Annotated in this window: 52 protein-coding genes (1 of these 52 running past the window's edge); 31 read left to right on the top strand and 21 right to left on the bottom strand. The window is 67.8% G+C overall.

From position 1 onward, the window contains the following. The 10 genes from zwf to IT306_28430 form a co-directional block, all read right to left on the bottom strand. Nucleotides 1–1533: the 5' portion of a glucose-6-phosphate dehydrogenase gene (gene zwf, locus IT306_28475; GenBank protein ID MCC7372383.1), read on the bottom strand. 15 nt of this gene lie to the left of the window's left edge; only the first 1533 of its 1548 coding nucleotides appear in the window; the start codon lies at nucleotides 1531–1533; the stop codon falls past the left edge of the window. A gap of 554 nt (nucleotides 1534–2087) precedes the next feature. Then, nucleotides 2088–2870: a glucose 1-dehydrogenase gene (locus IT306_28470; GenBank protein ID MCC7372382.1), complete on the bottom strand. Its 783-nt coding sequence runs from the start codon at nucleotides 2868–2870 to the stop codon at nucleotides 2088–2090. Then, entirely contained in the window at nucleotides 2867–4060 is a 1194-nt protein-coding gene (locus IT306_28465; GenBank protein ID MCC7372381.1) for a thiolase family protein, read from the bottom strand. Before IT306_28465 ends, IT306_28470 begins: the two co-directional genes overlap by 4 nt. Nucleotides 4061–4087: 27 nt before the next feature. Beyond that, nucleotides 4088–5032 (bottom strand): LLM class flavin-dependent oxidoreductase, encoded by a 945-nt coding sequence (locus IT306_28460; GenBank protein ID MCC7372380.1) that lies wholly within the window; start codon nucleotides 5030–5032, stop codon nucleotides 4088–4090. Between the two features lie 54 nt (nucleotides 5033–5086). Next, nucleotides 5087–6016, bottom strand: coding sequence for a VOC family protein (locus IT306_28455; GenBank protein MCC7372379.1), 930 nt, complete (start codon nucleotides 6014–6016; stop codon nucleotides 5087–5089). A gap of 30 nt (nucleotides 6017–6046) precedes the next feature. Next, the gene (locus IT306_28450) at nucleotides 6047–7279 is read right to left on the bottom strand and encodes an ABC transporter substrate-binding protein (GenBank protein MCC7372378.1); all 1233 of its coding nucleotides are present in this window, start codon (nucleotides 7277–7279) and stop codon (nucleotides 6047–6049) included. After that, complete coding sequence (locus tag IT306_28445) at nucleotides 7276–7968, bottom strand: ABC transporter permease (protein MCC7372377.1); 693 nt, start codon at nucleotides 7966–7968, stop codon at nucleotides 7276–7278. The genes IT306_28450 and IT306_28445 overlap by 4 nt, the downstream gene beginning before the upstream one ends. A gap of 118 nt (nucleotides 7969–8086) precedes the next feature. Beyond that, nucleotides 8087–8848 carry an ABC transporter ATP-binding protein gene (locus IT306_28440; protein MCC7372376.1) on the bottom strand — a complete coding sequence of 254 codons (762 nt, stop codon included), beginning with the start codon at nucleotides 8846–8848 and terminating at the stop codon, nucleotides 8087–8089. Further along, nucleotides 8845–10173 (bottom strand): AMP-binding protein, encoded by a 1329-nt coding sequence (locus tag IT306_28435; GenBank protein MCC7372375.1) that lies wholly within the window; start codon nucleotides 10171–10173, stop codon nucleotides 8845–8847. The genes IT306_28440 and IT306_28435 overlap by 4 nt, the downstream gene beginning before the upstream one ends. Continuing rightward, entirely contained in the window at nucleotides 10160–11320 is a 1161-nt protein-coding gene (locus IT306_28430) for an acyl-CoA dehydrogenase family protein (protein ID MCC7372374.1), read from the bottom strand. Before IT306_28430 ends, IT306_28435 begins: the two co-directional genes overlap by 14 nt. 745 nt (nucleotides 11321–12065) lie before the next feature. Here IT306_28430 and IT306_28425 point away from each other — a divergent pair. Next, nucleotides 12066–12674, top strand: a complete 609-nt coding sequence (locus IT306_28425; GenBank protein MCC7372373.1) for a TetR family transcriptional regulator — start codon at nucleotides 12066–12068, stop codon at nucleotides 12672–12674. Between the two features lie 161 nt (nucleotides 12675–12835). On the opposite strand, the gene IT306_28420 is transcribed toward IT306_28425, so the two are convergent. After that, a complete protein-coding gene (locus tag IT306_28420) occupies nucleotides 12836–13243 on the bottom strand; it encodes a hypothetical protein (GenBank protein ID MCC7372372.1) in 408 nt (135 codons plus the stop codon). Between the two features lie 481 nt (nucleotides 13244–13724). On the opposite strand from IT306_28420, the gene IT306_28415 reads away from it, so the two are divergent. After that, the gene (locus IT306_28415) at nucleotides 13725–15488 is read left to right on the top strand and encodes a LysM peptidoglycan-binding domain-containing protein (GenBank protein MCC7372371.1); all 1764 of its coding nucleotides are present in this window, start codon (nucleotides 13725–13727) and stop codon (nucleotides 15486–15488) included. Nucleotides 15489–15589: 101 nt separating this feature from the next. On the opposite strand, the gene IT306_28410 is transcribed toward IT306_28415, so the two are convergent. Then, the gene (locus tag IT306_28410) at nucleotides 15590–16000 is read right to left on the bottom strand and encodes a hypothetical protein (protein MCC7372370.1); all 411 of its coding nucleotides are present in this window, start codon (nucleotides 15998–16000) and stop codon (nucleotides 15590–15592) included. Nucleotides 16001–16319: 319 nt separating this feature from the next. Between IT306_28410 and IT306_28405 the strand changes: the two genes are divergently transcribed. Continuing rightward, nucleotides 16320–17165: a TatD family hydrolase gene (locus IT306_28405; protein ID MCC7372369.1), complete on the top strand. Its 846-nt coding sequence runs from the start codon at nucleotides 16320–16322 to the stop codon at nucleotides 17163–17165. Nucleotides 17166–17220: 55 nt separating this feature from the next. Further along, on the top strand, nucleotides 17221–18051 hold the full coding sequence (locus IT306_28400; GenBank protein ID MCC7372368.1) for a glycosyltransferase family 2 protein: 831 nt from the start codon (nucleotides 17221–17223) through the stop codon (nucleotides 18049–18051). 55 nt (nucleotides 18052–18106) lie between these two features. Here IT306_28400 and IT306_28395 read toward each other — a convergent pair whose 3' ends face one another. Then, on the bottom strand, nucleotides 18107–18667 hold the full coding sequence (locus IT306_28395; protein ID MCC7372367.1) for a histidine phosphatase family protein: 561 nt from the start codon (nucleotides 18665–18667) through the stop codon (nucleotides 18107–18109). A gap of 202 nt (nucleotides 18668–18869) precedes the next feature. Here IT306_28395 and IT306_28390 point away from each other — a divergent pair, with 202 nt between their 5' ends. The 3 genes from IT306_28390 (at nucleotide 18870) to IT306_28380 (ending at nucleotide 21531) form a co-directional block, all read left to right on the top strand. After that, complete coding sequence (locus tag IT306_28390; protein MCC7372366.1) at nucleotides 18870–19217, top strand: hypothetical protein; 348 nt, start codon at nucleotides 18870–18872, stop codon at nucleotides 19215–19217. 248 nt (nucleotides 19218–19465) lie between these two features. Next, nucleotides 19466–20788, top strand: a complete 1323-nt coding sequence (locus IT306_28385) for a ScyD/ScyE family protein (GenBank protein ID MCC7372365.1) — start codon at nucleotides 19466–19468, stop codon at nucleotides 20786–20788. 143 nt (nucleotides 20789–20931) lie between these two features. Then, nucleotides 20932–21531: a phosphotransferase gene (locus tag IT306_28380; protein ID MCC7372364.1), complete on the top strand. Its 600-nt coding sequence runs from the start codon at nucleotides 20932–20934 to the stop codon at nucleotides 21529–21531. Between the two features lie 543 nt (nucleotides 21532–22074). Here IT306_28380 and IT306_28375 read toward each other — a convergent pair. Then, a complete protein-coding gene (locus IT306_28375; protein ID MCC7372363.1) occupies nucleotides 22075–22848 on the bottom strand; it encodes a hypothetical protein in 774 nt (257 codons plus the stop codon). Between the two features lie 125 nt (nucleotides 22849–22973). Between IT306_28375 and IT306_28370 the strand changes: the two genes are divergently transcribed. The 18 genes from IT306_28370 to IT306_28285 all read left to right on the top strand — a co-directional run bounded on the left by IT306_28370 (nucleotide 22974) and on the right by IT306_28285 (nucleotide 43098). Then, nucleotides 22974–25079 carry a hypothetical protein gene (locus IT306_28370; protein MCC7372362.1) on the top strand — a complete coding sequence of 702 codons (2106 nt, stop codon included), beginning with the start codon at nucleotides 22974–22976 and terminating at the stop codon, nucleotides 25077–25079. Nucleotides 25080–25256: 177 nt separating this feature from the next. Next, nucleotides 25257–27101, top strand: coding sequence for a protein kinase (locus tag IT306_28365; protein MCC7372361.1), 1845 nt, complete (start codon nucleotides 25257–25259; stop codon nucleotides 27099–27101). Nucleotides 27102–27107: 6 nt separating this feature from the next. After that, nucleotides 27108–28142, top strand: coding sequence for an aminoglycoside phosphotransferase family protein (locus tag IT306_28360; protein MCC7372360.1), 1035 nt, complete (start codon nucleotides 27108–27110; stop codon nucleotides 28140–28142). Nucleotides 28143–28255: 113 nt separating this feature from the next. After that, nucleotides 28256–29548 (top strand): DNA cytosine methyltransferase, encoded by a 1293-nt coding sequence (locus IT306_28355; GenBank protein MCC7372359.1) that lies wholly within the window; start codon nucleotides 28256–28258, stop codon nucleotides 29546–29548. A 43-nt stretch (nucleotides 29549–29591) separates the two neighbouring features. Further along, nucleotides 29592–30146: a very short patch repair endonuclease gene (locus IT306_28350; protein ID MCC7372358.1), complete on the top strand. Its 555-nt coding sequence runs from the start codon at nucleotides 29592–29594 to the stop codon at nucleotides 30144–30146. Nucleotides 30147–30472: 326 nt separating this feature from the next. Next, a complete protein-coding gene (locus IT306_28345) occupies nucleotides 30473–30919 on the top strand; it encodes a F0F1 ATP synthase subunit epsilon (protein MCC7372357.1) in 447 nt (148 codons plus the stop codon). A gap of 100 nt (nucleotides 30920–31019) precedes the next feature. Then, nucleotides 31020–32024, top strand: a complete 1005-nt coding sequence (locus IT306_28340) for a rod shape-determining protein (GenBank protein MCC7372356.1) — start codon at nucleotides 31020–31022, stop codon at nucleotides 32022–32024. Nucleotides 32025–32370: 346 nt separating this feature from the next. Next, complete coding sequence (gene ndhC / locus IT306_28335) at nucleotides 32371–32727, top strand: NADH-quinone oxidoreductase subunit A (GenBank protein MCC7372355.1); 357 nt, start codon at nucleotides 32371–32373, stop codon at nucleotides 32725–32727. 176 nt (nucleotides 32728–32903) lie between these two features. Next, nucleotides 32904–33353, top strand: coding sequence for an NADH-quinone oxidoreductase subunit B (locus IT306_28330; protein MCC7372354.1), 450 nt, complete (start codon nucleotides 32904–32906; stop codon nucleotides 33351–33353). Next, a complete protein-coding gene (locus IT306_28325; protein MCC7372353.1) occupies nucleotides 33350–34003 on the top strand; it encodes an NADH-quinone oxidoreductase subunit C in 654 nt (217 codons plus the stop codon). Before IT306_28330 ends, IT306_28325 begins: the two co-directional genes overlap by 4 nt. A 16-nt stretch (nucleotides 34004–34019) precedes the next feature. After that, complete coding sequence (locus tag IT306_28320) at nucleotides 34020–35129, top strand: NADH-quinone oxidoreductase subunit D (GenBank protein MCC7372352.1); 1110 nt, start codon at nucleotides 34020–34022, stop codon at nucleotides 35127–35129. Between the two features lie 65 nt (nucleotides 35130–35194). Continuing rightward, complete coding sequence (nuoH, locus tag IT306_28315) at nucleotides 35195–36232, top strand: NADH-quinone oxidoreductase subunit NuoH (protein MCC7372351.1); 1038 nt, start codon at nucleotides 35195–35197, stop codon at nucleotides 36230–36232. A gap of 3 nt (nucleotides 36233–36235) precedes the next feature. Beyond that, entirely contained in the window at nucleotides 36236–37036 is an 801-nt protein-coding gene (locus IT306_28310; protein MCC7372350.1) for an NADH-quinone oxidoreductase subunit I, read from the top strand. 6 nt (nucleotides 37037–37042) lie between these two features. After that, the gene (locus tag IT306_28305) at nucleotides 37043–37546 is read left to right on the top strand and encodes an NADH-quinone oxidoreductase subunit J (protein MCC7372349.1); all 504 of its coding nucleotides are present in this window, start codon (nucleotides 37043–37045) and stop codon (nucleotides 37544–37546) included. Between the two features lie 19 nt (nucleotides 37547–37565). Next, the gene (gene nuoK, locus IT306_28300; protein MCC7372348.1) at nucleotides 37566–37883 is read left to right on the top strand and encodes an NADH-quinone oxidoreductase subunit NuoK; all 318 of its coding nucleotides are present in this window, start codon (nucleotides 37566–37568) and stop codon (nucleotides 37881–37883) included. Nucleotides 37884–37888: 5 nt separating this feature from the next. Beyond that, nucleotides 37889–40054 carry an NADH-quinone oxidoreductase subunit L gene (locus tag IT306_28295; protein ID MCC7372347.1) on the top strand — a complete coding sequence of 722 codons (2166 nt, stop codon included), beginning with the start codon at nucleotides 37889–37891 and terminating at the stop codon, nucleotides 40052–40054. A 13-nt stretch (nucleotides 40055–40067) separates the two neighbouring features. Further along, nucleotides 40068–41537: a NuoM family protein gene (locus tag IT306_28290; protein ID MCC7372346.1), complete on the top strand. Its 1470-nt coding sequence runs from the start codon at nucleotides 40068–40070 to the stop codon at nucleotides 41535–41537. A gap of 67 nt (nucleotides 41538–41604) precedes the next feature. Then, entirely contained in the window at nucleotides 41605–43098 is a 1494-nt protein-coding gene (locus tag IT306_28285) for an NADH-quinone oxidoreductase subunit N (GenBank protein MCC7372345.1), read from the top strand. Between the two features lie 172 nt (nucleotides 43099–43270). Here IT306_28285 and IT306_28280 read toward each other — a convergent pair whose 3' ends face one another. After that, nucleotides 43271–44167: an NAD(P)H-binding protein gene (locus IT306_28280; protein MCC7372344.1), complete on the bottom strand. Its 897-nt coding sequence runs from the start codon at nucleotides 44165–44167 to the stop codon at nucleotides 43271–43273. A 110-nt stretch (nucleotides 44168–44277) separates the two neighbouring features. Beyond that, nucleotides 44278–45060: a glycosyltransferase family 2 protein gene (locus IT306_28275; protein MCC7372343.1), complete on the bottom strand. Its 783-nt coding sequence runs from the start codon at nucleotides 45058–45060 to the stop codon at nucleotides 44278–44280. A 121-nt stretch (nucleotides 45061–45181) separates the two neighbouring features. On the opposite strand from IT306_28275, the gene IT306_28270 reads away from it, so the two are divergent. Then, nucleotides 45182–46669 carry an NAD(P)/FAD-dependent oxidoreductase gene (locus IT306_28270; GenBank protein MCC7372342.1) on the top strand — a complete coding sequence of 496 codons (1488 nt, stop codon included), beginning with the start codon at nucleotides 45182–45184 and terminating at the stop codon, nucleotides 46667–46669. 20 nt (nucleotides 46670–46689) lie between these two features. Here the strand turns inward: IT306_28270 and IT306_28265 are convergent, their stop codons facing one another. After that, entirely contained in the window at nucleotides 46690–48144 is a 1455-nt protein-coding gene (locus IT306_28265; GenBank protein ID MCC7372341.1) for a sulfatase-like hydrolase/transferase, read from the bottom strand. Between the two features lie 126 nt (nucleotides 48145–48270). Here IT306_28265 and eboC point away from each other — a divergent pair, with 126 nt between their 5' ends. Together eboC and IT306_28255 are read left to right on the top strand one after the other, a co-directional pair. Next, nucleotides 48271–49188, top strand: coding sequence for a UbiA-like protein EboC (gene eboC, locus IT306_28260; protein MCC7372340.1), 918 nt, complete (start codon nucleotides 48271–48273; stop codon nucleotides 49186–49188). 102 nt (nucleotides 49189–49290) lie between these two features. Then, the gene (locus tag IT306_28255; protein MCC7372339.1) at nucleotides 49291–50634 is read left to right on the top strand and encodes an alkaline phosphatase family protein; all 1344 of its coding nucleotides are present in this window, start codon (nucleotides 49291–49293) and stop codon (nucleotides 50632–50634) included. A gap of 563 nt (nucleotides 50635–51197) precedes the next feature. Here IT306_28255 and IT306_28250 read toward each other — a convergent pair. Next, a complete protein-coding gene (locus IT306_28250) occupies nucleotides 51198–52379 on the bottom strand; it encodes a mandelate racemase/muconate lactonizing enzyme family protein (GenBank protein MCC7372338.1) in 1182 nt (393 codons plus the stop codon). Nucleotides 52380–52546: 167 nt separating this feature from the next. Here IT306_28250 and IT306_28245 point away from each other — a divergent pair, with 167 nt between their 5' ends. Continuing rightward, nucleotides 52547–53059: an HIT domain-containing protein gene (locus IT306_28245; GenBank protein MCC7372337.1), complete on the top strand. Its 513-nt coding sequence runs from the start codon at nucleotides 52547–52549 to the stop codon at nucleotides 53057–53059. Between the two features lie 484 nt (nucleotides 53060–53543). Here IT306_28245 and IT306_28240 read toward each other — a convergent pair whose 3' ends face one another. Together IT306_28240 and IT306_28235 are read right to left on the bottom strand one after the other, a co-directional pair. Further along, nucleotides 53544–53810, bottom strand: coding sequence for a hypothetical protein (locus IT306_28240; GenBank protein MCC7372336.1), 267 nt, complete (start codon nucleotides 53808–53810; stop codon nucleotides 53544–53546). Between the two features lie 2 nt (nucleotides 53811–53812). Further along, a complete protein-coding gene (locus IT306_28235; GenBank protein MCC7372335.1) occupies nucleotides 53813–54592 on the bottom strand; it encodes a hypothetical protein in 780 nt (259 codons plus the stop codon). A 141-nt stretch (nucleotides 54593–54733) separates the two neighbouring features. On the opposite strand from IT306_28235, the gene IT306_28230 reads away from it, so the two are divergent. Both IT306_28230 and IT306_28225 read left to right on the top strand, forming a co-directional pair. Further along, nucleotides 54734–55771 carry a 2-dehydropantoate 2-reductase gene (locus tag IT306_28230; protein ID MCC7372334.1) on the top strand — a complete coding sequence of 346 codons (1038 nt, stop codon included), beginning with the start codon at nucleotides 54734–54736 and terminating at the stop codon, nucleotides 55769–55771. A gap of 51 nt (nucleotides 55772–55822) precedes the next feature. Next, nucleotides 55823–56806, top strand: a complete 984-nt coding sequence (locus IT306_28225) for a phosphoglycerate dehydrogenase (GenBank protein ID MCC7372333.1) — start codon at nucleotides 55823–55825, stop codon at nucleotides 56804–56806. A gap of 165 nt (nucleotides 56807–56971) precedes the next feature. Here IT306_28225 and IT306_28220 read toward each other — a convergent pair whose 3' ends face one another. Then, complete coding sequence (locus IT306_28220; protein MCC7372332.1) at nucleotides 56972–57238, bottom strand: hypothetical protein; 267 nt, start codon at nucleotides 57236–57238, stop codon at nucleotides 56972–56974. Between the last annotated feature and the right edge of the window lie 433 nt (nucleotides 57239–57671).

The following is a 57671-nucleotide window of genomic DNA, read 5'->3' as shown; positions in this document are numbered from 1 at the left end:
GGCGCGGCCCTCGCGGGCCAGCAGGTCGCGGGCGGCGCGCGGACCCCAGGTGCCGGCCTCGTAGTTCGAGAACTCCGGTGGCGGCAGGTGCTGCCAGCCCTCGAGAATCGACGTGACGATGGTCCAGGCCGCCTCTGTCTCGTCGCGGCGGGTGAAGAGCGTCGAGTCGCCCTGCATCGCGTCGAGGATCAGCCGCTCGTAGGCGTCCGCCGTCTGCCGCCCGAACGAGGTGCCGAAGCGGAAGTCCATCAGCACCGAGCGGATGTGCATGCCCGGCCCCGGCACCTTCGAGCCGAAGCGCAGCGCGATCCCCTCGTCTGGCTGGATGCGGAGCGTCAGCACGTTGGGGCGCTGGCGGCCGGCGTCGCCCATGCCAAACAGCAGCTGCGGCGTCGGCTTGAAGCGGATCGAGATCTCGGAGGAGCGCTTCGGCAGGCGCTTGCCGTGGCGCAGGTAGAACGGCACGCCGGCCCAGCGCCAGTTGTCGATCAGCAGCTTGATCGCCACGAACGTCTCGGTGTACGAGTCCGGCGAGACGCGGTCCTCCTCGCGGTAGCCCGGCACGGCGATGCCGTCGATGGCCCCGGGGCCGTACTGGCCGCGCACCGTGCGCCGCGCCACCTCGGCGGTATTCAGGGGGTGGATCGCCCGGAGCACCTTGACCTTCTCGTCGCGGACGGCGTCAGGGTCGAGGGCAACGGGCGGCTCCATCGCCACCAGCGAGAGCACCTGGAGGATGTGGTTCGCCACCATGTCCCTGAGCGCGCCGGACTCTTCGTAGTAGGGGCCGCGCCCTTCGACGCCCAGCGACTCCGCCACCGTGATCTGGACGTGGTCGATGTGCTGGCGATTCCAGATCGACTCCCAGATGCTGTTGGCGAAGCGGAACGCCATGATGTTCTGGACGGTCTCTTTCCCGAGGTAGTGGTCGATGCGGTAGACCTGCTCCTCCTGGAAGACCGTCGCCAGCTCTTCGTTGAGCTGCCGGGCAGTGGCCAGATCCGTCCCGAACGGCTTCTCGACGACGATGCGGGTCCAGCCGCCGTGTGCGCCGTTCTGCCCCGTCGGCGAGACGAGGCCGGCCTCGCCGAGGCGCTGGATGATGGTGGAGTAGGCGTTCGGCGCGGTGGCGAGGTAGTAGAGCCGGTTGCCCCGGGTGCCGCGCGTGGCGTCCAGCTCGTCGCAGATGCGCTTCAGCTCGTGGTAGCCCTCGGGATCCTCGAACGAGGCCTGCACGTAGCGGATCGCGTCCGCGAAGCGCTGTGCCACCGATGGGCGGAATGTGTCGCCGGTGCTCTCCTTCGCGGCGTCGAGGGTGCGATCTCGGAAGCCATCGTTGCCCCAGGGACGCCGTGCGAACCCGACGAGCGCCGAGCCGGCCGGCAGTCGGCGGTCAGCGGCCAGGTGGTACAGCGCAGGGATCAGCTTGCGATGGGTCAGGTCACCGGTCGCGCCGAAGATGACGACGACACAGGGCTCTGCGGAGAGCTCAGTTCGGAGACCCTCGCGGAGGGGGTTCGTCGCCGCAAGCATCGTGACCACCGGAAGGCCTCCAGAGTAGACGGGTGTCTGGGCAGACTAGCAGGAGTGCGGGGACCGCGACCACTCAGTATGGGTGATGGACCGTGGCGTAGGTCGTAGGTCGTGGACCGTGGGTCGTGGGTCGTGGGTCGTAGGTTGTAGACCGTGGGCCGTGGGCCGTGGGTCGTAGACCGTGGGCCGTGGGCCGTGGGCCGTGGGAGCGTATCGGCTGACGCGCGCTTTCAGCTCGTAGCAAACCTGCAGCCTCCATGTCATCCTGAGCGCAGCGAAGGACCTCACCCGCTGACCGTCAACTGCCGCGTCAGCGCGTGCGGAGAGGATGTCGACGTGGGCGGTGAGTTCGGCGGCCGCCGCCCGTCCCGCTGCAGCGGGGCCTGCCCGAACGCCCGCTCGGCCCTGCAGCCGTCCTACGACGGCACGCTCACCACGCCCCCTGCTCGACGCCTGACGTGCAGGTGCTCAGCAAGCATACGGGGCGGATCGGCCAGTACGAGTCCAGGGATCCGGTGGCGACGGCACCGGTGTGGAAGCCTCGAACCGCGCACTTAGTGCGCCGTCAAGCCACCGTCAATCGCCAGCACCTGACCCGTGATGTAGCTGGCGGCACGTGAAGCCAGGAACACAGCGGATCCACCGATCTCGTCCATCTCAGGGAGTCGCCCGAGGGGCAGTTCAGCGAGGATCGCTTCGGCATGCTCGTCGAGGGTACTCCGAGTCATGCGCGTCGGAAAGAACGAAGGGGCGAGCGCGTTCACCAGGATGCCATGCGGAGCGAGCTTCACGGCGAGATCGCGCGTGAGCGATACGATGGCGCCCTTGCTGGCGGAGTAGCCCACGGCATCGATGGTCGCGGCGTGACCGCCCACCAGCCCATACACCGACGCCAGGTTGATGATGCGACCTGGTTGACCTTGCCCGATCAGGTACCTCGCGAACGCCTGGCTCATCAGGAACATCGAGGTGACATTGGTATCCAGGACAGCCCGCCATCGGTCGAGCGGCATCTCCAGGAACGGAGCGCCCCACGTGATGCCGGCATTGTTCACCAGTACATCGATCCGGCCGAAGCGATCGACCGCTGCGTCGACGACCCTGCCGGCGTCATCGGGATCAGCCGCATCGGCCACGATGGCGCGCGCGTTCACACCCTGCTCAAACAGCGATCGCTCGGCCTCTTCGAGCCAGGCTTTGCGCCGCCCGGTGATGATGATGGATGAGCCAGCCTTTCCGAGCGCCAATGCCAGCGCCAGCCCAAGCCCGCGCGAGCCGCCGGTCACGATGCTCACCGCGTGGGACAGATCGAAAAGCTGACTGGCTGACGGCGTCACGTCGCACGGCTCAGGATGTGGACTGCGCCAACCGCGGCATCGTGTCCGAGCCAGCCGCCGCTGTTCTCGGCCAGCGCCACGCGAGCGCCAGCTACCTGGCGGGCGCCCGCCCGCCCCTGAAGCTGCCAGGTCAGCTCGCAGAGCTGCGCGATGCCCGTCGCCGCGAGCGGATGGCCTCGCGCCAGGAGTCCCCCGCTCGGATTCACTGGAAGACGCCCACCGAGCCGAGTCTGGCCCGAGGCGAGGAGGGCCAGCGCCGCTCCCGCTGGTGCGAGCCCCACGTCTTCGAGCGCCATCAGCTCGGCCGGGGCCGTCGCGTCATGCACTTCCACAATATCGACGTCGCCCGGCCCCAGGCCCGCTCGCTCGTAGGCCTGCATGGCGGCCAGCCTCGCAACGCTGGAGGAACCGGCCGCTGGCGAACCGGCCGCTGGCGACGTGGACAGCCCCGACGTCAGCGCTGTAGCGTTGACTATGACGCCAGCAGCGTCGAGCTTACGCGCCAGCACATCGCCCACCACCACCAGCGCAGCGGCGCCATCAGTGATCGGGGCGCACATCAAGAGCGTCAATGGCGGCACGATTGGCCGCGAGGCCAGCACATCCTCGGCAGTGACGATGCCGCCGTACTGAGCGAGCGGATTCAGGCTCCCGTGGTACTGGTTCTTCGCCGCCACCGCTGCAAAATCCCGCGCAGTGGCTCCGGTACGCTCCATGTATGCACGCGTCATCTCGGCATAGACGTCCATGAATGGCGAGCGCCCCGCAGGCAGATTTGCTGTCGACTCCACATCCAGTGCCGTCCCAATCGCTCGGAAGGTGGCGTCCTTATCTGGGTGCGTCAGCTTCTCTGCACCGACCACGAGCGCGGCATCGCAGGCACCGGATTGGACCGCCTGGCATGCCAGAAAGAACGCGGTCGAGCCAGATGCACAGGCGTTCTCGACGTTGAAGACCGGCACGTGCTCGAAGCCAAGGCCAGACAGGGCGACCTGACCCCGGATCATCTCCTGGCCAGACAGCATGCCTGCCACCGCGTTGGCGAAGTACACCGCCTGAATCTGGCCCGGCTCCAGGCCAGCCGCCATCATCACGCCACGAACGGCTTCCGCGGTGAGCGACTTCAGGGAGGCGTCCGGCTGCTTCGCGAAGCGGGTCATCGCGGCAGCGGCAATGGTCGCGCTACCCATGGCGGCATGGCTGGCGGTCTGGCCCCTTCACAGCACCGCCGAGCTCGTCGAGCACAACCTGTCCTGGGCGAGCTTCATCACCTGCAGCGCGGCGTGGGGCTCGTGCTTGCCGACCTGCATGATCGGGAGATTCACACCCGCCGCGCAGAACTCCTCGATGCGGTCCAGACAGGCGCTTTCCGTGCCCACTGCTGTCAGTGCGATGACGACCTCATCTGGCAGCGCCTTGATCCCCTCGCGGAAGCCATCACGGGCGATTGACGCACGGAGGTCAGTGGCGAGGCCAGGATCGAAGCCGCTCATCTCCAGAATCGCCTCACCCTCCGGGACCGACACGAGTCCGGCAATGGTTGGACGAACCCGAGCAACGGCTGCACTGAGATCGTCGTCGACGGCCATCGGGATGGTCATTCCGATCGTGAACTCCGGAGAGACATCCCCGAGCCGCTCGCGGACGACCTTCGCCAGCTCAATGCCACCCACGGAGAGGAGCACGCCGGCGGCTCGGTCACGCGCCAGCGCGCACATCCGTGGACCGATGGCCGCCAGCACAATTGGTGGAACCTGCTTCTCCGGTCGGAACATCAGGCGCGCATCATGGACCTGCGTGGTCTTCCCCTCCAGGGTGACCGTCTCGCGGGCCAGCATCTTCTCGTACACGTCCATCGCCTCGATGACCGCCGTCCTGGGCTTCGAGAAGTCGTAGCCGAGATCCCGCATCCAGTTCGGCTCGCTGGTGCCCAGGCCGTAGATGATCCGCCCGGGCGCAAGCTCCCCCAGGGTCGCGAACGTCATCGCCAGCAGCGAGGGATGACGCGTGTATGGGTTCACCACGCCGGTGGCCAGCAGGATCTTCTCGGTGGTGGTTGCCATGGCTGCGGTGAGCGAGATGGCATCCCGTGCGAAGTAGGCTTCTGAGAGCCAGACTGAGTGCAGACCAAGCCGCTCAGCCTCCTGCGCGGTCGCGATCACCGCATGACACGGAAGCTCCACGCCTGGCCAGACACCGACGCCAAGAATACCCACCTAGCTCACCTCATATTCCTGAATCTCGAAGAGGACGCGATTTGACGCTGGCTGGGGACGGACCCAGTTGATACGGGCCGATGCCAGCGCATCTGAACCGATACGTGTGGCATGGGCCACCTTCGGCTCGTCGAAGAGCAGTGCGATGCCGGCTGCCTTGACTCGCGCGCTGTATGCATCCAGGTCTGGCACCCGCAGGCTGATGGAGAAGATGCCCTCACCCCGGCGATTGAGGAACCGTCCAATCGTCGAAGTCTCCGTTGCCGGCTCGATAAGCGCGAGCACCGGACGGTCGTCCAGGTACAGGTTTCGGAAGCGAACCTCTTCTGGCGGCTGCGCCTGGACCACTTCCGGCCCGACCTCCAGCCCGAACAACTCGGAGAGTTCTCCAGCGGCAGCGTCCACATCTTGAACCGCACAGTGGATCTCGTTGAGGGCCGCTGGCACGTCCGGGCCGCTGGGAGGGTTCGCCAGCGGTACGTCCTCAGCGCCGTGAAGCTCCTGGAGTTCCACTACCAGTCCATGCGTCGCCCTGGACGGCGCGACAAAGTTCAGCCTGATCTTTGAGAAGTGCTGCGAGCCCGATCGGACACGCTCGAGCACGATGGGCTCGTCCATGAGCACGCGCGCGCCCTTTGCCCGTAGGTGCGCTACCGTCGCGTCCAGGTCTGCCACCCCGAATGTCATCGAGAAAGCGCCGGCTCCACGCCGCTCAAGGAACCGGCTGATGGCCGTGCCCTCGCCGATGCTGTCCATCACCGCGATCGAGCGATCGCCCACCGCGAAGCTCTGGAAACGGGCCTGGATCGGCGGGAGTGGCTCCTCCTGGACTTCATAGCCGGGATGGCCGGTGACGGCCCCGATGCCCCCTGCCACTGCATCAATCTGCTCCGCGGCGAGGGAGACTTCGCGCAGTTCTGTTACGCGCATCGGGTAGCTCCTGAACTCTGGATCCTCACGCTAATTCCCCACGGTCGCCAGATACTGCCCATCAAAGACCTGGGAGCGCAGCGCACCGGTCTCCACGTCCAGGAACCTGGACCAGATGGCGAAGCCCTCAGGATCGATATTGCCGTCAGGGCTGATCGCGCCGTCGCCCACGAGCTGCTGATAGAAGAGCGCTGCGTCCTCGGGCTTCGCGTTCGTCTCGGCCACCAACGCCCTGATAGCGGCCTCCTTGTTCGCTGGATCGTGAAGCCACTTCGAGGCCTGGACGTACACCGCGAGCAGTCGAGTCACCGCTTCGCGGTTGCCGTTCAGCCACGTCTTATTCCCCGTCAGCATGGTCCACTGCATGTGCTTGATCGACGTGGTAGACAGGCCAAGATCGCTGAACCCCTGTCGCACCACCGGGAGATCCCCAGGCGGGGGGAGAACCGTCGCATCGACGCCGCCGCCGGTCAGCGCGGCCACCCGTGTGGCAACTCCGCCAGTACCGACCAGCGTGTAGCTGCCTTCCTTGATGCCCACCTGCTCCAGCCAGGCCCGTGCCACGAATGCGTCCACGCCCAGCTCGGTCTCCGAGACGCCGATCTTCTTGCCGTTCAGCTCATTGATGGAGGTGAGCCCCCTGGCTCCCACCATTCGGTAGACCGGTGCATTCTGTAGCCCGCCGATCCCCACAAGCTGGGCGCCGACCGCGTTCGCCTTCTGGATCTGCGGCACGGTTCCGGTGATGATCTGGACCGAGTTGCTCTGGAGTGCCTGGACCAATTTGGAGTCGGTGTCTACCACCACGGTGGTGAAGTCGATGCCAGCCCGGTCGAAGAGGCCTTCCTGGGTGGCAACCCACAGCGGCCAGTGCCCCGCCAGTTTGGATGCCAGGCCAAGCTGAAGTGAGATGCGGGGACCAGTGGGGACGGCGGCGGCCGGCTTGGCCGCCGGGGATGGGCTGGCCGCGGTCGCCGGGGATGCGGCTGGGGATGCACTTGTTGCAGGCGACGAGGCCGGGCTGGCGGCAGATGCGGGGCTCGCCGCCGCTGGACTGGCAGCAGCGGCGGCGGACGATGCAGCGGCCGGCGCCGCCGTCGGCTTGGCGGCTGCGGCAGTAGGCGTGGGAGCCGGCGCCGAGGAACACGCGCTCACCAGACCGATGAGCGCCAGGAGCACCATCGAAGTCCACAGCCCCTTCCCGAGCCGGTGCCGAGTCCCCGGCAAGCGCCCAGGCAGACGAGGGTACGCGCGCAGCCTCATGCGAATCTCCTCTCGATGTTCGCGAGCAGCCCGTTGACGGCGATGGCGAAGCTGGCCAGGATCGAGACACACAGCAACAGTGTCGCGACGTCGAATGACTGTGTGGCGATGAGGATGAGGTAGCCCAGCCCGGCGCTGGAGCCGAAGAATTCACCCAGCACCACGCCGAGCACCCCGCGCCCCGCTCCCAGACGCAGACCAGACAGCACGGCCGGCATCGCGGCCGGCAGCAGCACGTGCGTGAACCGCATCAGCGGGGGCGCGCCGTAGACGTGTGCTACCTCGAGGTAGGTGCGCTCCACGGTCGCAACACCCGCAATGACGGCGAGCACGATCGGGAAGTACGCCACGAACGCGATGACGGCAATCTTGGACGCTGGCCCCAAACCCAGCCAGATCACGAACAATGGCGCCAGGGCCACGCTGGGCGTGGCATAGATCGCGGCCAGGACCGGCTCGCTGGCTTGCCGCAGCCGCGCCGAGCTGCCGATGATCGCGCCGCCCACCACGCCCAGCAGGGCCGCGATGCCCATACCGGCCAGAAACTCGGTGAGGGACACGCGGATGTGCTGCCAGAGGGTGCCATTGCCGACCAGCGTGACCCCCTTCTGCGCCACCAGGGAGGGTGGCACCAGTGCCAGCGGATTCGCTGCCCAACGGGCCACGAGCTCCCAGATCAGCAGGAACACGGCAATTCCCACCAGCCCCCACATCCAGGAGGCGTGCGACTCCGTGCCCGGCGCTGCCAGTTGTCGCCTGGGAGCGGTTGGCTGCGCCTCGACTCTCGCTTCTTCCATGGTTACACGCTCACAGGATGAGCCGCTGCACGTCGGCAACGATCTGCTGGAATTCATGAGATCGTTTGATGTCCGGGTCACGCGGTCGGGGCCAGGGCGCGCGAATCGTGCTGGCGATGCCGCGCGCCTCCTGGGTCATCACCATGATCTCGTCGCCGAGGAACACCGCCTCTGGGATGTCGTGGGTCACGAAGATCACGGTGCACACGCGGTCAGCAATGAGACGACCCGTGAGGTCCTGAACGTCCTCTCGGGTCAGATAGTCCAGCGCCGAGAACGGCTCGTCCATGAGCAGGATGCGGGGGTCTGTAGCAAGCGCCCGCGCCAGGTTCACCCGTTGACGCATGCCGCCAGATAGCTGCCGAGGTCGGAGGTGGCCAGCATCCGCCAGCCCCACTCGCGCAAGCTCGGAGCGAGCGCGATTCAGCGCGCCGCTCTTCGGTGCGCCGCTGGCGCTCATCGCGAACATCACGTTCTGCTCGGCCGTCATCCAGGGGAACAAGCTGTCGGACTGGAACACCATCGCGATCTCACGCCAGCGTCCGGAGGCGTGGCCTGGATGGATGACGTCCACGCGACCGGACGTCGGCGCCTGGAGGCCAGCCACCACCCGCAGCAGCGTGGTCTTGCCGCAACCGCTGCGCCCCACCAGGCAGATGACCCGGCCCGCGTTCAGGTCGAGGTTCACGCCAGACAGCACCGGCCGACCGTGGAACTCGACGCTCACATCCTGGACGTGCAGCGCACGTGCTTCAGCGACTGGCAGGGTCATGAGCCGTCCTGCTGTCGCACGTCTATCCAGCGCGGGGTCTTGCCACTGGCGTTGGTCTGGAAAGCATCGGGTGGTCCACCCTGCTCCCAGAGCCGTACGTCGAAGCGTAAGCCGGTCGTCTGGCGGAGGCTATGCTCCAGCGCGGCAGGATTGAACGCCGCCGCGCTGGACGCCCGCACGAACAGGGTGAGTTCCTCGCGCCCGTCTGCCGTGGCGCTGACGATCACCCAGAAGTCCTCAACCCCCGGGGTCTCCACAAGCAGCGACTCCACCGTGCCGGGCCAGAGATTGACGCCGCGCACCTTCAGCATCGCGTCCAGACGACGGATGGTGCCGGCCTCCAGGCCGGGCCACGCAGATCCGCACCGGCACCCACCGCCCCGCACGAATCGGCCAGAGTCGCCGGTGGCGAAGCGCACCAGCGGGCCGGTCTGGTTCATCAGGTGAGTACCCACGATCTCCCCGCGCTCTCCGTGCTGAACCAGTGCCCCCTCCGGCGAGAGCACCTCCAACAACTGGTACGATGGATCCCAGTGGAGCGTCCCACGCTGCCCCGGCGCCGCCAGGATGCCCTCGCCGCAGGTCATCGCGAAGAAGCCAGCGGCGTTGCCGTACCATTCGAAGACACGAGCGCCCCAGCGCTTCTCGGTGCGGGCAACCCACGCCTCGGTGACGGCCTGCGTGGCTACGTAGATGTGGCGCACGGCGAGCGAGGCGGGCGCGTGGCCGGCCTGGTCAAGCGCGGCGGCCAGCCGATCCACATAGACCGGGGTGCCGACCAGCGCCGTGACGCCGAAGCGGAGCATGCGCTCTACTTTCTCGTCAGTCCCCAGGCTGCCGATGCGGAGCACCAGCGCACCGGCGGCCCGAAGGCAGGCACACAATTTCCAGCCTCCGCCCGCCGTCCCGATCGGCAGGGTGAGCGCGACGGTATCGTCTGGGCCAAGGCCAGTGGTGCGCATGGCGGCGGTCATCATCCCGATGCCAGCATCCTCGTCGGCGCGCGAGAGGGCGTGGATCTCCTTCTCGCCGCCGGAGCTTCCGCTGGACTCGACTACCAGGGTCACGTCCCTGGGTGAGGACAGCAGACGTCTGCCAAAGGGCGGCTTCTGCTGCTGATCCTGGAGGATGTCGGCCTTGGTGAGTGGCGCGACGGCGGGCCAGGCATCGGTGAGTGAGCCACCCAGATCGACGCCGCCGAGGCGCTCGGCAAGCAGCGAATCCCGGTGGGTCGCGGCTAGCTCTCGTAGCCGTTCAAGCCGCATCACGTCGCCGAAGTCGGCCAGGGTCACGCCGGTCGACGCGATCGCATTATCGCCAGGCACGAGCAAGCTCCCGAGCAATCACGACCCGCTGGATCTGGTTGGTACCGTCAAAGATCTGGAGGATCTTGGCGTCGCGCATCATCCGCTCGACTGGGAAGTCTCGGAGGTAGCCATACCCGCCGAGCACCTGGACGGCGTCGGTGGTGACGCTCATAGCGGTGTCCGATGCGAACGTCTTGGCTTCGGCGGCAAGGCGGGTGGCCTCCGGACGCCGCTCATCGTAGGCATGGGCGGCCGCATGGGCGAGGTACCGCGAGGCGTCGATCTTGATCGCCATGTCCGCCAGCATGAACTGGATCGCCTGAAAGTCGATGATCGGACGGCCGAACTGCCGGCGCTGAACGGCGTAGTTGCCAGCCTGTTGGAGCGCCCCCTCGGCCAGCCCGATGGCTTGAAACGCGACGACGATGCGGGCCGGATCCAGCGCGCTGACGGCAAGCTCGAAGCCGTCGCCCTCCTGCCCCACCAGATTTTCAGCGGGAACCACGCAGTCATCCAGCAGGATCTCGGCAGTCGGCGAGCCGCGCAGGCCCATCTTGCGCTCGATACGACCCACCGAGAGGCCGGGCGTCATTCGCGGCACGACGAAGCAGCTCAGACCCTCGCGACCGGCGCCGGGACCGGTGCGAGCGAAGACGGTGTACAGGTCGGCTACGCTGCCGTTGGTAACGAAGCACTTGGCGCCGCGCAGGACATAGGTGTCGCCTCGATGCTCGGCGCGGGTCTGGATGGCGGCGATGTCCGACCCCGCGCCTGGCTCTGTCAGCGAGAACGCTCCGAGCACTTCGCCGGAGGCAAGCGTGGGCAGGATGCGTTGCTTGAGCTGCGCCGAGCCACCGCGGATGATCGGGTCAGAGGCGAGCTTCTGGTCGGCCAGCGTCACGCTGCTGGTGAGGCAGGTCGCCGCGATCTCCTGATACACCAGGCACGTGTCGAAGAGAGGAAGCTCGCCGCCACCGTACGCTTCCGGAAGCGACATCCCCAGTAAGCCCTGCTCGCGGAAAGCGGCTACCACGTCCCAGGGGAACTCGCCGGTCTCATCGATCTGCTCGGCGCGCGGCACGATGACGCGGGCCGTGAGATCCCGAACAACATCCAGCAAGAGGCGCTGCTGATCGTCAAGCTGCGGGACAGTACTGGCGAGCATGGTGGTGGAGGGAAGCTCCCATCTGGCGCCACAGCGCGCCGAGCCAGACCGTACAATGCCTGGGTGAACGAGCGTTCGTTCACCGTAGGGTAATGGGCCGCCCCATGCCTGTCAAGGGTCTGTTTCGGCAGGGCGATTGCCTGTTCATTGGTGTCCCCGATGCATCATGGAACGGGCGGTCGGGGACTGAAGTCCCCGCCTACACGCATTCAGTCGCTGCGCGACGGCCGTCGGGAACGGCCGGCACCGGTGCGACTGGAGCGTCGCGCAGCGACTGCAGGATGGTAGGCGGGGCTTTCAAGCCCCGACGGGGCGGCACGACGCGCTCAGCATACGATTGCACTGGTAGCAGCATCAGGGCGATGGCATGTTCATTGGTGTCCCCGAAGCATCATGGAACGGGCGGTCGGGGGTTGAAACCCCCGCCTACAGTCATTCAGTCGCTGCGCGACGGCCGCCGGGAATGCCAGGCACTGGTGCGACTGGCGCGTCGCGCAGCGACTGCAGGATGGTAGGCGGGGCTTTCAAGCCCCGACGCGGCCGCACGACGACATCAACAGGCAATCGCCCTGGCTGTTTCGGGCGGCAGTTGTCAGGAATGCCCAGATGGCGTCATCATCCAGCGCGGTCATGATGAATCTGCACCACGTTCGTGCCGCTCTGCGCCCCCGGGGTCGGGCGACTGCTGCGTCCGCACCATCGGCCAATGCCGCGTCATAAGGAGGGGTCCTCGGATACCTCGGCAGTGGATGCCCATGGGATCGCAGAGACCCCACCGCTGAGCGCGCCAGACCGCATCCGCGCCGCTGCAACCGAGTTGCTCCGCGTTCGCGGGTACAGCGCAACCTCAATGCGCGACCTCGCGACGATGGTGGGGATGACTGTTGGCAGCCTGTACAACCACTTCGTTTCCAAGCAGGCCCTGCTCTACGACATTCTCCTGTCTGCGCACACGGATGCTCTCGCTGCGCTGGACGCTGCTCTTGTGGCTGATCCGGCGCCACCTGTGGCGCTCCGGCAGGCGGTCCGCAGTCACGTTATGTTCCATATTCACCACCCGGCCGCCGTGGCGGTGGTGTACCGCGACATCGACTTTCTCTCTCCAGAGCAGATCCGAACGATCGTCGGGCTTCGACGTGCGTACGAGGCGCGGATCGTGGGGCTGATCGTGGCTGGCGCGGAACAGGGCGTGTTTCAGCCGCTCGACCCAAGTCTCTCGACCATCGCCCTCATCAGCATGGGCATTCGGGTGGCTGCCTGGTACCGGCCGGGCGGCCGTCTGTCCGCCGACGAGATAGCAGACCGCTACGGCGCCTACGCGCTGCGGCTTGTCGGATGCTCATCTCAAGCCTGACATCTCAGGGCGATGGTGCGGCTCACCGAAGGGGCTGCTACGCCACCATCATGAGATCGGCCCCGGGCGGCATCGGCGGCATCGGCGGCATCGGCGGCATCGGCGCTCTACGCGCTGGTGAGTTGCTCGGGCAGCGCTTCCTACGACCTGCGATCCACGACCTACGACCCACGTATTCGGTCCTCACGGTCGGCCAGCCACACCACGCCACCGGCTGCCACGATCAAGACGGCCACCGACAGGCTGACCGGGCCGCCGACAGCCGGCGTCCAGCGGGCGGCCAGCCCGAGCGCCGTGTACGTCCCGCAGACGGCCAGGGCTGCGAGGCCAACGCCCAGGGCGGCCAGCGTCGGCAGGCGGCGGGCGTACCAGCCGTTCGGCGTGCGCGGCACGAACCCCCAGCCCAACAGCAGCAGGTAGAGGCTGCCGATCCAGAACGCGAACGAGCGTCCGAAGCCGACGTCAACCGTCAGGATCTGCTGAAACAGGGCCGCATGCAGCAGGCTGAGCAGGGCGTACAGCCCGGCGAGGCCCAGGCTCCAGGCGACGATCACCACCCCACGCGGCAACGATCCGGTCGCCCGTTGCGGGTCGCTTTGGGCACGCGAATCTGGGACAGAAGAGGTTACATCTTCGGGTCGCAGAGGCAATCTCCATCACCGTCGATCCGCGCCGGGCGTTAGTGTACACGACCAACGCGCGTCCCCACTCCTTATGGGAAGTCGGCTGCTTGTCAAGTACTCTGATGTCACAGGATCGTCAAGATGTTGACCGGAGCCTTCACAGCGGGTAGAATGGCGGCGCCAGAGACCTTCAGCCGAAGGGACCGTGTGAGTTTTCCCAACGATCACCTGGCTGTCACGATCCCCGATGCCAGCTCGCGGAGCACACGCCAGAGGGCGGTGAGTGCGACACGCGTCGGATCGATCGTCACAACGCCGGCAGCAGACCTGATGGGGCCAGACACGAGTGGTCGGGGAGTTTCGACTGCCCGAGCTTCGTTCGCCGGGTTACCGCTGGCGGCATCTGTGCCGAGGAGCGACGTGACTGATGCTTGATACCAACGGCCAGCGCCCAACCCCCGGGGCACGCCGACGGCGGCTCGCGGCCGCACGCAAGATGAACCAGTTTGCCCGTGCGCGGCTGCGCGCCACCCTCGCACGGGCTGGCCTGCACGGTGTGATGGTCGCGGTGGGCCTCACCGCCGCCGTGACCGTCTGGAACGGCGCGACGGAGCGGCTCCATCTCACGGAGGCGTCGAGCGCCGCCGTGGTGGCCTCGAACGCCCTGACCGACGAGTCGGCCCTTGCCGAGTCGCTCGTGGGCGATGCGAACAGTGCCGCGGACAGCGCCACGACTCGCCTGCTGGCCGAGGCGACGGGCGCGCAGCCGCAGCCGCTGACCCGCCGTGTCGTCGAGGGGGACACGATCCGCTCGATTGCCGCCGAATACTCGGTCAGCATGAGCACGATCCTCGCCTCGAACAAACTCGACAACCCGGACCTGATCCAGGTCGGCCAGGAGATCGTCATCCCGCCGGTCGACGGCGTGGTGGCCGACGTGAAGTCGGGCGAGACGATGGCCCAGGTGGCCGAGCGCTACGGCGTGACCGTCGAGGATGTGGCGCTGGCGAACGCGCTGGTGGCCGATCCCGAGCGGGCCGTGCCGTTCGAGCGGATCATCGTCCCGGGCAAGGAGACCGCCGAGCGCGCCATCGGGCTGGCCCGCCGCGACGGCGATCCGGCCGGCAACACGGTCGGCTCGGTGGACCCATCCCAGGCCTCGCGGCCGGACATCGTGTCCTACGAGGTGCAGGAGGGCGACACCGTCGGGCAACTGGCGACGCAGTTCGGCGTCAGCATCTGGACGATCCTCAGCGCCAACAGCCTGGACGACGCTGACCTGATCCGGCCGGGCATGAAGCTGAAGGTGCTGCCGGTCAACGGCGTCGAGCATGAGATCCTGGCCGGCGAGAGCCTGGCGGACATCGCGGCCTTCTACAAGGTCGATCTCGGTCCGCTGATCGACTTCAACAGCATTGCCGATCCGGATACCCTGCGCGTCGGCGCCCGCCTGACGATCCCTGGCGCTGAGCGACCGCAGCCGACCTTCTCGCTGGCTGGCGTCGGCAACGGCGAGGCCCCCGGCGCGACGACGGCGGTGGCTGCCGCTGCCCCGGCTCGCGCGGCGGTCACCACCGGTGTGGCGGCGGCGCAGCGCACGGCGGCCCAGACCACCATTGCGCAGGCTCGCCCGGCTGCCGCACCGGCCGCCCGACAGGCCGCGCCCGCCCCGGCTGCGAAGCCACAAACCTCAGCGGTGGCGCAGGCCCGTCCGGCTGCCCCGGCCGCCAGGCCGCAGGCGGCAGCCGCTGCCGCGCCGGCAGGTGGCAACCGTCTCCAGGCGGCTGCGGTCTCTGCTCCGGCGTCGGTCGTGACGGGTGGCAGCGGCAGCGCGGTCGTCTCCGCCGCGATGCGCCACCTCGGCGCGCGGTACGTCTTCGGCGGCACCTCGCCGGCCGGCTTCGACTGCAGCGGCTTCGTCTGGTACGTCCACAAGGCACTCGGGAAGCCGGTCTCACGCGGCCTCTGGGGCCAGCTCAACGGCGGCCCGCGCATCGCGCTCAACGCGCTGCAGCCGGGCGACACCGTCTTCTTCGCCAACACCTACATGCCCGGCCTCTCGCACGCCGGCATCTACATCGGCGGTGGCCGGTTCATCCACGCCTCGGACGAGTCGTCGGGTGTGAAGATCTCCAGCCTGAGCGACAGCTACTGGGGACCACGGTACATCGGCGCGAGCCGACTGTACTGACGAGCAGGCCAGCAGACACGGTCCTCGGTCAGAAAGGTAAGAGCGGGGCGGTCCTGAAAAGGGCCGCCCCACTCTTCTTGTCCTGGGGGTGCACGACTGGTTCAGCGGATGACGAACGACAGCCCCACCAGCAGTGCGATCAGGACGGTGGCGACGATCACGATACGCTGCAGGTCCGCCCAGACGTACTTGTACTCTTCGGCGTACTCGGAGTAGCGCCGGCGGACCACCGGCGTCCTGGTACTCTGCCGCGCGCCAGCCCGACCGAGCGTGCCCGGGCGGCGTGGGGCCGTTCGCAGGGCGGCGGCTCCAGCATCACTCGGCGCAAGCGTCGGCGTGGACTCCGTGCGCGAGCCGCCCCCAGAGGGAACAACCTCGTCCAGGATCTGGCCGACACTCACCGACGACTCGGCCGGCGCAGCCTCAGCCGGACGTGGCGCGCGGCGCTTCTTCGACTTTGCGGACTGCTGCGCGGCCAGTCGCTGGGCAACTGAACGACTCGTTCGGGGCATAGTGGCTCCAGAAGCTCAACCGGCGGACAGCACGCCGCCAGACAGAAAGTATACCGCCGATGCGTCGGTCGGTACGCATGCTCGGCGTGCGACATCGGACTGACACGTCATCACGCTGACACGTCATCACGGCGGTGGGAGAGGGCGTGGTATCCTGCCCTGAGAGAATGGTGAGCGCTCTACCGATCAGTCGGCGCTCAGCACGAGACTCCGGCGTCGTCCGGTCACCGCACGATCGGCAGGTATCCTGCCCCTGACGTGGGGGGACGGCGCACCAGACGGCAGCCCTTTGAGTCGCGGGAGAGTCCAGGAGGCTCCAATGCGTATCTTCGATCCGCACATTCACATGTATGCGCGCACGACCGACGATTACGAGGCGATGGCCCTGGCTGGCATCGAGGCCGTCGTGGATCCCGCCTTCTGGCTGGGGTCGGCGCGCCACCATGCCGGCACCTTCTACGACTACTTCGAGCATCTGCTGGGCTTCGAGGCCGAGCGGGCGGCGCAGTACAACATCTCGCACCACTGCACCCTCTCGGTGAACCCGCGCGAGGCGAACGACCTGGCGCTGGCGAACGAGGTGCTGGAGCGGCTGCCGGAATACCTGTCCCGGCCGCGCTGCATCGCCATCGGCGAGGTCGGCTTCGACCGGCAGACCGAGGCGGAGGAGGAGGTCTTCCGCAAGCAGGTCCGCATCGCGCGGGATCGCGGGCTGCTGCTGCTGGTCCACACGCCACATCAGTACAAGCGCGTGGGCGTCGAGCGGACGCTGCGGATTCTCTCCGAGGAGGGCATCGAGCAGCGGCAGGTGCTGGTCGATCACAACACCGAGGAGACGATGCCGCTGTTCGCCGGCACCGAGTACTACGTCGGGCTGACCGTCTACCCGGTGACCAAGCTCTCGCCCGAGCGGGCGGTGAACATCGCGCGGCAGTACGGCATCGAGCGGCTGATCGTGAACAGCTCCGCGGACTGGGGTCCGTCAGACGTGCTGAGCGTCCCGAAGGTCGCGCAGTTGATGCTCAAGAGCGGCTTCAGCCGCGACGAGGCCGAACGGCTGGTCTGGGAGAACCCGATCCGGTTCTACTCGCAGTCGACCAACTTCACGGTGCCGAAGGGCGCCGAGCACCTGGCGTCGACGCGGGGCTGGAGCCTGCGCTCGTAGTGGTGGGTCGGTCGGCGGTGCCGTTTGGAGCCGCCGACCACGTATACTCCCTGGCGTGGCTGTGAAGCACCGTATCTCAGCGTTCTTCCCCTGCTTCAACGACGCTGGCACCATCGCCTCGATGGTGATGGAGGCGCTCGTTGTGTTGCGTGAGCTGGCGCTCGACTACGAGGTGATCGTCGTCGAGAATGGCAGCACCGACTACGCCTGGGACGTCCTCGACGAGCTGGAGCGACTGTACGGGGATTGGGGCGTTGACAACCTCGACCGTGGGCGCGTGCGGATCATCCGGTTCGCGGAAGCGCTCGACTACGGCGGCGCGCTGCGGGCCGGCTTCGCGGCCTGTCGCTACGAGCTGATCTTCTACACCGATGGCGACGGCCAGTACGACGTTCGTGAGATGCGAAGTCTCTACGCCGCGCTCGAACGGGAGGAGGCGGCCGGCCGTCAGGTGGACGTGGTGATGGGGAACAAGATCACCCGCCGCGATCCGCTCCATCGCCGGTTCATCAGCTGGGCCTACCACAACCTGATGGCGGTCGTGTTCCAGTTCAAGGTGCACGACGTGGACTGTGATTTCCGCCTGATCAAGCGCCACGTCTTCGACAAGGTGGTGCTGACCCAGAACAGCGGGGCCATCGCGCTGGAGCTGATGACCAAGATCCAGTACGCCGGCTTCCGGACCGTCGAGGTGCCGGTCAACCACTTCCACCGGGCGTACGGCGTCTCCCAGTTCTTCCACGTGCGCCGGCTGGTGAAGGTGGTCATCAGCCTCGCGAAGCTGTGGTGGTGGCTGCGCGTGAAGCGCGGCGTCGGGACGCCGTCGCGGCTGCCGGAGCCGCTGCCGGTTGGATCGCCCCGGCCGCAGGTCAACGGCTCGCACTGACGCTCGGACGGCAATGAGGACGGGGGTTGCAGCCCCGAGAGGCGTTTCCCCGCGGTCAGCCGGGCCAGATGCGCGTCACGCGCCACCTCGTGGCCGCTGCCGGGCCGCCCGACGCCATCTGCCGTTCCACCTGGAAGACGTCAGGGTTGGTGAGCCGCTCCCAGGTCTCGAAGCCAGGGCGGCCGTCGAGCGCGTGCAGCAGCAGCGACAGCAGGTTCCCGTGCGTGACGACGGCGGCCGGCAGCGGCCCGGCCTCCAGCACCTCGCCGATGGCCGCCAGGGCGCGGGCTGTCGCCACGCGGCCCGACTCGCCGCCGGGATAGGCCAGGTCGTGGTCGGTCCAGCTTGCCAGCAGCCGCTCGCGCCAGTCTGGCAGCGGCTCGGTCGAGAGCACCCGCTCGACCAGCCGACCATCCGTCTCCAGCGGCAGCCCGGTCCTGGCCGCCAGCGGCTGCGCTGACTGGCGAGCGCGCAGGTGGGTGCTGGAGACGATCCGCTGAATGCCGCGCCCGCCGAGCAACGCCGCCAGCGTCTCGGCCTGGGCCGTACCGGCCGTCGTCAGCGGCGCGTCCGGCTCCTGGCCGGTCGTCTGGCAGTGGCGCACGAGGTACAACATGTCGGCTCCTTGACATTCTGGCTGTTCGCTTCGACGCTGTAGCGATGTTTGGGCCGTTGTAGTGTGGTGGACGGGTCCGCGGGGCGGCGCGACGAGCGAGATCGTCGGGCTGGCGGGTCGGTCACCGAGAGTCAGCGCGGGCGGCCTGCGTGCGTGGGAGGGCCGCCCGAACACGATGGAAGAGGGACGGTAGGTTTCATCGATGGTACAGGCGCAAGCGGGCTGGGTGCGGGGAGCGATTGCGGGCGTCGCGGCGGCGGCGCTGCTGCTGGCAGGCGGGTGGTCGGGCGTGCGCGCCCAGAGCGCCGTCGATCTGCCGATTCAGGGCTTCGTGTTCGCGCCGACGACGATGACGGTGCCGGTCGGCACGACGATCACCTGGACCAACCACGATCCAGTGGACCATACCGTCACCGATGTCAACCAGCTGTGGGACTCCGGCCTCTTTGGCGCGGACGGGGCCTACTCGAAGACGTTCGACGCGCCGGGGACCTACACGTACTACTGCATCCCGCACCCGATGATGATCGGGACGATTGAGGTGCAGTAGGCACGTTCGCGCGGCGGGCACGTTCGCGCGGCGGGATGTGCCCGCGACGGACGATACCTTGACGCGCCGGCCACTCGGCCGGCGCGTCGTGTGTTGGGGGGTGTCCCGGGGCGCTGGACCGCTTGACACGCGGCGGCGGAGCGGCCATAGTGGCGACGCCCGGCCGGAGGGAATCCTCTGCTGCCGGCGTGTGGAGGAGGCGGCCGGCTGCTTGAGGGCACCGGCCGATGATGGTGGTTGGGGGGAGTATGGCGCGAATCGTACTGGCGCTCATCCTGACATTGGTGCTGAGCCTGGGCCTCAGCGGTGTGACCCAGACGGCGGCGCAAGGGTCTCGTACAGTGGTGGCCAGCGGGCTGGATTCGCCGCGCGGCCTCACGTTCGGGCCGGATGGCAAGCTGTATGTGGCGGAGGCCGGCACCGGCGGCGACGAGCCGTCTGCATGGGTGCCGCCGTTTCAGTCTGCGAAGATCGGCACGAGTGGCCGCATCCTGCGGGTTGACGGCGGGCAGGCGACCGCAGTCGCGACTGGCCTGCAGTCGGTGGCCATCGGGCCGGCGCCCGAGGTGGTCGGGCCTCAAGATGTCGTGTTCGTCGGCTCGACGCTGTACGCCCTGGTCGGCCAGGCGAATGCGCTGCCGACGGGCGTGCCGACCCTCTCGCTGCTGGTCAAGATCGGCGCGGACGGCAAGGTCGAGACCGTCGCCGACCTCGGCAAGTATGAGAAGGACAACAACCCGGACGGGACCGTGCCGGACAGCAACCCGTTCAGCCTCGCGGCGGCCCCGGATGGCAGCCTGTACGTGGCGGACGCCGGCGGCAACGACCTGCTGAAGGTCACGACGGACGGGCAGGTCAGCACGGTGGCCGCCTGGAAAGATAACCCGGTCCCGACCTCGGTGGCGTTCGACAAGAACGGCCGGGCGCACGTCGGCTTCCTCTCGCCGAACCCGTTCGTGAAGGGCAGCGCGCGCGTCGAGCGGATCAACGGCTCGACCGGCGAGGTCATGGTGCCGGGCCTGATGACGGTGGTTGACTTGAAGGTCGGCCCGGATGGCAACCTGTACATCCTGGAGCATGCCGGCGAGCGGATCATGGGGCCGCCGCCGCACTTCCTGGAGAAGTCGGGGCGGGTGCTGCGGGTCACGTCGAGCGGTCTGGAGGCCGTCGCGACGGAGCTGAACTTCCCCACGAAGATGGCGTTCGGCCCGGATGGCGCGCTCTACGTCTCCAACAACGCCGTGGGTGCGCCGCCGAAGGGTGGCGAGGTGCTGCGAATCATGCTGCCGGAGAAGGGCACGCCAGTGGTGGCTGCCGCGCCGGCCGCGCAGCCGTCGCCTGCTGCCAAGCCGGCCGCCTCGCCGTCGACGGGCGGGCCGCTGCCGGCCGCGCCGTCCCCGGCGGCCAAGCCTGCCGCGCCGGCCCAGGCCCCGGTGGCTGCGCCGTCGCCGTCGGCGCTGCCACGCACGGGCGTCGGCCCTGACCTTGCCGCGACGGCCCTGCCGGTGGCTGGGGCGGGGGCAGCGCTGGCGCTGGCCGGCCTCGGGATGCTGCGGCGTCGCCGTCGCTGATCGTCACGGTCGGCTGAGGCTGGTCCGTGAGTGCGGGCGGGGTGCGGTGAGCGCCCCGCCCGCTCTGTTGTGTCCGGCGCCTGCCGGGTGGGGTGTGGCGGGATGGGCCGCGCATCTGCCACAATTCGGCGGGTGATTGTCGCATGAGTGAGTCGCAGGGGTTCCAGCACCGGCCGCCGCTCCCGTCCGACCCGACGCTCTTCGTGATCTCGGGCACGCAGGGGGCCGGCAAGAGCACGGTGGCGCAGGCGTTGGCGCGCCGTTTCGAGCGGGGCGCCTGGGTCAGCGCGGACCGGCTCCAGCAGATGATCGTGTCGGGAGGGCGCTGGCCGGAGGGCGAGCCGATGTCCGCCGAGGCCGAGCGACAGCTACGCCTGCGGCTTCGTCACGCCTGCCTGCTCGGGCGGTCGTTCGTCGCGGCCGGCATCACGGCGGTGGTGGACGATATCGTCGTCGGCTCGCGGCTGGACGAGCTGCTGGAGGATCTGGCCGGGCAGCCGTTCGTCTTCGTCATGCTGACGCCGAGCCTGGAGGCTGTCCGCGAGCGCGAGCAGGGACGGGGTACGGAGCTGTGGAAGGCCTGGGAGTGGCTGGACGACGTGGTGCGCCACCAGACGCAGCGGCTCGGGCTGTGGTTGGACACGTCGGCGATGAGCGTCGAGGAGACGGTGGACGCGATCCTGGCGCGGGCCTGGCTCGACGGCCTCGTACGACCTGATGGTCGCGCAAACCTCCAGCGATAGCGCCGCCGGTATGCCCACCCCCTGACCTTTCTTCCGAGCGTGGGGTTCTGGACGGACGATCTCAACAGTGTGACTGACGGCGAAATCACAGGAATGCGTGCCTGCTCCCCTGTCGTCCTGAGCCTGCGAAGGACCTCACCCGCTGACCGTCAACGTCTGCGTCAGCGGGTGAGATCCTTCACTTCGCTCGCAAGCTCGCTCCGTTCAGGATGACATCGCTCCCTGCACGCTTTGCACGACATCGCTCCTTGCACGCTTTGCACAAGGACCCTGTCAGACACCCGCCCAGCTTGCCATCTCATCTATGAGCGCGAGGCATCGTGGAAGCGGACGTGCGGCTGTGGGCCTCCCCTCTCCCCTTGAGGGAGAGGGGTCGGGGGTGAGGGGTAAACCAGCGTGTCAGGAGCAGCCCTGGGGTGAGGGGTAAACCAGCGCGTCAGGAGCAGCCCTGGGGTGAGGGGTAAACCAGCGCGTCAGGAGCAGCCCTGGGGTGAGGGGTAAACCACTGCGTCAGGAGCAGCCCCGGGGTGAGGGGTCCTCCTCCTACTTCTTCAGCCGCGCCGCCGCCTCCTCGAAGCCCTTGCCCAGGATGTCCACGTCCGACGAGTAGGCGATGATCTTCACGCCCGCCGCGATCCACCGCTCGGCCTCTTCGAGCGTGGGGACCAGCATCGCCACGTCCTTGCCGTACTTGTTGGCCGCCTCGATCAGCTTGAAGCGGTGCTCGTCGATCACCCGGGCCTGGTCCGGCGTGCCCATGACGCCAAGCTCTTGCGCCAGGTCTGACGGCCCGAGCGTCACGGCGTCGATGCCCTCCATGCTGACGATCTCGTCAATGTGGGTGAACGCCTCGGCAGACTCGAACATCACCGTCACGTGCACCTGCGAGTTGAGAAAGGCCCGCCCGGCCGCCGTGTTGCCGGCTCGGTCGAAGTCCGTGCCCGGCGCGTAGCCGGCCTGCCCGCGCGTGCCCAGCGGCCGGTAGCGCGCCGCCTCCACGACGGCCTTTGCAATGGTCGGGTTGTCCACCTGGGGGATGTGTAGTCCCCAGACGCCGCAATCCAGCAGCCGCGTGATCCACTCGCGGTTGCCCTCCGGCGGGCGCACCACCACCGGCAGGCCGATGGCCCGGCCGAGGACGGCCATATCCGCGACCGTCTCGATGGACGGCGACGAGTGCTCCATGTCGACGCGGGCGTAGTCCATGCCTGCCGCCTTCATCAGCGTCAGGATAGCGGGGTTCCGCATCAGGTTCAGCCACGTGCCGATCTGCACCTTGCCCTCGGCGAGCGCGGCCTTCATCGGGTTGGTTTGCACGGTTGCACCTCCTCGTGCCTCAGGGGCCAGCGCCCGATTGTAGCCGGCCGCGATGCAAGGCCGGCCGCTCGTGCTCCCCACCGCTCCCCCTTCCGATCCGCGCGGCTGTGCCCTACACTGGTGCCATGCTTTCAATCGTTGACGATTCGTCGGCTGAGCGCTTCGTCGCGCGCCGTGCCTCGGGCTGGCGGCAGCAGGAGAGCGCCGTCGTCCTGGAGCTGGAAGGCGCCCGCGAGCCCGATCGCACCGACATCGCCGCCGTCCTGGCCGGCGCGCGCCTCAACGACGCGCTGGATCGCGCCGAGCTGGCGATCATGGTGCTGGAGAGCGGGGCCGTGCGGCTCCAGTTCGGCGCGCCGGGCACGGTCCCCTTCGAGCGCGATCTCGGGCTGCTGAATCCCGATGAGCTGGAGATCGCGCCGCTCGGGGTGACGACCACCGAGAGCGGCGTGCACGTCGCCAGCGAGCGCTACCGCGAGTTTGGCCCTGACCCCGAGGATGTCACCGTCGAGGTCGTCTTCGACCCGTTCAACCTGACGGTCCTGAACGCCGGCGGCGAGATCGTGGTGCGGCTGGCCGGCGAGCCGCCGGAGCCGCCCGCAGGCGATGACGACGACCTGGACGACTATCGCCCGTCGCCGCTGGCCTGGATTCGGCGGACGCAGGCGACGCCCGAGCGGGTGGTGACGGCCTCCTTCGCGCTGGACCCCGAAGAGAGGCTGTTTGGGCTGGGCGCGCGGGCCGGGCGGCTGAACCTCGTGGGGACACGGCAGGAGGTCGGGCCGCTGCTGACCGACGCCGAGACGGAGCCTGCCGCGGCAGCAGCGGAGGGCCGATCTACGGAGGGCCGATCTGTGGAGGGCCGATCTGTGGAGGGCCGATCTACGGAGGGCCGATCTACGGAGGGCCGATCTACGGAGGGCCGATCTACGGAGGGCCGATCCGAGACTGGCGGCTCTGGGCATCCTGAGGCCACTGGTGCTGTGGTAACCCGTCCGCCGTTCCTGCTCTCCAGCCGGGGATACGGACTACTGATCCACGGCCGGGCCGGGCTGACCGCCGATCTCGGGCAAGGGTGGCCCGACGAGTACACCCTGCTGGTCCCCGATGCCGACCTCGACCTCTTCCTGTTCCCGGCCGGCTGGCCGCGCACCTCGCTGAGTGGCTACGCCCGGCTGACCGGCCAGGTCGAGCAGCCGGAGGTGGGGGCGTTCGCCGTTCGGGCTGGCGCTGGCGCAGAGGAGGGTGCAGGTGCGTGGCCGTCCGGGGCGAGTGCGGCCTCACCTGCGCCGCGCTCCCCAGACGAGATGCGCGCAACCCTTCAGCGGGTGCTGAGCGGCGGGCTGGTCGAGCCGGGCTTCTGGCGCGTCAGCCTCGCGGGGCTGGGGACGGCCAGCGCGGACGCCCCGACCGTCCCGGCGGCGTCCACTGCGCTGACTGCTCGCTGGGTACAACTGGCGTTGCTGGCGCCGCTGGTGGGCGGGGATCTCTCAGGGGTGACCGGGCCGCTGGCCGAGATCGTCCGGGCCTACACGGCTCTGCGCCACCGGTTGCTGCCGTACTTCCTGCACGCCGCCCACGAGACCGCCGAGGTCGGGCTGCCGATGTTGCGGCCATTGCTGCTGGAGCACGCCTGGGATCCTGACGCCGTCGAGATCGACGATCAGATGCTGCTCGGGCGTGACGTGCTGCTCGCCCCGATCTTCTCCGATCTGGCGTCGCCGGTGACGCGGCGGGTCTACCTGCCGGGCTACGCCAACTGGTACGACTGGTGGACCGGCCTGCTCTACGAGGGTCGCCAGTGGATCGAGACGACGGCGCCGCTGGATCGGCTGCCGATCTACGTTCGAGCCGGGACCGCCGTGCCGCTGGCCGATCCACGTGAGATGCCTGACCAGGGGCCGGCCCCCGTGACCCGCCTCCTGCTGTTCGCCCCGCGCGACGGCGCGATCGGGTCCAGCATCGACCTCGCCGACGACGAGCTGATGGGCGTCGAGCAGGAGCGCGGCGACCGTAAGGCCCGGCTGTACCTGGAGGGCATCCCGCCCAGTATCCGTGACCTGGAGATCGTCGGGCTGCCGGCCAGGGTGACGCTGGTGGACGCCTCCTCGCCCGCCGTCGCCCTGACGCCCAGCGACGGCATCCTGCCCGGGCTCGGCGCGCACTGGAGCAGCATCACCGTCCGGCTGGAGCAGGGGGCGTTTACGGCCGGCCTGGAGCTGAGCTGGTAGACGCGAGGCGCGGCGCAGCGGCGGGCCGTGGCGACGCGCCTCGCACTCGATTGGCTGTCCGTCCGTTAGAGATATCGTTCGGCCGACCCTGGGCCGTGTGGTAGCCTGACGGTGGGCCGCCGCCCTCCGTCTGACGGTAGGGCCTGACCGCCGCGAGACCGGGAGTTCGGGGGCAGCGTGGATAGCTGGATCGGCCAGCAGTTGGGGCCGTACGAGCTCCAGAGCAAGCTCGGGGCGGGCGGCATGGGCGTCGTCTACCGGGCCGTCCATCAGCGGCTCGGGCAGCCGCGCGCCATCAAGGTTCTGCCAGTCTCGTTCGCGCACGACGAGACGTTCCTCCAGCGCTTCGAGCGCGAGGCGCGCCTCGCCAGCGAGCTGCGCCATCCGAACATCGTGATCATCCACGACATCGCCGAGGAGCGCGACACCCACTACATCGTCATGGAGCTGCTGGAGGGCCGCTCGCTCCACGAGGTGATCCGCAACGAGGGGCCGCTCTCCGTCGAGCGCAGCGTGCAGCTGCTGCGCCAGCTTGCCGAGGCGCTCGACTTCGCGCACGCGCGCGGCGTCGTGCACCGCGACATCAAGCCCGGCAACGCCATCGTGGATGGGGACGGCCACCTGACGCTGGTCGATTTCGGCATCGCGCGGGCGGCCGAGGGCACTCGCCTGACCGAGGCCGCGACGCGCATCGGCACGGCGGAGTACATGTCCCCGGAGACGATCACCGAAGGCGAGAGCGGCCCCGGCACGGACCTGTACGCCCTTGGGGTCATCGCCTACGAGATGCTGACGGGCAGGGTGCCGTTCACCGGCGTCAACTCCCAGACGATCATGTACGCCCAGATCCACACTCAGCCGCCGCTGCCACGCACACTGCGGACGGACCTCTCGCCGGCCGTCGAGTGGACCGTGCTCAAGCAGTTGCAGAAGTCGCCCGCCGAGCGCTTCCCGACCGGCAAGGCGTTCGTGGACGCCATCGAGGCTGCGGCAGCTGGCCTCCAGACCGCCCCGCGCCGCCAGGACGCGGCGGGCGCCGGCCCGGCCGGCGGACCGGCCAGCGGGCGGCCAGTAACCGGCGCACCGACCGCGACGCCGCCGCCCCGAGCGTCGTCGCCCGCCAGCCCCGGGGCGTCTGGTGGGTCGGGTCCGCCGGCCTCGGGACCGGTCAGCGGCGGTCCGGCCGGCAGCAGCCCGGCCGGCGGCGGTCCGGCCGGCGGCGGTCCGGCCGGCGGCACGCGTCAGACGCCGCTGCGCGGCACGCCCAGCTTCGTGCCGCCCCCGCCGACCATCCCCGGTGCAATGCACGAGCCGCTGCCCTCGCCAGTCACGACCGGGGTGCACCGCATGCTTGAGCGGACCCAGCCGAGCCGGCTCACCCTCTACAAGCTGACGTTCGGGCTGCTGCTGGCGCTGATCCTGCTGCTCTGCTGGCTCCCGACCCCGCGCGATCCGCTGGCGTACAACGGGCAGGCCCGCCTGATCTATCCGTTCGGGCTGGCCGGCAGCTATCCGCTCGGCGGGGACGCTGACGGGCGCGACGTCCTGAGCCTGCTGATGCTGGCCGGCCGCTTCGTGACGCTGCGCCTGCTGACGACCGGCGGCATCGTGGCGGGCGTCGGGCTGCTGCTGCGGCGGCAACTGACGAAGCGGCTGCGTCGCGCCTGGCCGAGCACGCCGCTGCTGGTGCTGACCGTCAGCGTGGCGCTGGCCGCCAGCCTGCTGGCCGAGACGGGCATCGGGCTGTTCGGGACGGACACCACCTTGCGCTGGCTGGGCGTCTTCGGGCGGCTGCTGCTGGGCGCGCCGCCCGATTCGACGAGCGTCTCCTGGAGCAGCCTGCTGATCGATGGTCGGGAGGCCGGCCTGCGCGCGCCGTGGCTGGTGCTGTTCCCGCTGATCTGCCTGCTCGGAACGGCGGCCAGCGCGCTGCTGCTCGGGAGCGGCGTCGCCGACCTGCTCAAGCGGCGTGCGCCGGCCCCGACGGCGGTGCTGTCCCCGGACGAGGCTGGCCGCTGGTAGGGCGGCATGGGTGAGCCACCGGCTGGCGTCTCTGTCGTGGCCCTCGCCGATGCGGTCCGCGAGCGCTACGGGCTGGCGGTCTCGTCGGTCGTGTTTCTGCCGCTCGGGCACGACCCGGCCGCCTGGGTGTTCCGTGTCGAGACGGCCAGGGGACCGTACTTCCTGAAGCTCTGTTCGCGGATTCGGCACGAAGCCGGCCTCCGTGTGCCGCGCTCGCTCCAGCAGCAGGGGAGCCGGCGGGTGGTCGCGCCGCTCGCCACGCTGGCCGGCGACCTCTGGACGGCGGTCAGCGGGTACGCGATGGTGCTGTATCCGTTCGTGGACGGCCCGAACGCGAAGGCGCACGGCCTGACGGCGGCGCAGTGGATCGTCTACGGCAGGGCGGTCCGCGAGATCCACGAGACGCCGCTGCCGCCGTCGCTCCGAGGCGTCGTGGCATCCGAGTCGTATCTGCCGACCGGTGCTGACCTGACGCGCTCGTTGGACGAGCAGCTTGGCGATGCAGCTTCTGGCCGCACGTTTGCCGATCCAGCGCACGTGGCTCTGGCGCAGCTCTGGCGGCCTCGGCGCGAGCAGATTCGGGCGCTCGTGGCGCAGGCCGAGGCTCTGGGCCATGCCCTGGCCCAGACTGCGCCGCCGCTGGTGCTTTGCCACGCCGACATCCACACGGCCAACGTCCTGGTGGACCCAGACGGCGACCTCTGGATTGTGGACTGGGACGAGACGCTGCTGGCCCCTCGCGAGCGCGACCTGATGTTCGCGGTCGGCGGCATCAGCCGCACGATGGTCACGCCCGAGCAGAGCGACCGATTTCTACGCGGCTACAACCAGGGGTGTGCCCTCATTGTCCCCGATCCGCTGGCGCTCGCGTACTACCGCTACGCCTGGGCCGTCTCGGACATCAGCGCGTACGGGGAGACCGTGCTGCGGCGCGACGACCTCAGCGTGTCGCTGCGGCTGGGGGAGGTCGAGGCGTTCGCGAGCCTGTTCGCGCCGGGCAACATCGTGGAGATCGCGCTGGCCTCCGATCCACATGGCTAGTGAGCCTCTGTGATCTCGGGACAGCATCCAACGTTCTGATAGGATCGTGATGGCTAAGCTTGGGCGCTGAACCACTACAGTAGGGGCATACACGGAATGGTGATCCACGCCCCATGAGTCTTGCGTTTGCTGATCCACTGCATGGCGTCACTGTTCCGCGCCTTCACCTCTCATCAGTCGAGATCTTCAGTGGCGCAGGTGGGTTGGCTCTAGGTATGGAGCAGGCAGGCTTTCGTCACCTGGCCCTCGTGGAACTTGACAAACATGCCTGTGCCACCCTGCGCGAGAACTCTGTGCGGAAGGCTGTGAACGGCCACGGCTGGCCGGTAGTTGAGGGTGCTGTCGCCAAATTCGAGTATGGACCGTACATTGGCCGGGCGTCGATACTGGCTGGTGGTGCTCCGTGTCAACCGTTTTCGCTGGCCGGTCGGCAGCAGGGTGACGCCGACCGACGGAATATGTTTCCAGAGGTGTTCCGGGCCCTCCGTGAATTGATGCCTCAGGCGTTCCTTCTGGAGAATGTCAGGAATCTCGCCGGCCGAGGATTTCGACCGTATTTCGACTACTTGCTATTGCAGTTGGAGTTTCCGTTCGAGGAGCCTCGAGCGGGTGAGACCTGGGCCGAGCATAAGCGGCGGCTTGAGGAGCTACGTGTCGAGCGCCGTAACCTGGATCCGACAGACCGACCCACATACGAAGTCCGCGCGGGCGTACTCAACGCTGCCGACTTCGGCGTGCCACAGATCCGACATCGGGTCTTTATCGTCGGATTCCGACGCGATCAACGGATCACACCAAGGATTCCCGTCGGGTTTCACTCCGAAGATGCGCTCTTGTGGTCGCAGTGGGTGGATCGTTCGTATTGGGACGAAAACCGTGTGGCCATCTCTCAAATACCTGAGATGCCATGCTCCGTCGCAGCCCGTGTCGCTCGGCTACGGGCTCATGGAAAGCCGCCCGAGCTCCGGTGGCGAACCTTGCGCGACGCGATCAACCACGAACCTGAAGCGTGGGCTTGGCGACCACTGCCCGAGCCAGTTCGAGCAGGGACCGACGAGTATCAGCAGCACTTCCTCATTCCTGGAGCACGCGTGTACGAAGGGCATACGGGTAACGATCTAGACCGCCCCGCCAAGACTATTAAGGCTGGGGATCACGGGAACCCAGGAGGCGAGCACGTCCTCGTGAGGATGGGGCATCCGCATCGCTATCTTTCGATCCGCGAGTGCGCACGTGTTCAATCGTTCCCTGATTCCTACCACTTCGTCGGTAGCCGCTCAGAGTGTATGCGGCAACTCGGCAACGCAGTTCCTGTGCTTCTTGCGCGGATCCTCGCGGAATCTGTTGCTCAACAGGTATTGAGCGCCAACGCTTCACATCAGAATCTCGTAGCCGCGGGAGCCTGACGGGACTGGCGTGCCGCGAGAACTGGAAGTGACGAGGCGCATTATGCGCGCCGTTCGAGGTCGAGACAGCATCGCTGAGCTTGCGGTGCGTCGACGGCTGTGGGCTAACGGTGTCCGATATCGCCTCAATGCAAAGCTCCCTGGACGCCCAGATCTGGCTTTCCCAGGACGACGCATCGCCGTCTTTATCGATGGTGACCTCTGGCATGGAAACAGTTGGCGAGTTCGCGGGCTTCCGAATTTGGAGGCTCAGTTCCCGACCCGAACGACGTGGTGGGTCGAGAAGATTCGACGAAATATGGAACGCGACCGCTGGGTCACCGAACAGCTTGCCGCGGACGGGTGGAAGGTCCTCCGATTCTGGGAGAGCGATACATTGGCGGACCCGAACGGCGTGGCACGTTTGATCGCGGACCGTGTCCGTGGTAACGATGACATGCAGTTCCACTGCCTGCCGACGACCGTCAAAGAGCGACGGCGACTGGGCAGTGTGAGGACACGAGCGGGGAGATTGAACGAGGCTCAGCCTATGTCGGATGGGGCTTCGAAGTCATCTGAGTCAATCAGCACGGGGGGACCTGGAAGGGATGACCACTGACGGAGGCGCGCCTCAGCATCTCCCTGGCTACAGCCTCGCGACACAACTCCGTGCCAGGTTTGCGTAGTTCAGCGGATCGTATTCAACAAGTGGGCCAGGATCGACTGGCGGCCCCGCTTCACGCATTCGGCGCTGCCGTTGACTGGATCGACTCGCGTCGTTGCCAAGCTGTTCGTCCACGCCACCAATGTAGCGGGCTTCACCTTCGACGGGCCAGCCTGCTTGCTCCGAACCCGAGAGCGCGCGTATCCTCTCCCGTACGACGGTGGACTCCTCGGCAGGCCCGACCACCTCGCTCATGTGAACTGTCTGTCAGGTGATGTGCAATGGCAAAGCTCACCGTCGAGATCGTGACCGCCGAGCGTCAGGTCTACAATGAGACTGATGTTGATATGGTCGTCGCTCCAGGCAGCGAGGGCGTACTGGGCATCCTGCCGAGCCACGCGCCGCTGCTGACGACCCTCCAGCCGGGCGCCCTCCGCGTCAAGAAGGGCGGCACCGAACAGGAGATGGCCGTCAACGGCGGCTTCCTCCAGGTCAAGTCGAACCGCGTGCTGATCCTGGCGGATCATGCTGAGCGCGCCGAAGAGATCGACGCCGCGGTCGCTGAGGAGGCGCGCCGCCAGGCCGAGCAGGCCCTCTCAGATGCCACGCGCAACGGCAACGCCGTGCAGGCCGAGGCGGCCCGCGCGGCCCTCAAAGCATCGCTGGCCCAGCTGCAAGTCGTGCGGCGGCGGCGCGGCGGCCACGCTGGCGCGCCCGTCGATCGCTAGCCGCGTCGCCTCTCCGGCCCCTGGCAGCGCCCACCGCCAGCCCGCTCCCTTGTGACTCCGCTGCCCGACCACGCGTCGGCGTTCGGCTGACGGTGGCCTGATGTTCGGAAAGTCGATCGGCATCGATCTCGGGACCACGAACGTCCTGGTCTACGTCAAGGGACGTGGCGTCGTCATCAACGAGCCGTCGGTGGTCGCGTACTCGGAGGCTGACAACCGCGTCCTGGCCGTCGGGAAGCAGGCCCGCGACATGCTCGGGCGCTCGCCGGAGCGCATCCAGGTGGTCCGGCCGATGCGCGACGGCGTCATCGCGGACTACACCATCACCGAGGCGATGCTGCGGTACTTCATCCGCCGCGTCTCCGGGCCGCTGAACCTGTTCCGGCCGGTCGTGATGATCTGCATCCCGGCCGGCGTGACTAACGTCGAGAGCCGCGCCGTCCTCGACGCGACGCTCCAGGCCGGCGCGCGCGAGGCCCACCTGATCCCCGAGCCGCTGGCGGCGGCCATCGGCGCGAACGTGCCGATCGACGGACCGCACGGCAGCATGGTCATCGACATCGGCGGCGGGACCACCGAGGCCGCCGTGATCTCGCTCAACGACATCGTCGTGTCGGCGTCGATCCGGGTGGGCGGCAACCGCATCGACGAGCTGATCCAGACCTACGTCCGCCGCAAGTACAACCTCGTCATCGGGGATCGCACGGCCGAAGAGATCAAGCTGAAGGCCGGCAGCGCGATCCCCCTGCGCGACGAGGAGCTGGTCGAGGTGCGGGGGCGCGACCAGATCGACGGTCTGCCGAAGATGCGCCAGTTGTCCTCGCACGAGGTCACCGAGGCGATCTCCGACGCCCTGAATCAGATCGTCTCCACCGTCAAGTCGGTGATGGAGCAGACGCCCCCCGAGCTTGCCGCCGACATCGTCGACAAGGGCATGGTGCTGACCGGCGGCGGCGCGCTGCTCCGCAACATCGACCGGCTGCTGGCCCGCGAGACCGGCGTCCCGGCCTACATCGCCGAGGATCCGCTGTCGTGCGTGGCGGTCGGGTCCGGGCGGGCGCTGGAGCACCTGCCCGTCTTCCGGGACAGCCTGACGCCCGTCTGACGAGGGTCGTAGGCCGAGGGGCGTAGGCCGAGGGGCGTAGGCCGAGGGGCGTAGGCCGAGGGGCGTAGGCCGAGGGGCGTGGGTCGTAGGCTTTGGATCGTGGGCCGTAGATCGAGGGGCGTGGGGGCGCCGTTCCTTCCCCACGCCCCTCGATCCACGATCCACGACCCCGGTTTGTGCCTTTCAGCACCGTGATATACTTGCGCTGGCCGGCGGCGGCTGCTGTCTGCCCTCGGTGCTCCCCTCCTTGTTCCCCCTGCATGCCCCTTGCTCGCCCAGTGTGCTACTGTCCGTCTGGCAGTCGTCCTGGTCCCCTCACCGAACCGCCATCTCAGGAGTCTGATCGATGCTGGAGTCCTTCGGACCTATCGCTATCTTCCTGATCGTCGCGCTCGTCTTTCCCGTCATTCCGCTGATTCTCAGCAGCTTCATCCATCCCAAGAATCCAAACCGCGTCAAGCTCCAGCCGTATGAGAGCGGTGTCGAGACCATCGGCCCGACGCACATCCAGTTCCGGACGCGCTACTACCTGTACGCGCTGATCTTCGTGATTTTCGACGTCGAAGTCATGTACCTGTTCCCCTGGGGTGTCGCCTTCAACAGCCTGGGCGTGGCCTCGCTGGTCAAGATGGTGATCTTCATCGCCTTCCTGCTGGTCGGCCTTGCCTACGCCTGGAAGAAGGGCGCGCTCACCTGGGAGTAGGCGTGGTCCTTCTGCCTCGGAGGTAGCCCGCTATGACCGTTCCCCCTGACCAGCGCCCAGAACTGACGCTCGGGAATCCCAACGATCAGACGGCGCTTGTCTTCGACCGTCCCCGGCCAGCAGACGAAGTCCTTGAGTCCCGCTTCGCCCCGCCCACCGAGCTGAAGGGCCACGCGATGGTCGTGTCCCTCGACTCGCTGATCGGCTGGGCGCGGAGCAACTCGCTCTGGCCGCTGACGTTCGGGTTGGCCTGCTGCGCCATCGAGATGATGGCCGTCGGCACGGCGCGCTGGGACATCTCCCGCTTCGGCTCCGAGGTGTTCCGCCCGTCGCCACGGCAGGCGGACGTGATGATCGTCTCCGGCACGGTGACCACCAAGATGGCCCCGTCCGTGCGGCGCCTCTACGACCAGATGTCCGAGCCGAAGTACGTCATCGCGATGGGCACCTGCGTCATCGCGGGCGGGCCGTACCAGGGCAGCTACAGCACCGTGCCCGGCATCGACAATTTCGTGCCGGTGGACGTCTACCTTGCCGGTTGCCCGCCACGGCCGGACGCGCTGCTGCACGGCATCATGCAGCTCCAGGCGAAGATCAGAACGGCGGCCGGGATGAAACCACGATGAACGACGAGTCCTCGACCAACACCACGCCTCCGGCTGGCGATGCCGCGCCGGCCGCCACGCCAGTCGCGAAGCCTGCTGCCAGGCCGGCCGCGGCAAAGGCTGCTCCGCCCCCCAAGCCCGTCGAGCCGGATACGGAAGAGGTCACGGCCCTGCGCGCGCTGGTCCCGGACCTGACCTGGGAGCGTCGCCACGGCTACGTCGAGGTGAAGGTGCCGAGCGCGCAGATCATCGCGGTGGCCCGCGAGGTCAAGCGGCTTGGCTACAACTACCTCTCGGCGGTCACCGCCGTCGACTGGCGGGACCGCGTCGAACTGCTCTACCACTGCTACGGCTGGGACTACGTCGAGACGCCCGGCTGCATCGTGCTGCGGACCGACCTCCCGCCCGAGCCGAACCCGCTCATCCCGAGCCTGACGGCCGTCTGGTTGGGCGCTGAGCTGCAAGAGCGCGAGATCTACGACCTGTTCGGCGTCAAGTTCCTGGGGCACCCGGACATGCGCCGCATCCTGCTCGACGACAACTTCCCCGGCCACCCGCTGCGGAAGGATTGGACGTTCGACTACGAGTACGTCCTCGTGCGCCACCTCAAGTACGGCGCCGAGGGCCAGGACGCGCCGCCCGGCGGCGGGGAGGGGTTCCGCCGTGTCTGAAGGCGTCGCGATCGAGATCCTCGAATCGGACTCTCCCAATGAGATGACGCTCAACATGGGGCCGCAGCACCCCTCGACCCACGGGGTGTTCCGCCTCATCATGCAGCTGGACGGCGAGACGGTCGTCGGGGTGAAGCCCGTGATGGGCTACCTCCACCGCTCCACCGAGAAGCTCGGGGAGGCCCGCACCTACGTGCAGGGCACCACCCTGACCGACCGGATGGATTACCTCTCGCCGATGACGACGAACTGGGCCTACGCCCTGGCTATCGAGCGCCTGGCCGGCCTCGAAGTGCCCGAGCGCGCCGAGTACATCCGCGTCATCGTGTCCGAGCTGAGCCGCATCGCCAGCCATCAGGTTGCCATCGGCACCTTCGGCGCGGACGTCGGCACCTGGTTCACCCCGCTTGTCTACTGCTTCCGCGAGCGCGAGGAGATCCTCGATCTCTTCATGCTCTGCGCGGGCGTCCGGATGAACCCGAGCTACATCCGCTTCGGCGGCGTAGCGCGTGACCTGACCGACGAGTTCCTGGCGCGGTGCCAGGTGTTCATCGAGAAGATGCCCGAGAAGATCGACGAGTACGAGTCGCTCCTGACCACGAACGAGATCTTCATGGCGCGCACCAAGGGCATCGGGCTGCTGCCGCCGGACCTGTGCCGCGAGTACAGCATCACCGGCCCCATCGCGCGGGCCAGCGGCGTCGCCTACGACGTCCGCCGCGCCGAGCCGTACGGCATCTACGACCGCTTCGACTGGGAAGTGCCGGTCCGCTTCGGCGGCGACGCCTACGACCGCTACCTCGTGCGGGTGGCCGAGATGCGCGAGAGCGTCAAGATCGTCCGTCAGGCCCTGCGGGATATCCCCCCCGGCGACATCCGGGGCCGCATGCCGAAGATCCTGCGCCCGCCAAAGGGCGAGGCCTACGGGCGCATCGAGGGGCCGAAGGGCGAGATCGGGTTCTACCTCATCAGCGACGGCTCGACCTCGCCGTACCGCTACAAGGTGCGCGCCCCGAGCTACATCAATCTCGGCGTGCTCGGGCAGTTGACCATCGGCCACAAGGTGGCCGACGCGGTGGTCATCCTGGGCAGCTTCGACATTGTTATGGGTGAAGTCGACCGATGAGCGATCCTCTCTCGAATCCTGTCGGGGCGATAGCCCAGCTTCTCGACGGGCTGCTGCGCTCGGCCTTGCCTGGCTGGCTCGCCAGCATGCTGATGGCCGTGATCGGGGCTGGCGTGCTGGCCGGCGTCGTCTCGGGCGCGGTCATCCTGCTGGTCTGGATGGAGCGCAAGATCATCGCGCGGATGCAGGACCGCTCCGGTCCGAACCGCGTCGGCCCATTCGGCCTTCTGCAGACCGTCGCCGATGCGATCAAGCTGCTCTCCAAAGAGGACATCGTGCCGGCCCGGGTGGACAAGGTCCTCTGGGCCCTCTCGCCGATCATCGTGCTGGCCGCCGCGCTGATGGCCTGGGCTGTCATCCCATGGTCGCCGGGCGTGGCGCCCTCCAACCTGAACGTTGGCGTCCTCTTTGTCTCGGCCATGGGCAGCATGCCGGTGATCGGCGTGATCATGGCGGGCTGGGGCTCGAACAACAAGTACGCGCTGCTCGGCGGTATGCGCTCGGCGGCGCAGCTGGTGAGCTACGAGATCCCGGGCATCCTGGCGGCGCTGGTGCCGGTGATGCTGGCCGGCACGATGTCGATGACGGGCGTCGTCCTGGCGCAAGAGCTTCCGACGCGCCTCGGCGGCATCCATAACTGGTGGTTCGTCTTCACGCCATGGGGCTTCCTGGCCTTCATCATCTTCCTGATCGCTGGCATCGCCGAGACGAACCGCACGCCGTTCGACCTGATCGAGGCCGAGTCCGAGCTGGCCGCTGGCTTCCACACCGAGTACAGCGGCATGCGGTTCGCCCTCTTCTTCCTGGCCGAGTACGCGAACGTCTTCGCGGTCTCGGCCATCGGCGCGACGCTCTTCCTGGGCGGCTGGGCCGGCCCGATCCCGTTCGTGCCGTCGGTCGGGCCGGGGATCCTCTTCTTCCTCGGCAAGACCATGTTCCTGGTCTTCGTCTTCATGTGGATTCGCTCCACGCTGCCGCGCTTGCGGTACGACCAGTTGATGAACTTCGCCTGGAAGCGCCTGCTGCCGGCCGGGTTGATCGTCGTCGGTATCACCGCCTGCTGGATCACCCTGTCCAACATGCTCCTGCCGGGGGTGAGGTAAGCCATGTACGGAGCTGGCATTGCCAAGGGGATGATGACCACCCTCTGGCACTTCTTCTTTGCAAAATCGGTGACGCTCCAGTATCCCGAGGAGCGGCTCGAGCTGCCCCCCTGGACCCGTGGCCGCCCGCGCCTGATCTACGACGTGGACTCCGGCGACCTGCGCTGTACGGCCTGCGGCGCCTGCGCGCTGGCCTGCCCGGTTGACGTCATCAAGATCGAGCAGCACCCGGCCGTCGGGAAGGGCAAGGTGCTGGATCGGTTCGACCTCGATATGGGCGGCTGCATCGAGTGCGCCCTCTGCGTCGAGGCCTGCCCGTTCCGTGCCATCGTGATGGCCCCCGACTTCGAGTTCGGCGCGTACGACCGCGAGAAGTCGCTGGTCTTCAACATGCACGAGCTGCGCATCGCGGGGACGCCCGAGGTTGACTCGGCGATGGAGTTCATCCAGGGCGTCAAGCGCGGACGCAGCGCGCAGGCGGGTGCGAGTCCGGCCCCGGCCGGCGCTGCGAAGGCCCCGGCTGCGGCCGGGCGCGCTCCGGCAGCCGCCGGCGCGAAGGCGCCGGCCGCTGCCGCCGCCAAGGCTGCGCCGGCGACGGCCCCTGCTGCCGCCGCTGCTGCTGCCCCGGCCGCTGCTCCCGCTGGTGGTGGCCAGATGACCGCCGCCCAGCAGAAGGCGTCGTCCGTGACTGGCCCGCTCGGGTTCACGTCGGACATGGCCGGGCTGGCCCCGTCGGACCGGGCCAAGATCTACAAAGAGCGCGCGGCTGCCGCTGGCATCGGCCGGCCGGCCCCGAAGGAGTAGGTGGCAGTGTCAGCGACTGACGTCTTCGTCGCGATCGCGTTCTACGTGACGGCTGCCGCCATGCTCCTTGGCGCAGTCGGCATGGTGATGAACCGCGACATGATTCGCAGTGCGATGCTGCTGGTCCTCGTCCTCTCGGGCGTGGCCGTCATGTACGTGCTGCTCTCGGCCGACTTCCTGGCCATCGCCCAATTGCTGGTCTACGTCGGCGCGATCATGATCCTGATGCTCTTCGCGATCATGCTCACGCCGAACCAGATTGACCTTGCGGGCGGTTCGGCCCAGGGCCAGCGGATCAGCGCCGCGCTCACCGCGCTGGCAGTGGCTGCGCTGTCGATCAGCGTGGTGGTCACCCACCGCTGGAATCTCCGACCATCTCCCCTGAACATGGAGACGGCCGAGAAGATCGGCAACCTGCTCTTGACGACCTACGTTCTGCCGTTCTGGATCGCGTCGGTCTTGCTGACCGTCGGGCTGGTCGGCGCAATCGTCATCGCTCGGGAGGAATAGAGCCATGGCGCTGGCTCCGATCGGCCTGCAGCACTTCCTGGTGCTGTCGGCGATCCTTTTCTCCATCGGGATGTATGGCGCGCTTTCACGCACCAACGCCGTCGGGATCCTTCTCTCGATTGAGCTGATGCTGAACGCCGTCAACGTCATGATGGTGGCGTTCGCCTGCTACGTGCAGCCCGCTCCGGGCGGCGCGGACCTCGCAGGTCAGCTCTTCGCGATCTTCATCATGACCGTGGCCGCTGCCGAGGCGGCGGTCGGGCTGGCGATCGTGATTACCGTTTACCGCCTGCGGCACACCATCCAGGTCGACGAGATCGACCTGCTGAAGGGATAGGCAGTATGGCTGATTCCCTGTCGCTCGCCTGGTTGATCCCGCTGCTGCCATTCGCAGCCTTCGCGATTGTCGGGCTGTTCACCCAGCGCAAGGGTGAGCTGTCCAGTTGGCTCGTGATCGCGGCGACGGCCGTCTCCTGCGCGATCTCCTGGATGATCTTCTCCCAGGTTCACGGCGGGGCCGCATCGGCCGCGCACCCCTGGGAGCGCAGCATCCCGTGGTTGGCGCTCTCCGTCAACACGGTGCTGCCGTTCGGCATCATCATCGACCCGCTCACGTCCATGATGCTGGTCGTCGTCACGTCGGTGGCGCTGCTGGTGCAGATCTACTCCCGAGGCTATCTCTGGGAGCCTGAGGCTGAGCACCACGACGAGCATGGTGACGGCCACGGTGATGGGCACGGCGGCCACGGCGATGGGCACGGCGGCGATGGCGATGGGCACGGCGACGCGCATCATGCGCCGTCGCAGGCCGGACCGCCCCCGCCGCTGGTCCGCGATCCGAACTACGGCCGCTTCTTCGGGTATCTCGGCCTGTTCACGGCGGCGATGCTCGGGCTGGTGCTCGCCAACAACCTCCTGGTTATCTACATGTTCTGGGAGGGCGTGGGCCTCGGGTCGTACCTGCTGATCGGCTTCTGGTACAACCGCCGCCACCAGACGGGCAGCTTCATCAACCGTGAGGGACGGGAGATTCCGATCCTCAGCGGCCCGGCCCCGGCGGCCATGAAGGCGTTCGTCACGACGCGCCTCGGCGACTTCGGCTTCCTGCTGGGCATCCTCTGGCTCTGGTGGCACGCGGACACGCTCGAGTTCACCAGGCTGATCGAGATGGCCGAGCACGGCGAGCTGACCTCGGGCATCCTGGGGGTGGGCTGTATCCTCCTGTTCACGGGTGCGGTCGGCAAGTCGGCGCAGTTCCCGCTGCACGTCTGGCTGCCAGACGCCATGGAAGGCCCGACACCGGTCTCGGCCCTGATCCACGCCGCCACGATGGTCGCGGCGGGCGTGTACCTGGTCGGGCGGACGTTCCCGCTCTTCGAGCATGCGCCGGCCGCGATGATCACGGTGGCGTTCATCGGCGGCTTCACGGCGATCTTCGCCGCCTCGATGGGCCTCGTCTCGACCGACATCAAGCGCGTGATGGCCTTCTCGACGGTCAGCCAGCTTGGCTACATGATGCTGGCAATGGGCTCGTACAGCGAGGCGGCTGGGGCCTTCCACCTCTTCACCCACGCCTTCTTCAAGGCGCTCCTCTTCCTGACGGCTGGCAGCGTGATCTACGCGCTGCACCGGGCGGGCGCGCCACACGTCGGGTACGTGGAGACGCCGAACGGCCGGGCGCAGGTGGTTCCCGCCCAGGACATGCGGGTGATGGGCGGCCTCTTCAGCCGCATGCCGATCACCGCCTGGACGATGATCATCGCGGCGCTCTCGCTGGCTGGCATCCCGCCGCTCTCCGGCTTCTGGAGCAAGGACGAGATCCTGCTGGTGACGCTCCACTCGGCGGAGAGGTACGGCGGCGTCTACTGGGTGCTGCTCGGCTTCGCCCTGATCACCGTCTTCATGACGGCTTTCTACATGTTCCGCGTGATCTTCCTGACCTTCGGCGGGACGTTCCGTGGCAGCATGGACCCGCGGTACATCAAGGAATCGCCGCTGACGATGACGCTGCCGCTGCTGATCCTGGCGGTGCCCTCGGTCCTCGTCGGGCTGTGGGGAGCGCCGCAGCTTGGGAACGGCTTCGCGCACTTCCTTGAGGGCGACGAGTTCCACGGCTCGGAGATGAACGTCGGGCTGGCGGCCATCGGAACGGTGTTGGCGCTGGCCGGCATTGCGACGGCCTGGGCGATGTACTCGGCGAAGTCGATCTCGGCCGAGGCGCTGGCGGCCCGCTTCCGACCGGTCTACGTGGCGCTGTTCAACCGCTACTGGTTCGACGAGCTGTACGGCTGGATCCTGGACAAGTTCGTCGTCGGCGTGGCGATGGGCATGAGCTGGTTTGACCGCAACGTCGTGGACGGGGTGGTCAACGGGGTCGGCAAGGGCACGACCGTCGCAGGGGACTGGCTGCGCGATCTCCAGACGGGCAGGATCCCCTCCTACGCCCTCGCGGTGGCTGGCGGCCTCGTCATCATCGCGTTCTGGGCCGTCTTCTTCGGTATCCGGTAGGTGTGAGGCCAACGTGGAACACTTGCTTCTCCATGTGATCCTGTGGGGCCCGGCTATCGGAGCCCTCGTCACCATCCTGGCCGGGCAGGGGATGTTCGCCCGCGTCATCGCCCTGCTCTCGACGGGCCTGACGCTCGCGGCGACCACCTACCTGTACGGCCGGTACAACCTGCAGGTCGGCGGCACCCAGTTCGAGAGTGTGATGCCGTTCATCCCGCAGATCGGCTCCTCGCTCCGCATCGGCGTGGACGGGGTCAGCCTGCCGCTGGTCTTCCTGAACGCTTTCCTGACGTTCCTGGTGGTGCTGATCTCCTGGAAGTTCACGCTGCGCCCGCAGCTCTACTTCACGCTGGTGCAGTTCCTCTCGACGGCGGTCACGGGCGTCTTCGTCTCGCTGGACCTGTTCGTCTTCTTCCTCTTCTGGGAGCTTGAGCTGGCCCCGATGTTCCTGCTCATCGGGATCTGGGGCGGCGCGCGCCGCGAGTACGCGGCGATGAAGTTCATCATCTACACCATCGCTGGCTCGGCGTTCATGCTGGTCGGCATCTTCGCGCTCTTCTTCCTGACGGGCGTGGGGACGTTCGACATGTTCCTGATCAGCGATGGGGCCAAGGCACTCCCCGTCGCCACGCAGGTGCTGCTGTTCCTGCTGCTGTTCGTCGGGTTCGCGGTCAAGGTGCCGATCTTCCCGTTCCACACCTGGCTTCCCGATGCCCACGTCGAGGCGCCGACCCCGATCAGCGTGCTGCTGGCGGGCGTGCTGCTCAAGATGGGCGGCTACGGGTTGATCCGCCTCTGCATGACGCTCTTGCCCGAAGGGGCGCGCGTGCTGGTGCCGTTCCTGGTGATCCTGGGCACCATCAACGTGATCTATGGCGCGATGCTGGCCCTCTCGATGATCAACGGCGACCTCAAGAAGATGATCGCCTACTCGTCGGTGAGCCACATGGGGTACGTCATCATCGGGATGGCGGCGCTCAGCGTGACGGGCATCCAGGGCGCGGTGGTTCAGATGTTCACGCACGGCACCATCACGGCGCTGCTGTTCACCAGCGTGGGGCTGGTCTACGACCGCACCCACACCCGCATCATCCCCGAGATGGGCGGTCTGGCCCCCAAGATGCCGTTCATCGCGGCTGGCTTCGTGATGGCGGGACTCGCATCGCTCGGGTTGCCGGGCATGAACGGGTTCATCGGCGAGTTCCTGGTGTTCATCGGCGCGTTCGAGGTCTGGCCCTGGCAGACGGGGATCGCCGCGTTCGGCATCGTGCTGACGGCCGGCTACATCACCTGGATGCTGATGCGGGTCTTCTTCGGGCAGCTTGACGAGCACAAGTGGCACGGGTTGACCGACGCCGACGGCCGCGAGAAGTTCGTGGTCGTGGCGATGCTCGCCCTGATCATCCTGACGGGCATCTGGCCGAGCGCCGTCGCCGACGTGATCGCCATCGGCGTCGCCCCGATTGCGAGGCTGTTCGCATGACGGCCCGGTGTGAACGGCTCGACGCCCGCTGGCCTGGCGGGCGCTCCCACTCGCGAGGTGCCCACCCGTGAACGACATTTCCCTTCGCGACGCCTTACTGATCCTGCCGGAGATCGTGCTGGCGGTCTGGGCGAGCCTGATCCTGACGGTGGATCTCTTCCTCGAACAGAAGAAGTCGAACCACCGCCTGATGCTCGTGCTGTCGCTGGTGGGCGTGCTGCTGGCGATGGTCGCCACGCTGACCCTGGCGGGCCAGAACACGACGGCCTTCTTCGGCACCGTGGTCGTGGACAACTTCTCGGTCTTCTTCAAGGTGATCTTCCTGATCGCCGCCGGCCTGGTGCTGCTGTCCGCCGAGAGCCTGGTCGAGCGGGTGGGCGAGAACGCGGCCGAGTTCTGTGGCCTGATCCTGTTCTGCACGGCTGGCCTGATGTTCATGGCCTCTGGCTATGAGCTGATGACCATCTATCTCGCGCTGGAGATCTCCAGCCTCTCGCTGGCGTTCCTGGCCGCCTGGAACAAGCGCGAGCTGCGCTCGACCGAGGCTGGCCTGAAGTTCTTCGTCCTGAGCGCCGTCTCCTCGGGCATCCTGCTGTTCGGCATGGCGCTGATGTACGGCATTGCCGGCAGCACGAACCTTGCGGACATCGGCCGGGTGTTGACGACGCCGTCCGTCGCGCCGGCCGCGCTGCTGGCGATGTCGATGCTGGTGGCTGGCTTCGGGTTCAAGATCTCGGCGGTGCCGTTCCAGATGTGGACGCCTGACGTCTACGAGGGCGCGCCGACCCCGATCACGGCGTTCATGTCGGTGGCCTCGAAGGCGGCCGGCTTCGCCGTGATCATGCGGATCTTCGACGTGGCGCTCGGCGCGGGCGCTATCGAGGCGGTCTGGCGCGACCTGTTCGTCGTGCTCTCGCTGGTGACGATGACGGTCGGCAACCTGGCGGCGCTGCTCCAGACGAACCTGAAGCGGATGCTGGCCTACTCCAGCATCGGGCACGTCGGCTACATGCTGATGGGCCTCGCCGCAGCCGCCGTGCCTGGCGTCGCAGGCACGGCGGCAGACGCCCCGGGCACGATTGGCCTGTCGAGCGTCCTGTTCTACCTGCTGGTCTACACCTTCACGAACGTCGGCGCGTTCGCTGTCATCATCGTGATGTCGCGGTACGTCGAGGGTGAGGACATCGGCCAGTTCGCGGGGCTGGCGCGGCGTGCCCCGATGCTCGCGGTGATCCTGACCCTGTGCCTGCTCTCGCTGGCCGGGCTGCCGCCGCTGGCCGGCTTCTTCAGCAAGCTGTACCTGTTCTTCGCCGCTGCCCAGGCTGGCCTGTACATCACGGTGGTCTGGGGCGTCCTGAACTCGGCCATCTCGCTGTACTACTACGCGCGGGTCATCAAGTCGATGTACCTCGCGGAGCCGACCAGCGACGAGAAGGTGCAGATCCAGATTGCGCCGGCCGTCTCGCTGGCCGCCGCGACTATCGGCGTGCTGGTGATCGGGCTGCTCTCGGAGCCGTTCATCCAGGCGGCGTCGCGGGCGGCCGGGACCATCGTCCGGTAGAAGCACCGGGTTGGGAGATCACGAGAGGCCGCCGGGGAAGGCCCTCACCCCCCCAGCCCCCTCTCCCGCTCACGGGGAGAGGGGGAGACGCACGAGGTTGTCGTTGCTCCCCCTCTCCCGCGCACAGGCCCGGTGGCCCGACTGGGCTGGGGGGTGAGGGCCTTCCCCGGCCCTACTTCAGGTACTCCCGCAGGCCCGCTTCCAGCGACCGGAACCGGACGCCGAACATCTCTTCGGCCGGGCGCGGATCGACCCGCTCATCCATGGTGATGAAGTCCACGGCGCCCGGCGAGAGCGGCGCATTCGGCAGGTACTGCAAGAACGCCGCCGGGACCTTCACCAGCCAGGCCGGCTGGTGGAACAGCGGCTTGTGCTTCCCGAGCAGCCGCATGATGGTGCGGTTGATCTCGTCCATGGTGATCGGGGTGGGGCTGCCCAGCTCGAAGACGCGGTTGGTCGCGGCCGGCAGATCGACGGCGAGCGCCGCCACCTTCGCTACGTCCGCGACGTAGGCCGGCTGCACCTGCTCCTGGCCCGAGCCGATGACCGGCGCGACCGGCAACACCTTGATGAACGTCACGAACTTGTTCATGCTGCGATCTTCAGGGCCGTAGATCCATGATGGGCGCAGGATGACGTATTCCATGCCACTGGATGTGATGGCGTTCTCGGCGCGCTCCTTGGCCTTGAACCACGGCTCGGTGCGGCCTGGCCGCGTGCCCGCGCCGCTCAGGTAGACGAACCGCCTGACGCCGTTCTTGACGGCGGCAGCCACCATCCTGGCGGTGCCCTCGCCGTCGATCTGCTGGTAGGTCCAGCCCTTGCGCGGGTTCTCGACCGGGTGATTCGGGAACTGGACCGCGTGGACGACCACGTCCACGCCCCTGGTGGCCGCGTCCAGCGAGGCCGGGTCCGTCACGTCGCCGCGCACGTACTCGACGCCCTGGCGGGGCCGAGCGCGGCCGGGATCGCGGGTCATCACCAGCAGTGTGTGGCCGCCAGCCTTGAGCAGCTCGTCGACGATCCGCGAGCCGATGAAGCCGGTGCCGCCCGCGATCAGGACGTTCACGACGCCTCCCGCGAGCCGATGCTCGCTGAACAGAGTATGTACAAGCAGTGTACAGCAAGCGGTGGCGGGGCCGAGCTATTCTGCTGGCATGCAACCTACGGCGTGAGAGCCTACGGCGTGTTGATCGCCGCTGCCGCCAGTGTGCGCGCGTACGCCACGCTCGCCTGCACGATGCCGTCGTCGATGCGGTAGCGGACCGGCCGCTCGCGGTAATCCAGGTGGTAGCTCAGGCAGTCTGCGCGGACCTCGCTGGCCCGTCCCAGGGCCGGGAACAGCTCCGACAGGAACGCCTTCTCCCAGAGCCGGTCAGGACCGCCGCGCGCATCCAGCACGTCGGTGGTCGAGCTGTAGTACTCGCGGAGGACGCGACGCACCAGGTCATCCTGGTAGATCAGGCCGCCCGGCGAGTAGTGCGGGCGGCCCGGCAGCGGGCTGTCCGCATCGCCCCAGTTCTTGCAGACCGGACTCAAGAACCCGAACGAGCCGGCCTGGAGCGCCCGCTCGTACAGGTTGTGGGCCGCGCTCGGGGCCAGCACGATGTCGTCGTCCATGAAGGAGATCAGCGGGCCAGTCAGCTCGTCCAGGAGCCGCAGCCGGCCCACGCTGAACTTCCGGTTGCGCTCGCGGATGTGCTCGTAGCCGCAGTAGACGCCCCGCTCAGAGGCCAGCCGCATCGCGAAGACCACGTCGTCACGCTTGATGACGGCGCTCTCGGCGGTGTCCACGATGTAGATGTCGAGCGGGATGCTCTCCTGCAAGATCAGCCCGACCAGCACCATCGCGAGCGTCGCCTTGCCCTCCGTCAGGATGCCGATCTGGACGGGTTGAATCTGCTCCTCGGTGCCGCGCGGAAGCTCGGAGCGTGCTGGGGACGGCGGAATGTTCTCATTCACGGTGGTGCGGTCCTTGCAGGCTCGGCGCGACGGAAGCTGCGCGCAAGCGACGTAATCTCCACGGGATCATACCGGTTCGCGGCACACTTCTCGTGGGCCCCCCGGCAGAAAGGAATCGATCATGGGTGTCCTGCGAGGGCTGCGGACCGCGTCCCTGGTGGCGGCGGGGGCAGCGGCCGGCGGGTGGCTCTGGACCCGAGCGCGCTCGGAGCGCAAGGCTGGCTGGCGGCAGATGCCGCCCGGCGCACCGCGCATCGTCATTCTCGGCGCTGGCTTCGGCGGTCTGACGACAGCCATCGAGCTTGGCAAGCAGGCGCAGGCTGGCCTCCGCGCCGAGGTGCTGCTGATCGACCGCGTCAACTTCCACCTCTTCACGCCGATGCTCTACCAGGTTGCGACGGGGCTGGTCGAGCCGGGGCACGTTGCCTACCCCGCCCGTCTCATCGCCCAGGACTACGGCTTCCGGTTCCGTGAGGGGACGGTCGAGGCGATCGACCTGGATCGCCGACAGGTGACCGTCAGCGGCGAGGCGATCCCGTACGACCGGCTGGTGCTGGCTCTGGGGAGCGTCACCAACTATTTTGGGAACGCGTCGATTGAGGCGCACGCGGCCTCGCTCAAGACGCTCGGGGACGCCGTCGCGATCCGCAACCGGGTGCTGGACGCCTTCGAGCGCGCCGAGGCCACCCGGGATGCGCAGGAGCGCAAGCGATTGCTGACCTTCGTGGTGGTCGGCGGCGGCGCGACGGGCATCGAGCTGGTCAGCTCGCTTCAGACGCTGATCCGCAACGGGCTGCTGCCGGGCTATCCAAGGATCGAGGCGTCAGACGTGCGCGTCGTGCTGGCCGAGGCTGGGCCGCGCCTGCTCAACGGCATGGATCCGTGGCTCGGCGAGACCGCTGCACGCCGGATGCAGGAACACGGCATCGAGCTGTTGCTCGGCAACCCGGCTACCGAGGTCTCCGAGGACGGCATCGCGTTCAAGGACGGCCAGCGCATCGAGAGTCGGACGGTGATCTGGGCGGCCGGCGTGCGGCCCTCGCCGGTGACAGCCGCGCTGGAGGTCGAACGGGGCAAGGACGGCCGGCTGGTGGTGACGCCGGAGCTGCACCTGTCGGCCTACCCTGATGTCTACGCCCTGGGCGACTGCGCCTGGTTCCCGATCCCCGAGGACTCGGGGCGGCCGGCCCCGCCAAACGCGCAGACCGCCGTCCGACAGGCCCCGGTGGTGGCCGGCAACGTCGCCGCCTCGCTGTGTGGCGAACCGCAGGACATCTACCTCTACAGCAACGAGGGCAATCTCGTGGCGCTGGGGCAGGGCGATGGCGTGGCGCTGGTCGGCCCGGCCCGGCTGGAGGGGTTCCCGGCCTGGGTGACGTGGCGCGGCTTCTACCTGGCCCAGTTGATGGGGTTCAAGAACCGGCTGGCCGTGCTGCTGGATTGGACCTCGGCGTACTTCGGAAACCGGCTGGCGCCGCGCCTCGACCTGACGCCCACCCCGAGTGGCACGTCTGCCCGGGCGGCGGATCGACCACCGAATGAGACGCAGTCATCCCCGCTGCCGCCACCTCGCGAAGCGCGAAAGCCGTCCGCCGCCGCTATGAGATAGCGAGGCCTCGCCCCTCTGCGTCAGAAATACAGCGGCACCGGCTGGGCGTTCTCCGTCTCCAGCATCCAGTCCAGCAGGATGGCCCGCATCTCGGCCAGGGCTGACCCGTAGTCCGGGCGGCCGGCCAGGTTCTCCAGCTCCCACGGGTCCGCCTGGAGGTCATACAGCTCGTCCACCTCGCCGGTCGTGTCGTGGACGTACTTCCAGCGCGCCGTGCGGGCCATCTTGCCGTGTCCCTGGGCCTCGCGCTGGCGGAGCAGCGGCCAGCCCACGCCGGACCGCTCCTCCGGTGTGAGGGCGGCCACGTCGGTCAGGGTGACGGCCGGGCCGCCCGCCCCGTACTCCGCGAAGACGGCCCGCCGAGGCGCGGCTCCTGGCACGGCCCCCGGCATCGGCTGGCCCTGGACGGCCGCCGGCGTCTCGATGCCGAGCAGCGCCAGCATCGTCGGCATCACGTCCACGAGGCTGACCAGCTCATCGCGCGTTTCGCCCTCGGGGAGGTGGCCGGGCCAGGAGAGGATCATCGGGACGCGAGTCAGCGCGTCGTAGAAGGTGCTCGACTTGCCGAGCAGCCGATGCTCGCCGGCGTAGTCGCCATGGTCCGAGGTGAACATGATGATGGTGTTCTCGTCCAGCCCGCGCGCCGCCAGGGTGTCCAGCACCCTCCCGACGTAGTCGTCGATCTGCCGGATCATCCCGTAGTACATGGCGCGGACCTCGCGGAAGTGGCGGTCCGGCAGGTCAGCAAAGCGGAACAACTCGTGGAAGACCTGCTGCCGCTCCGGCTTGTCGGCGAACTCGTCCGTGCGCCAGGGCGGCATCTGGATCGCGTCGGGATCGTACAGCGAGGCGTACGGCTCGCCGGCCTGATACGGCTCGTGTGGGTCAGGGACGGACAGCCACGCCAGGAACGGCTGGCCGTCGTCGGCCCGCGCGTCGAGGAACTGGACGCACTGCGCGGCAAGCTGGGCCGTCGTCGAGTCGTCTGGCGACTCGTCCAGTTTCTGCGAGCCGTAGCGCGGCGCGTGATCCCTGGCAGCCCAGCCGTGTGGCATCGCGTTCTTCTTGAGCGGTGTGGCCCGCACCAGCGTGCCGCCCCGCTCGACGGGACCGCCGTGGCCGGCCTCCCAGACCGCCGTGAAGCGGTCGAGCTGCTCCATGCGGAAGACGTGGTTCTTGCCGAAGAGCCCGCCAACGTACCCCCGATCCAGCAGCAGGGTGGCCCAGTCGATCTCCCGCGTTGGCAGCGGGATCTCGTTGGTGCGGACGCCCGTGCTGTGCGGCCAGCGCCCGGTCCAGAACGACGCTCGCGACGGCACGCACAGCGGGTGGGCCGAGAAGGCGTGGCGGTACAGCAGACCGCGCGCGGCCAGGCGCTCCAGGGCCGGTGTTCGGACATCGGGGTTGCCGTACAATCCCAGCGATGTCGCCTGTTGCTGATCGGTCATGATGACGAGCACGTTCGGGGTTGCCACGCCTCTCCTCCACGGCCACGCTGACTGGAGCTGGCCGAGGCGCGCCAATGGGCGCTACCAGAACGGCCGAGGTGGGATGATACCGTCCGCCACCCGGACATTCAGGGGCACGGAGGTACGCGGCTGATGCTGGCGCACTCGCCGCGCGTGCGGACCTACCTGGAGCTGGTCCGCCTCCCAAACCTGTTCACCGCTGTTGGGGATATCGTCGCCGGCTACCTGATCGTCTCGCGGGGCGCGAACATCTCCTGGCGCGACTTGATCGTCCTGACGATCGCCAGCGTCTGCCTGTACGCCGGCGGCGTCGTCCTCAACGACTATTTTGACCGCGACGTGGACGCTGTCGAGCGGCCCGAGCGCCCCATCCCGAGCGGACGGATCGACCAGCGCGACGTGCTGAAGCTGGGGACGCGGCTGCTGGCGCTCGGATGCGTCTTCGCAGTCGGCGTCGGCGTCCCGAGCCTGATCGTGGCGGTGCTGCTGGCCGGCTGCATCTGGCTCTACGACTCGAAGGGCAAGCGCATCGAGTACGTCGGCAGCGCCAACATGGGCGCCTGCCGCTTCCTGAACGTGGTTCTCGGGGCGAGCGGCGCGCCCGGCGCGGCGATCTACCTGCCCGAGACGTGGCTCTGGTTCATCCTGCCGACCGCCTTCCTGATCTTCCTGTACATCGCGGCGGTGACGCTGCTGGCGACCGGCGAGGTCTGGGGCGGCAACCGCACGATCTCCAGCGCGGTCTTCGCGGCCGTGGTGGTGGTGATCGGCGGGGTGCTCTGGCTCGGGTTCTCGGATCGGCTGGCGGAGCCGGTCTACTCGTACCCGTTCCTGGCGGTCTTCGCCGTGGCGACGCTCGGGCGGATCGGCAACGTGGTGCGGGAGCCGGCCGCGCCGAACATCCGTATCGCGATCAAGACCTGCGTCCTCTCGCTGCTGCTGCTGGACGCCGCCATTGCGGCGGGCGCGGGCGGCATCTGGTTCGGGCTGGGGGTGGCGGTGCTGATATTCCCTGCGCTGTACGCCGCCCGGCTGTACGCTGTGACGTAGGGTCGAGTTGTCAGCGGTCAGTCATCAGTTGTCAGTTGCCAGTGAGGGCAAGCCAGCTACCCCTCGATCCACGAACCTCGATCCACGACCCCTGGAGACGCCATGCCGAAGCACGTTCTGGTGCTCGACCTCGTCTGCTTGACGCTCGAGCATCTGCGAGATCGCGAGGTCACGCCAAACCTGAACGCCCTGGCCGATCGGGGCTACGCCGTCTCACTCCGACCGCCGTTCCCCGCCGTCACCTGTACGGCCCATGCCACGCTCACCACCGGCACCTCGCCCCGCGAGCACGGCGTGCTGTGCAACGGCATGTTCGAGCAGGACCGCTTCGCGATCCGCTTCTGGGACCAGCCGACCAGCATGGTCAAGCAGCCGAAGGTCTGGGAGACCCTGCGCGAGCGCGATCCCTCGGCGACCACCGCGCTGCTGTTCTTCCAGAACACGATGTTCGCCTCGGCAGACGTGGTCGTGACGCCGGCTCCGATCCACCTCGACGAGGGGTTGGTGCCCTGGTGCTACTCCAAGCCGGTCGGCTTCTACGAGCAGCTTGCCGAGAAGCATGGCGCCTTTCAGTTGCCGTGGTACTGGGGGCCGCTGGCCGGCCGCACGTCGAGCGAGTGGATCGCGAAGGCCGCCCTCGACACACTGGAGCAGCACCGCCCGACGCTGACGTTTGTCTACCTGCCGCACCTGGACTACAACACGCAGCGCTTCGGGGCGGACAGCCCGCCGTTTATGGCCGATCTTGCGATCATGGATCGGATCGTCGGGGAGATCGTGGCGGGCGTCGAGGCGCTCGGCCTGGAGGACGACACCGCCATCGTGCTGGTCAGCGAGTACGCGATGACGAACGTCACCCGGCCCGTGCTGGTCAACCGCGAGCTACGCAAGCAGGGCCTGCTGGCCGTCCGCGAGATCGCCGGGGCCGAGTACCTGGACGTCGAGCTGAGCACGGCGTTCGCGATGGTCGATCACCAGATGGCGCACGTCTACCTGGGCCAGGGCGCGCAGCCGGAGGACGCCGCTCGTGTCCGCGCGGCCCTCGAAGGCATCGACGGCGTCGAGAAAGTGCTGGATCGTACCGAGCAGGCCGCCTACGAGATCGACCACCCGAACAGCGGCGACTTCGTCATCATCGCCGAGGCGGACGCCTGGCTCACGTACTACTGGTGGCTGGACGACGCCGTTGCGCCGCCGTACGCCCGCCAGATCGACATCCACCGCAAGCCGGCCTACGACCCGGTGGAGCTGTTCTTCGATCCGGCCACGAAGTCGATCCCGCTCAAGCCCGAGCTGGTGCGCGGCTCGCACGGCCGCCCGCACGATCTGGAGGCCCGCCGGCCGGCGCTGATCGTGGCGCAGCCGGACGCCGCCCGCCCCTCCGCCGACGAGATCGACATGCGGGAGGTGCCGGGCATCCTGCTCGGGCTGCTCGGCCACCGGTAGCACACCCCAGGGTTGAACCTACAGCGGGTTGCCCGGCCGTTGATCCTGTCGGCCTCTTCTGGTCAGGGCGACGGCTTGCGGGATTGATACCCGCGAGAACCGCTGTAGAGAGACGTCATCCCGCCCCCATTCGGCAAGCGCAGGGCAAGCTACGCGAGGAACGAGCACACCCCCTCGTCATCCCGACCGTAGCGAGACTGCGCTCGCAGGCTCGCTCTGCTCGGGATGACGGGGTAGGTAGGGCAATTGCATGTTCGTTGGTGTTCCCGAAGCATCATGGAACGGGCGGTCGGGGACTGAAGTCCCCGCCTACACGCATTCAGTCGCTGCGCGACGGACACCGGGCACGGACAGGGACTGGTGAGACCGGGGCGTCGCGCAGCGACTGCAGGAGTGTAGGCGGGGCTTTCAAGCCCCGACGCGGCGGCACGACGACATCTACATGCAATCGCCCTGACGGGGTAGGCTGTCGCAGGGCTGGCCTGAGCTTTCCGAATGGACTCAGTCCGCTCGGGACAGCATGAAGGACAGCAGCGTCTGCGTGCCTTCGGTCTCGGGTCGGGTCAGGCGTCGACCTCGTGGGACTTCAGGTAGTCCAGGTCGAGGCGCACCCCGAGGCCCGGCTTGTCGGATACCAGCAGCGAGTCGCCCTGCACCGTGAGCGGCTCCTCCAGGAACGCGTTGTAGAAGTCGAGGCTGATCCGCCGGGCTTCCAGCCGGTAGAAGTTCGGCACGGACAGCGCGACGTGGGCGCCCGCCATGACGTTGACGGGACCGCTGGCATCGTGCGGCGAGATCGGGGTGTAGAACGTCTCGGCCAGCGTGGCGATCTTCTTCAGCTCGGAGATGCCGCCCGTCCAGGTGACGTCCGGCATGATGTAGTCCGTCAGGTGGCGGTTGAGGATCGGCAGGAACTCGAAGCGCGTGTACAGCCGCTCCCCGACGCAGATGCGGACCGGCACCTGATTGCGGACGGTCGCCAACGCCTCGTAGCTCTCGGGCGGGACCGGCTCCTCAAACCAGGTGATGTCGTACGGGGCGAGGCGCGTCGCGAGGCGGACGGCGGTCGGCACGTTGAACATCGCGTGGGCGTCGATGAGCACCTGGATGTCCGGACCGACAGCCTTGCGGATGCCCTCGATCATCGCGACGCCGGTGTTCTCCAGCTCCCGCTCGATCTCGCCGTTGGTGTACGCCGTGTGGCGGGTCAGCATCATCTGGCCGCCCGCCGCGATGAACGGGTCGGTCTTGACGGCCGTCGATCCACGCCCGACCTCGGCCACGGCGTTCTCGACCATCCGCTCAACGGTGGTGTCGTACTGGAAGTGGGTGTAGAGCTGGACCTTGTCGCGGACCTTGCCGCCGAGCAGCTGGTAGACCGGCACGCCGAGCGCCTGGGCCTTGATGTCCCAGCAGGCGATGTCCACCGCGCTGATCATGGCGGTGACCGCGCCGCGCGTCCCGAGATAGGTGTAGGCGCGGAAGACCTTGTGCCAGAGCGCCTCGACTTCGCGTGGGTCGTCGCCGACGAGCAGCCCGTTCAGCTCGCGGAGGGCCGCCGCGATGGTCCGGTTGGCGATGGCGCCCGGGTACGATGTGATCTCTCCCCAGCCGGTCAGGCCTTCGTCGGTCTCGACCTGGACGAAGACGTATCGGGCCATATGCTCGGAGCGGTCGGCCACTGTGCCATCGACCTTCTCCTGCGGCCCGGCCACGATCCACGGTCGAACATGGGTAATCTTCATGAACCCCTCACAAGTTGCCACGACCTCGTGGCGCACATGGTTGCTGAACTCCCTGGTGCTGACCATGTTGCAGCGGCTCGTGGCCCAGGAGGTTGAGATCCTGGAGGGTCGAGGCCCACGGCATGGCACAGTGTCGGCAGGGTAGCACACGCTGATCGTGCCCCAGGATGGGGTGCGCCGCCAATGGAGGGACCGTGACAGGAGCGCTCACCCACGAGCCGTCGGCGTATGACTGCCCGTTTTGCCGGGTCGTGCGCGGAGTGGACAACCCTGGCGGCAGGACAACCCAGGCCGATGTGGTGTTGCGGACCGAGAACGTGACGGCGTTTATCGCGGCGGCGTGGTGGCCTGCGAACGCCGGGCACGTGCTGGTGGTGCCGAACGGCCACCATGAGAGCGTCTACGACATCCCAGACGATGCGCTGGCGGCCGTCCAGGTGGCGGGGAAACGCATTGCGCTGGCGCTCAAGGCGGTCTACGGCTGCGATGGCACGTCGTTTCGCCAGCACAACGAGCCGGCCGGGAATCAGGACGTGTGGCACTACCACCTGCACGTCTTCCCGCGCTATCACGGCGACAACCTGTATCTCCGGAGCGGCGAGAAGCGCTTCACGACGCCCGAGGAGCGCGTGCCGTATGCGGAACGCCTCAGACGGGCGCTCGACGCGAGCAGCGGCTAACCGGAAACCACGCTGAGCATTGGCTCCAACAGGTGCGCTTGCAGGGGGCTACGGGCCGACAGCGTCTGGCACGGGCAGACCGTGGCCCCGTGCAGAGTGTGCAACACGCCATGTCACTCTGAGCGCAGCGACGAACCTCACCCGCTGACGCGCGCGTTGACGGTCAGCGGGTGAGATCCTTCGCAGGCTCAGGATGACAGGGTTGCTCAGGATGACAGGGTTGCTCAGGATGACAGGGTTGCTCAGGATGACAGGGTTGCTCAGGATGACAGGGTTGCTCATACCAATCCTGCCTGGCGATGCCGCATTTCCCGGGCGGGCGGCGTCAGCTCCAGGAGGCGTAGAGGCGAAACGGCCGAAACTCGGCTGGAATACACGAAACGGCTAACCGGGCTTGGTATCAGGATGACAGGGTTGCTCGGGATGACAGGGTTGCTTGCGCCCGGCCCACCCTGGGCGTTGAGGTGCAGCCCGAGATGCAGCCCTATGAGGCGTCCTCGTCGCTGTCGTCGTCGCCCTCGTCCTCGGGCTCCAGAACGCCGCGCTCCACCAGGTCGACGTAGAGCTGGCGGTTGTTCGCCTCGATGGCCGCCGCGATCAGCACGAGGATCGTCTCGTCGTCCATCTCCTCGTCGCGGTCCCGCATGTCGCGCAGGGCCTCGGCGAGCATGATCGCCAGATCGCGGGAGGGCAGTCCGATCGGCGGGGGGGCTTCAGGCTCGTCCAGCTCGTCGAACGGCTGCTCTTCCACGGTTACGACTCCTTCTTCTTGAGCGCCTCAATCTCGGCGTCGAGCGCCTTGAGGGCGTCGTACTCTTCGACGGCGAGTTTATAGCACCGTTGGAGCAACAGCTCGGCCAGTTTGCCACTCTTCGGGTCGGGATCGCGCGCCGCCTCGATCAGGTCGGAGACCCGGTAGCGGTTCGCAAGGTGCCGCCCGATGCGCTCCATCTCCGTCACCGTCTCTTCGAGGAGCGCCGTGTCTCGGCCTTCCACGGCGTACCGGACGGTCCCCAGCATCTTGGCGATGCGGTTCACTTTCTCGGTGTCGCTCATGAGGCTCATGAACAGCTCGTCAACGTCCACGCTGCCGGCGGCGGGCAGATCCTCCGAGGAGCCGGTCGGCGACGACCCTGGCGCGGCATCGTCCAGCGGGGGACGGCCCTCGTACAGCTGCCCGTACTCGCTGGCGACCTCGGTCATCAGCGAGAGCATCCGTTGGATGTCCATCGGATCGACCGAGCCGCAGTGGATCAGGTCATCCTCGCGCGACGCTGCCAGCGCCTCGACGAACGCCATGCTCTCGACCTTCTCGGGGACGGGCGGCAGCGGGAAGACCTGGGGACCGCTGGGGAGGATGCCGGGCAGCTGCGCCGCGAACATCGGCGGGATGAACTTGCTGAAGTCCATCGAGATCGGCGGCACCACCACGTAGCTGGCGAGGATCATGTTGGGGTCGGTGGTCGCGCGGAAATAGACCACGGCATGGCCGCGTGGTCGCTTCGGGTCTCCGCGCTCAAACGCTAGCAACATCACGAAGAGTATAGCCGCGCCGCAGGGCACGAACCCCACGATTCACCCTTGTCTCACACTGGCGTCGCAGCGCCAGCGCCGACGCGGCCCGCACACGATCCGCCGCCGGGCTACCATCAGGGTACTCGGAGGGGATCAACCATGCAACGCATCGGGATTATGGGCGCCGGGGCCATCGGTTCGGTCGTCGGCGGGCTGCTGACGGAGGCCGGCCACGACGTCACGTTCATCGATCAGTGGCCGCCGCACATCGAGGCGATGAAGGCGAACGGCCTCAGGCTGAGTGGAGCGTGCGGCGACCATCTCGTCAAGGTCAAGGCGCTCCAGCTCCACGAGGCCCAGCGCATCACCGAGCCGTTCGACGCCGTGTTCCTGGCTGTCAAGGCCTACGACACCGAGTGGGCGACGGCGTTCATCATGCGCTTCCTGGCGGAGCCGGACGGCGTCATCGTGGACTTCCAGAACGGCATCAACGACGAGCGCGTCGCGGCGGTGGCCGGGCGGCATCGGACGCTCGGCTGCGTGATCACCATCAGCGCCGGCATGTACGAGCCGGGCCACGCCATGCGGACCGACCGCAACCCGACCGGCTTCAAGATCGGCGAGCTGGATGGGCAGGACACACCCCGCGCCCGCACGCTGGTCGAGATCATGAACGGCGTTGCGAAGAGCTACCTGACCACCAACCTCTTCGGGGACCGCTGGTCGAAGATGGCCGTCAACTGCATGGCGAACCCGATTGCCGGCCTGAGCGGCTACGGCTCCAACGAGGTCCGAACGTTGCCGGAGCCGCGTGGCATCGCGATCCAGGTGGCGGCCGAGGTCATCAAGGTCGGCCGGGCGGCCGGCTACGAGATCGAGCCGCTGATGGGCATCGAGGCGCAGAAGTTCGTGGACGCCTCCGAGGGGCGGAACGTCCAGGCCCTGCACGATGAGATGGCCGCCGGCGCGCAGGGGATGGCTGGCGGGCGGCCCTCGCTGCTTCAGGACGTGATCCGGGGCCGGCGGACGGAGATCGAGGAGCTGAACGGGTACGTGGTGGCCGAGGGCAAGCGGCTGGGCGTCCCGACCCCGTTCAACGAGGCGGTAGTGCGTGAGGTCTTGCGGCACGGCGTGGGGACGCTCACGCCAGCGCCCGAGAACCTGGCGCCACTCGCCGCGATGCTGCCGCGCGGCTAAACTCCCTCCGCGACCCGTACAGGCTGTCTGGCAGACACACAGAGGAGTGGTATGACTGCGATTCTTGTAGCGATGGGGCAGGCGGTCACGCCGGATGCGCCGGAGCTGGCCCCCTTCAAGCAGGCCGGCTACGACATCAAGTTCGGCAAGAGCGCCCCGACGACGCCCGTTGGCGACGTGATCGAGTATCTCCAGGGCTGCGCGGCGTCCGTGGCCGGCGGCGAGCCGTACACCGAGGAGGTCTTCGCCTCCTGCCCGGACCTGAAGCTGGTGGTGCGGTTCGGCGTGGGGTATGACGCCGTAGACGTCGATGCCGCCACGAAGCACGGCATCGTCGCCGCGACGACGCCCGGCACCAACGACTGGGCCGTGGCCGACCACGCGATGGGGCTCGTCATCGACCTGGCGCACCGCATCTCGCGGCACGACCGGCTGGTCCGTTCCGGCGGCTGGGGCGGCATCCGGGGCATCGACATCTATCAGAAGACGATTGGCATCGTCGGGCTGGGCCGCATCGGCAAGGGTGTGGCGAAGCGGGCGAAGGGCTTCGACATGCGCGTCGTCGCCTACGAGCCGTACCCGGACATGGCGTTCGTCGAGGCGAACGGCGTCGAGCTGGTCTCGATGGAAGACCTGCTGGCCCAGAGCGACTTCGTCACGCTGCACCTGCCGGCCATGCCGTCCACCCACAAGATCATCAACGCCGAGAAGCTCGCGCTGATGAAGCCGACGGCCTACCTGATCAACACGGCGCGCGGGAAGCTGCTGGACGAGGACGCCGCCTACGAGGCGGTCGTCAGCGGGAAGATCGCGGGGGCTGGCATCGACGCCTGGACCGTCGAGCCGCTCGACCGGGTGGAGCGCTGGGCCGCGCTCGACAACGTGGTGCTGACCCCGCACAGCGCGCCGTCCACGGTCGGCGTCTGGGACGCCACCTGGACGATGATGAACGAGAGCATCGTCGGGTTCCTGGAGCGCGGCGAGAAGCCGGTCGGCATCCTGAACCCGGAGGTCTGGGACAAGCGGCGGAAGTAAGGGCGGCCCTCACCCCCCAGCCCCCCTCTCCCGCGCACAGGGAGAGGGGGAGTTCTCGCCTGATCTGCTGTCCTCCGCCCGCACTCTCAGATTGCGGGCTGGTGGACGCGACGTGCGGCAGCGGTTGGCCGGCATCAGGAGACTGACGCCAGGTCCGTACGATTGCTAGAACGCGCCTGGGCCACCACCTACGGTGGATTGCCAGTCCCCACAGACATCCACCACCATGAACGGCACCGACGTGGCGACGCCGGCCGTCTGACGACCGACGTAGAAGGTGACCTGTCCCGTCCGCGGGGGCACCGTGTAGGTGAAGTTCCCCGTCCCACTCTGTGCACCGATCTGGATGGTTCCATTCGTGGATGTGCCAAAGCGGAGCTCACGGAGGCGCCTATGCAACTCGGCGAACGTCATGGGAAAATAGGTTGTCATGATGATCCCTCCCATTTCTCGGAGAGTAGACCGGATTGTACGGCGTCCGATGATTCTTATCAGTATCACGGGTGACACGTCGCGAAAGTTAGAACCCACAAGCACGGTACCAGAGGCTACTGTTCCATGGCGGGACCCCACTCATCCTCGCTTTCTGGTGCTGGAGTTCGTCCGATCTGTGTAGATCCCAATTGCGACGCTAATACCAGGCACGGAATTGAGAACAAACTAAGAGATCCGAGGAGAAGAACCAAGCGGATACCGACGTACTCGCTAAGGAGACCGCCGAGCAGGCTTCCGATGGGCGCTAAGGGTCTGTCACGAAATAACGGTGCCAGCCGTGCGAGAATGTGGTCGGATCCGGTAGTTCCAGTCACCGTGGAAGGGGTGCCGTTCGAGGTTGATGCTGGCGAACTCGGCATCGGTGACCTTG

The sequence above is a fragment of the Chloroflexota bacterium genome (genome assembly GCA_020850535.1).
GTDB lineage: Bacteria > Chloroflexota > UBA6077 > UBA6077 > JACCZL01 > JADZEM01.
Note: the sequence above shows the minus strand (reverse complement) of the source record. Positions and strands in the feature narration are given on the sequence as shown.

Excerpts from the sequence above, each read along its gene's own strand:
- IT306_28385 (MCC7372365.1), top strand. The coding sequence starts at position 19,466 with ATGGCGCGAATCGTACTGGCGCTCATCCTGACATTGGTGCTGAGCCTG.
- IT306_28325 (MCC7372353.1), top strand. The coding sequence starts at position 33,350 with ATGAACGACGAGTCCTCGACCAACACCACGCCTCCGGCTGGCGATGCC.
- IT306_28440 (MCC7372376.1), bottom strand. The coding sequence starts at position 8,848 with ATGACCCTGCCAGTCGCTGAAGCACGTGCGCTGCACGTCCAGGATGTG.
- IT306_28370 (MCC7372362.1), top strand. The coding sequence starts at position 22,974 with ATGCTTTCAATCGTTGACGATTCGTCGGCTGAGCGCTTCGTCGCGCGC.
- IT306_28295 (MCC7372347.1), top strand. The coding sequence starts at position 37,889 with ATGGCTGATTCCCTGTCGCTCGCCTGGTTGATCCCGCTGCTGCCATTC.
- IT306_28350 (MCC7372358.1), top strand. The coding sequence starts at position 29,592 with ATGCGCGCCGTTCGAGGTCGAGACAGCATCGCTGAGCTTGCGGTGCGT.
- eboC (MCC7372340.1), top strand. The coding sequence starts at position 48,271 with ATGCTGGCGCACTCGCCGCGCGTGCGGACCTACCTGGAGCTGGTCCGC.
- IT306_28415 (MCC7372371.1), top strand. The coding sequence starts at position 13,725 with ATGCTTGATACCAACGGCCAGCGCCCAACCCCCGGGGCACGCCGACGG.
- IT306_28310 (MCC7372350.1), top strand. The coding sequence starts at position 36,236 with ATGTACGGAGCTGGCATTGCCAAGGGGATGATGACCACCCTCTGGCAC.
- IT306_28355 (MCC7372359.1), top strand. The coding sequence starts at position 28,256 with ATGAGTCTTGCGTTTGCTGATCCACTGCATGGCGTCACTGTTCCGCGC.
- IT306_28220 (MCC7372332.1), bottom strand. The coding sequence starts at position 57,238 with ATGACAACCTATTTTCCCATGACGTTCGCCGAGTTGCATAGGCGCCTC.
- IT306_28390 (MCC7372366.1), top strand. The coding sequence starts at position 18,870 with ATGGTACAGGCGCAAGCGGGCTGGGTGCGGGGAGCGATTGCGGGCGTC.
- IT306_28410 (MCC7372370.1), bottom strand. The coding sequence starts at position 16,000 with ATGCCCCGAACGAGTCGTTCAGTTGCCCAGCGACTGGCCGCGCAGCAG.
- ndhC (MCC7372355.1), top strand. The coding sequence starts at position 32,371 with ATGCTGGAGTCCTTCGGACCTATCGCTATCTTCCTGATCGTCGCGCTC.
- IT306_28270 (MCC7372342.1), top strand. The coding sequence starts at position 45,182 with ATGGGTGTCCTGCGAGGGCTGCGGACCGCGTCCCTGGTGGCGGCGGGG.
- IT306_28235 (MCC7372335.1), bottom strand. The coding sequence starts at position 54,592 with ATGTTGCTAGCGTTTGAGCGCGGAGACCCGAAGCGACCACGCGGCCAT.
- IT306_28255 (MCC7372339.1), top strand. The coding sequence starts at position 49,291 with ATGCCGAAGCACGTTCTGGTGCTCGACCTCGTCTGCTTGACGCTCGAG.
- IT306_28330 (MCC7372354.1), top strand. The coding sequence starts at position 32,904 with ATGGTCGTGTCCCTCGACTCGCTGATCGGCTGGGCGCGGAGCAACTCG.
- IT306_28380 (MCC7372364.1), top strand. The coding sequence starts at position 20,932 with ATGAGTGAGTCGCAGGGGTTCCAGCACCGGCCGCCGCTCCCGTCCGAC.
- IT306_28465 (MCC7372381.1), bottom strand. The coding sequence starts at position 4,060 with ATGGGTAGCGCGACCATTGCCGCTGCCGCGATGACCCGCTTCGCGAAG.
- IT306_28340 (MCC7372356.1), top strand. The coding sequence starts at position 31,020 with ATGTTCGGAAAGTCGATCGGCATCGATCTCGGGACCACGAACGTCCTG.
- IT306_28245 (MCC7372337.1), top strand. The coding sequence starts at position 52,547 with ATGGGGTGCGCCGCCAATGGAGGGACCGTGACAGGAGCGCTCACCCAC.
- IT306_28360 (MCC7372360.1), top strand. The coding sequence starts at position 27,108 with ATGGGTGAGCCACCGGCTGGCGTCTCTGTCGTGGCCCTCGCCGATGCG.
- IT306_28395 (MCC7372367.1), bottom strand. The coding sequence starts at position 18,667 with ATGTTGTACCTCGTGCGCCACTGCCAGACGACCGGCCAGGAGCCGGAC.
- IT306_28225 (MCC7372333.1), top strand. The coding sequence starts at position 55,823 with ATGACTGCGATTCTTGTAGCGATGGGGCAGGCGGTCACGCCGGATGCG.
- IT306_28450 (MCC7372378.1), bottom strand. The coding sequence starts at position 7,279 with ATGAGGCTGCGCGCGTACCCTCGTCTGCCTGGGCGCTTGCCGGGGACT.
- IT306_28230 (MCC7372334.1), top strand. The coding sequence starts at position 54,734 with ATGCAACGCATCGGGATTATGGGCGCCGGGGCCATCGGTTCGGTCGTC.
- IT306_28345 (MCC7372357.1), top strand. The coding sequence starts at position 30,473 with ATGGCAAAGCTCACCGTCGAGATCGTGACCGCCGAGCGTCAGGTCTAC.
- IT306_28405 (MCC7372369.1), top strand. The coding sequence starts at position 16,320 with ATGCGTATCTTCGATCCGCACATTCACATGTATGCGCGCACGACCGAC.
- IT306_28430 (MCC7372374.1), bottom strand. The coding sequence starts at position 11,320 with ATGCTCGCCAGTACTGTCCCGCAGCTTGACGATCAGCAGCGCCTCTTG.
- IT306_28250 (MCC7372338.1), bottom strand. The coding sequence starts at position 52,379 with ATGAAGATTACCCATGTTCGACCGTGGATCGTGGCCGGGCCGCAGGAG.
- IT306_28455 (MCC7372379.1), bottom strand. The coding sequence starts at position 6,016 with ATGCGCGTAACAGAACTGCGCGAAGTCTCCCTCGCCGCGGAGCAGATT.